Raw genomic sequence first — 44215 nt, forward strand, 5'->3', positions numbered from 1 at the left:
CATGAAATTAGCATCATGCTAACAAGTTAACACAAAGTATTATTTTAAAATTGAGATTAGACATTTATTTTTCAACTTTGCAGCAGAACCTAATTTTTTCTCTTTGTAAATAAATGCAAAGAGATACCATAAGGATCTCTTACATAACCATAACCTTCAGTATAGAATTCTGGACTAAATGTTTTCAATACCTCACTGCCTTTTTCTATTAACTGGTCATATACATGTTTAGTTTCTTCTACTTGGTCAAAAGTGAGACAAAGAGATATATTATTACCTTGTGTTATGGGCAAACCTTCAGTGTCATCTGCGATCATAATTTTTATATCTCCAAATTGAAGTACACATTGATCAATTTTATTTAAATCATTTTCGTCAATATTAAGTTTCTTATCTATAGGTCTATCTTTAATACGTTGAATATACAGTGTTTTAGCGCCAAACAGCTCTTCATACAACTTTTTTAAACCCTCTGCATTTTGAGTGATTAAAAAATATGGACTTACTTGAAATTTCATGTTTTTTCCTCCTTAGATTTGTTATAAATAGAGTATATACTTAATTAGTGTCATCTATTGACACTAAAAGGAGAATAATAATGAAAAAATCTGTTAGATTATATAATATGATTGAATATTGTAATGAAAATAGGAACTTCAAATTAAATGATTTAATGTCAGAATTTAATATTTCTCGTAGTACCGCTTTAAGGGATATAAAAGAAATTGAAGCATTAGGAGTACCTTTATATAGTAATCCAGGGAAAAATGGTGGTTATACGATCATAGGTAATCGAGACCAAACGAAAATAGCAATCTCAGATGAAGAGTTGAAAGCTTTAGTATTTACACTTTCGAGTATTTCAAATGTGAGTAATCTACCTTTTCAAACAGAATATCAAGAAATATTAAAAAAATTATATAATAACTCGAATAAAAAAGAGTTAATAAACCAATATAATGATCTATTTCAATATTTTAATGAAGATAAGTATCAGTTCAAAAGTTATAAGTTATTTAATGAAATCATTAGATTGATAATTGAGAATAAGTCTTTTGAAACCTGTTATTCACAAAACTATATTAAAGAACAATATAAAGGTATTGGCATTATGTATAAAAATCATCAATGGTATTTTGTTGTAGCTAATATAGAATCAAAGTTAGTGAATCTATTAAATATTTCGAAAATAAAAGAACTATATGAAATGGGAGAGACTCAAGAGTGTAATGATATAACTATGCAGAATTTTCAACAGTTCATGGTTAAAAATGAAACAGCTATTGATATTCTTATTAGAAGCAATGTTATGGGATTGAATATCTTGAAAGGCTACCTGTGGAGTGACTATATGATTGAAAATATTGACGAAGAGACATATTTATTTAAATCAAAAGTGAACGCGAAAGATATAGATTTTATAGCTAAGTTAATTGTCACAGGTGGTGTCAATGTAAAAGTAGAGACCCCTAATAGTTTGAAAAATGCTGTTAAAGTTGAATTAACTAAAATAATAAACATGTATTAATAGTAATTTAATCATAATTGTAATAACAAAAAGATGACAACATTAAACAATTTAAATTTATACAAAAAAGCATTACCAAATTTAAAATTGGGTAGTGGTAGTGCTACAGCATACATAAATAGTTATAATTAAATAAAGATGGGTCAATGAAGGTGAATTAAGTGAATAAAAATATTACAGCTCTAAAATCTACTGAAAATACTACATATATGCAGTATACGGTTCATATCGATGATCAAATTATAAATAATATAAAAGAGTGTACCAAAAAGTTTAAAATTTTGCCTATGGAAGATAAAATTCCATTATCACCGTTGTTACAACCAGAATATGCAGGAGAGGTACAAGATTTTATTAGTACATATGAGCAGTTTATGATTAATTTTGGTAAAGTAATATTGGATAGTCAAGGCATAAAAATACAGTTTGAAAGTGAATCATTAAGTAGTATTCAACGAGGCATTCAAGAACATTGTTACTTAAATGAGCGAACAAATGACATTGATGTGACTAAAGAATGGTATTTATGCAAATTTTCAAATCAAATATTAGAAGAGGATAAAAATCAATTGTATAATGCTTTAAAGCAACTCATGAATGATTCTAAAAATAAAAAGCAAGCTTTTCAAGAGGTGTTTAAGGTTCATATTGATATTTATCTCTACAATAAAGAAAAATCTGAATATAAGTATCAAGTATCTAGTTATTTCAATCTTGTAAAAGAAAATCCTAAAATAACTTATAAAAAAAGACATTTACAAGAGAAACAAGGTGTCAAGGGTACAACTTTCACGAACAAATTAAAATTATTGAACAAAATGTATGGTGTAGATGTTGCAAAATATCAGCCATTTTATAATTCTAATAATCCTGAATATGAAAGAGGTCAATTTGGTGAAAGATACATTTCTCAAAGATCTAACTATGAATTTAATAGACTTCAATATCAAATTATAGATATGTTATCGAAAATACTTGATAAGCATCCATTACCAAAGTCAGATAATAATTATAAACATATTCCAACTATTGAAAAAGCAATATTAAGTGGGGATTCTCATAGTTTTTATGAGTATTTTGAAGATATAATGAAAGAAATTATAAGTATGGAAAATTCTTCTTTAAAGGAAAAATTATTGACTGATTTTACATATCAATCTCAATGTAGATGGTACTCTGAAAGTGAAAAATTAAAATTGCAACTTGAAAGTTTTATGCATAAAGTTTTGGAGAGCAATTATTATGAGGGTAACAAATTATATAGAATGTTGTCTCATGCAATTGAAGAAACAATCAATGAGGCTGATGAAGATAAGGTTCATTTCAATTATTTTAAAGATTATTTTTTGACAGACGGTGGGGTGAAGAATTGGGAGCAGATTAGCGAGAAAATTACTGAATTCAATGGTAAAGTTATTAACGATATCCAAAATGAATATAATAAGATTCAATTTAATAACGCAAATCGAAATCAGAAACTAAACTTTAATTATTTATACCATTGCTTTGAGTTTAGTAATAACTTAGTAAAAGCAAGGGTAAATGGAAATAGAGGTTACATTTTATATTTTGTAGATAAATATAAAATAAAAATGCCCTTTTTGGATCAATTATTAATCAATTATTTGAATCAAGAAATAGGTCAGGAAAGTATTAATTATAATATGCAAACATTGTTTGAAAAAGAAAGATATGATAGAAGTAGTACCATTGAAAAATTAGTAGCAACAAGCAAATTTAAGTATGAAAAAGATGATTCAGATTTATTCAAACAACTTTTCAATGATGTTGAAAATTCAATAGACAGATTAGGTATTTACTTACTAAATAATGGTATAAATTCGAATGATGAAAATGCAAGATATTATAGATCGTTTTTAAAGGAACTTAGTAGAATAAAAAGTAAATTAACGCCATTTTCTCTTGAAATAAGTAAGTCTAGCGGAAGAGAGCAACATTATCCTGATGATGCTATTGATGATAAAGATGAGAGAAGAAAAAATAAAGAAGAAACATATCATGCTTTTGATGATAAAAGCGATATTGACTCCAAATTAAAGAATAAAATAAATGTTTCTATCGATAATTTATTGTCAGTTAAAATTAAGAGCAATTTGTATGATATTAGTCCAAATACAAAAAAACAATAACTATAATGAGCCAACTCAAGAATGAGTTGGCTTTTTAATTGTAATTTTACGCTTCCATTACAGGAATCAATGTTATGGAAGCCATTAAGCAATTAATTTGAGTCATTTATAGTATAGGTACAACGTTGTGATGTTCACATGATAATCAGCCCGGGAGATTATTGTGTAATAACTTATAGAAGGAGCAAATCACCATGTATCAAGCAAATATACGTGATTTAATTACAAAATTGCCTCAAAGCAATAAAACAGAACACTTTTTAATGAACAAATTTTCAAATCAAGATAAAGTTCAGCAGCTACAAAGACAAATTAGCCAACAGCTAGATCAACAATATAATGAGCTTTTGGCTAATGAAAAAGCTAAGCTAGACCAATACGTGGAAGTACACCATAATTTAGAACCATTAAAGAAAGAGATTGAATCAGAATCTATTAACCTTGATACCGATAAATTACCTGATATCAAAGCGACAATGCTTGAAAAGGCTAAGAACGATGAACATTTTGATAAAATCGAACAGCTATTTGATAGATTAGATCAGTCATTAAATGGTACGAATCGATTATATACGCAATTATCGTTGATTGGCACACGAACACATCGGATCACAACGAAAAGATTTAATGTTCAAGGCTTGCCTAAATTAGTCCAACAAATGATTTTACCTTCGCAATTTAAAAAGGTTTATACAATAGATTTTAAATCATTCGAACCATCAGTTGCTGCGTATATGACACAAGACGAACAACTGATTGACTACTTGAATCATGAAGAAGGGTTATACGATGCATTACTGAGAGACTTATCTTTGTCAAAAGAGAAGCGCGTGAGTGTGAAACGTGCATTTATAGGGTCATTTCTTTTTGGCGGTCGTTATAGTAGCTCTAAATTCAAAATCAATCAAGAGGTTAGTGAAATTAACTGGCTACAAGTAATGAGCAAATTCAAGAAGGTCATTGAATTTAAGGAGCAAGTCGAAAAATATAAAACAATGCCTACGCCTTACGGCATTGAACATGATATGAGCGCATTTCAAGGTAGTAGTATTATGGCAATTTATGTACAAACGGTAGCAAGCTATATTTTCAAGCACATTTTGTTGGAAGTGTACAAAGCACAGTGCGAAAAAAAAACGTTCAAGATTATAGTGCCGATACACGATGCGATTATGATTGAATGTAATGATAAGGGGATTGCACAAAATGTAGCACAGCTCATGAAAGATACAGCTAATCAACTGTTTAATGGTGAATTTGCACATGTGACAGTGGAAGCTTTAGGAGGTATAGACAATGAATAATGATAGAGGAAAAAGTCTTCAAATTCCCCAAAGTACATTGTTAAAAGAAGGATCTATATACGTTGCTACGTTACATTCTGTGTACGAGAAGAACTTCTCAGGTGATATTAAACATCAGTTTACGTATGAAGTAGAACTTAACCAAGAAACGCACTATGTAAATCGCAATATTACCGTAAAATCTATGAGTCACCAATTATCAATTGCTGATTGGATTAAACGTCACAGTAACTATAACGTAAACCACATTAATTATGATCCATACATTGATCGAAAACATTTGGTCCTTGTAGGGCAATATAACGGAAATTATTATATTCAAGATGTAGCACCATTAGATGAATTTGGAGGGGTATTGTAATGAATCATATTTTAGAAATGTTAATAAAATTATTAAAAGTGGGTATGGAGGCAATCGACCGTAAAGGTCTGATTGCCATCCTAACAAGTAGTATTGGAAATGATGAAATGGATGATTCTGAACAAGCTGTAATGGTGTATAACGAGCTTATCGATAAGCTACAGCTTAACATTCCTAAAGATGTCGACTATAGACCTAACATATACAGTTATTTTGGTATTCAAAAAAAGCCAAATGACACAATATTAGTGGAAATGATGATATGTATTTTTCATATCAAGCGTTTTGATTCAGAGTTGTTTGTTTTCAAAGATAAAGGTTGGCAAAAGGTAAGTGAAGATGAATTGCAAGGGTTGATATCTAAAATGATACAAGTGTTGCTAGTTGATTATAAACCTTCACTAAGTACTTTGAAAAACGTAGTAGATGGCATACAGAAATCAACGGACATAGAAAAACTTGTTGAGCATAGACAGTACATTGGTTGTGGACGAAATATGTTCAATCTAAAGACCTTTAAAGTGGTTGATAATGACCTTGAAATATTCCCTAAAACACGCTTAGATTTGGAATTAGATATAAATGACACGATTACGGACAAGATACCCCCGAATTTCAAACAATATATGTTAGAGTTGGCGAATTATGACCATGATTTACAATATTTCCTTTTCCAACATATGGCAGTGTTATTGACGGCAGATACTAAACTACGTCGTGGACTTTTTTTGTATGGAACTGCAAAAAATGGGAAATCGGTCTATATTAAATTAGTTAAGTCATTCTTTTATAGTAATGATATCGTATCTAAAACACTTAATGAACTTGGCGGGCGTTTCGATAAGGAAAGTCTAATTGGTAAACGAATTATGGCAAGTGATGAAGTGGGGAAAGCTAATATTGATGAAGCAACTGTGAATGATTTCAAAAAATTACTATCTGTTGAACCAATTCATGCTGACCGTAAAGGAAGAACGCAAGTAGAAGTTACTTTAGATTTAAAACTCATTTTTAATACGAATGCTGTACTCAATTTTCCATCATCACATGCAAAAGCATTAGAGCGTAGAATTGCTGTTATTCCATGTGAATATTATGTTGAAAAAGCTGACCCTGACTTAATTGAAAAGTTACAGGATGAAAAGAAAGAAATCTTTCTTTACTTGATGTATGTGTATAAGCAAATTGTAAAAAATGATATCGAGTACCTCCAAAATGATCGTGTTACTGAAATTTCTCATGATTGGTTAAATTTTGGATATGAATTTGTTTCTAGTAAATCAGCAAATATTGCACATCAGAAAGCGTGTATTAATTTACTCAGAAAACTTATAGAAATCAAACCAGGGTCACGTATCAAAGTGTCTAGGCTAAATGAGGTTATTAGAGATGAAATTAAAGTAAGCTCTCAAGTTATTAATGATTTGGTTCAAGCTAACTTTAATGTACAAAGTAGACTAAATAATGGTTATAAGTATTGGGTCGATTTAGGATGGAAAGAAACTGATAAAAAAGATGACATGATTTCATTCGATAAAAATGAGAATGTAACAGATGATGAATTCTTATACGAAGATGATTTGAACTTAGGTTGGGAGGACTTTGACGATGAATAATGAACAAATTGAAGCATTTGTAGAAGTGCTTGTGCCTATCATAGAAGAACGTATCAATAAAGGTAAGTAATCTAATTACGTACTACAGGCAGTTGCCTGTAGTACTCATATGATTAAGTGGTAAAAGTGATAAAAATGAAACGAAATTATAAATATATATTATCTATATGTTGTTACAAGACCGATGGTCTGTAGCAATAATCTAATAAAAGGAGCGGTATGATATGAAGGGTAAAATTGCACTTTATTCACGTGTTAGTACGTCTGAGCAGTCAGAACATGGTTATTCTGAAAAGGAGCAGGAACAACTACTCATCAAAGAAGTTATGAAAAATTTCCCAGGTTATGACTATGAGACATATACTGACTCAGGCATTTCAGGTAAAAATATTGAAGGTCGTCCGGCAATGAAACGTCTATTACAAGATGTTAAGGATAATAAAATCGAAATGGTATTAAGTTGGAAATTGAATCGTATTTCTCGCTCAATGAGAGACGTGTTTAATATTATTCATGAATTCAAAGAACATGACGTAGGGTATAAATCGATTTCTGAGAATATTGATACATCCAATGCTTCTGGAGAAGTACTCGTTACAATGTTTGGACTAATAGGATCTATAGAACGCCAGACTTTGATTTCCAATGTGAAACTTTCTATGAATGCTAAGGCAAGGAGCGGAGAGGCAATCACCGGTCGTGTTTTAGGCTACAAATTATCACTTAATCCATTGACACAGAAAAATGATTTAGTTATTGATGAAAATGAAGCTCATATTGTACGGGAAATCTTTGATTTATATTTGAATCACAATAAAGGATTTAAAGCAATCACGACAATTCTAAATCAAAAAGGATATCGTACCATTAATCAAAAACCATTTTCAGTGTTTGGCGTGAAATACATTTTGAATAATCCAGTCTATAAAGGCTATGTCAGATTCAATAATCATCAAAATTGGGCTGTTCAGCGAAGAAGTGGTAAAAGTGATAAAAATGATGTGATATTGGTCAAAGGTAAGCATGAAGCCATTATAAGTGAAGATGTATTTGATCAAGTTCATGAGAAACTAGCTTCTAAAAGTTTTAAACCGGGTCGACCTATTGGTGGAGATTTCTACTTACGTGGCCTTATTAAATGCCCAGAATGCGGAAATAATATGGTATGTCGACGGACGTATTATAAAACGAAAAAGTCCAAAGAACGCACAATCAAACGCTATTACATTTGTTCATTATTCAATCGCTCAGGAAGTTCTGCCTGTCATAGTAATGCGATTAATGCTGAAGTCGTCGAACGCGTAATCAATGTTCATTTGAATCGTATTCTTTCACAACCTAATGTTATTAAGCAGATTGCGTCAAGTGTGATAGAAGAACTGAAACAAAAGCATAGTAAACAAACAGAAATAAAATATGATATTGATAGTCTAGAAAAACAAAAAGCAAAAGTTAAAACACAACAAGAACGATTATTGGAATTGTTCTTAGATGATGAAATGGATAGCGAAATGTTAAAAGCTAAACAAAGTGAAATGAATCAACAGTTAGAAGTATTAGACCAACAAATTAAAGAAGCAAAACAAGCAAATCAATCACAGGATGATATACCCAATTTTGATAAGTTAAAAGCACGACTCATTTTGATGATAACACGATTCAGTGTGTACTTAAGAAAGGCTACACCCGAAGCTAAAAATCAACTTATGAAAATGTTAATTGATTCAATTGAAATTACGACAGATAAACAAGTAAAACTTGTAAGGTATAAAATTGATGAAAGTCTTATCCCTCAATCTTTGAAAAAAGATTGGGGGTCTTTTTTTATACCTAAATTTAACTTTGTGATAAATGTCACAAAGAAAAATAGGATTGAAAATTTATCACTTTTACCACTTTTTTAGAGTGACAAAAGTGGAGGAGTTTTGAAATATTTTATAAATATATATTTTATTTATGGAGTACACATTATTAATTAAGGAGGTCATTATAATGACGCTAAGCAAACAACTTAAAACGTATATCACTGAACGATTTAAATTAAATTATCAAGAAACTTGGGCTTGTGAAACCATAGATGCGGTGGCTGAAGATGTATTACCTGAAAAATATATTAAAAATAGTCCACTTGAACATAAAATTTTAAATACTTTTACCTATTACAATGATGAATTACATGAAATCAGCATTTACCCTTTTTTATGTTATCTAGATAAGGAATTAGTAGCAATAGGTTATTTAGATAATTTTGATTTAGACTTTATATTTTTAAATGACACTCATCAAATTATTATTGATGAACGCTACTTGTTACAAAAAGGGGGCGAGTAATTATGAACTGGATCAAGGTTGCTCAGCTATCTGTTACAGTCATTAACGAAGTGATTGAGATCATGAAAGAAAAGCAGAATGGAGGAAAATAGTATGAACATCAATCGATACATCACGAGAGGCATTAGTGAACAACTATCTCTAGACCTTCAAATCTTACTTTGGCACATGGTAGAAGAAAAAGATAACCAGCCTCATACCGATTACCTACACATTTTCAAACTACAAGAAGATGATAATATGTTGTCAATTACACATGAACAAGAACAGCCCGCATACAAGTTAGAATATCACTATATAAACTATGAAAAAAATCAAAATGCATTACCTAAGAAAGTCTACGTCATTCGTGAAGATGATGTAGACGTTTTTTATTATGTGATGCTTTTACCAGAAGAATACTAAAAGGAGTGACGTTGATGAATACAATCAAAAGTACGATACACACAGAAGCTATATTTAGCGATGATGAACAACACCGCTACTTACTCAAAAAGACTTGGGATGAAAAGAAACCTGTTTGTACAGTGATAACGATGTATCCTCATTTAGATGGCGTATTATCACTCGATCTTACTACTGTTCTTATCCTCAACCAATTAGCGAATTCTGAACAATATGGCGCTGTATATCTAGTGAATCTATTCTCTAATATTAAAACACCAGAGAATCTTAAACATATTAAAGAACCTTATGATAAACACACAGACATCCATTTGATGAAAGCAATTAGTGAGAGTGATACAGTAATTCTAGCTTATGGCGCCTATGCAAAGCGGCCTGTTGTCGTCGAACGTGTTGAGCAAGTGATGGAAATGTTAAAACCTCATAAAAAGAAAGTCAAAAAACTCATAAACCCAGCAACAAATGACATTATGCATCCACTTAACCCTAAAGCACGTCAAAAATGGATTTTGAAATAAAAGGAGGATTATCTATGAACCATGAAACTACACACTCAGACTGGCGAACGGTTGCTAATTGTTTAGCATCACAAAATTATATATCGATCGTAAAAGGATTAGTACATCATTTCACAGCGATTGAAGATGAAGAAATACTAGATAAAATCTATGAAGATTTTATGAATAATGGCTCTATTACAACGGTACTTAACAATGATTTACAAGATATTATTAATTATTACCTATCAAAATAAAAATATATTACTTTTAATAAAATTAGAGCATCCTTCACTTTGCGGTGAGAGATGCTCTTTTAGTTTATTTTTTTATTGATTACTCGCCATAAGTTCTGCTTGCTCTACAGCCATTTTTATAAATCTGGTGGATAGCTATATTTTTTAAGTAATCGTCTAACAGCTACGCGCATTTTAGCTTTTGCGCTATCACGTTTAGACCAATCACCCCCATATTTTCTTTCACTTTTTTAGTTAGCTCATGAGCAATCGCACGTAGTTCTTCATCTTCCATTCCTTTTTTTCGCTGTTTCATGTGAAACTAAAGCATCGTAAAAATGCGATTTCATCTGAATTTAAACCTAATTCATTTCCTCGTTGTTGTTCTTGTTTAATATCTTTGGCGAGTTGAATGAGTTCTTCAATCACTTTTGATGTTTCAATGGAACGGCTATTATATTTATTAATCGAATTTCTTAACATTTCAGAGAAACGTTTAGATACCGTCGCATTCGTTTTCATTAATGATTTGACTTGTCCCTTGAGTAATCGATTTAATAATTCTACCGCCACATTTTTCTGTTTCAATCCTTCTACATCTTTTAAAAAGTCATCAGATAGGATTGATAAATCGGGTTGTTCAAGACCTAAAGTTTAATAAATGTCAAGTCAATGAAATCTTCAGTTAATAGTGTATATTTGATTATTATTAGTTTAAATATATTAAAATTAAATACTTATTATATATGGTTCTTTACTATTTTAGAAGTATATTTTTTATTTTCCTGAACAGTAGTTATTAAATTTATCTCTTATTTTAAATTAGAAAGGAAGAAAAAGTTAAATTTATATTAAGTTTTATATATGATTAATTATTAACGTATTAAATGTAGTATACTCTTAATATATAGAAAATTATCATAATATTTGTCAAAAAAAGTGACATTTCATATAGTAGCATGGTGTTAGTTGTCACAGTTTTTGACAGCCAAAATAACACTTGAACCTTTGTGGTTATGCTATTTATTAAAGTATCTGATCGATAACTACCCCGAATAACAGGGGACGAGAATAATGAACAAGTTCATTAATATATTGTAAATCATGGATCGATAACTACCCCGAATAACAGGGGACGAGAATTTTAGATAGCTGTGATTTTGTTTTTACAACAAATATGATCGATAACTACCCCGAATAACAGGGGACGAGAATTCTATAAGTTCATTAATTCCGATACCTAGATTATCTGATCGATAACTACCCCGAATAACAGGGGACGAGAATTTTTTTCCACCCTTTCAGATCATCTATGATCTTGGATCGATAACTACCCCGAATAACAGGGGACGAGAATAATTTTCTAATTCTATAAGTTCATTAATTCCGATGATCGATAACTACCCCGAATAACAGGGGACGAGAATTATACTATTTACATAATTTTTTATGTGTCTGTCTACGATCGATAACTACCCCGAATAACAGGGGACGAGAATTAATAGTGTTGTTCTCTATTAAAAGATACAATCCTGTGATCGATAACTACCCCGAATAACAGGGGACGAGAATTAGAATGTTATTATCTAAGTGGTCGATGTATTCCGATCGATAACTACCCCGAATAACAGGGGACGAGAATTTTTCTTTAACTGTTTTTACTGCCCATTTAATAGTGATCGATAACTACCCCGAATAACAGGGGACGAGAATATAAACCCGTTCAATTCGTTATCTTTAAATTCTTGGATCGATAACTACCCCGAATAACAGGGGACGAGAATACAACTTCGTCATCTTTCATCATTTCTCTTACATCAGATCGATAACTACCCCGAATAACAGGGGACGAGAATATATTTCTTCCATGAATAACACCCTCCTTTTTTCTAGATCGATAACTACCCCGAATAACAGGGGACGAGAATAAGTTAACGGCATTACCTAATAAAAATATTTTAGGGATCGATAACTACCCCGAATAATAGGGGACGAGAACGGTAATAGTTGCTCAATAGGTAATAAAACGTCGGTGATCGATAACTATCCCGAATAACAGGGGACAGAGTGTAAATTTAATTACACTCTAAAATTTGTAAATTTTTAATGGAATACGCATTGATTAATTTTTAGGGGATGAAAAATGAAAGATGTTATTTATGTAGAAAATCATTACTTTGTTACCGTGAAAGAAAATAGTATTAAATTTAGAAATGTAATAGATAAAAGTGAGAAATTTTATTTGTTTGAAGAAATAGAAGCGATTATTTTTGATCATTATAAAAGCTATTTTTCTCATAAATTAGTAATTAAATGTATAGAAAATGATATCGCTATTATTTTTTGTGATAAAAAGCACTCTCCATTAACGCAACTTATTTCTTCTTATGGTATGACTCATCGTCTTCAAAGGATTCAAAGTCAGTTTCAATTATCTGGGAGAACTAGAGATAGAATTTGGAAAAAGATTGTTGTAAATAAAATTATTAATCAATCAAAATGTTTAGAAAACAATTTACATAATGAGAATGTGAAGTTATTAGTAAACTTAGCAAAAGATGTTAGTTCTGGAGATAAAAGTAATAAAGAAGCACAGGCTGCAAGAATTTATTTTAAAGATTTATACGGTAAACAATTTAAACGTGGACGGTACAATGATATTATTAACTCAGGGTTGAATTATGGGTATTCGATACTTAGATCTTTTATAAAAAAAGAACTAGCTTTACATGGATTCGAAATGAGTTTAGGCATTAATCATCGTTCGAAAGAAAATCCATTTAATTTAGCAGATGATATTATTGAAGTTTTTCGTCCTTTTGTAGATAATATCGTGTACGAGATAGTTTTTAAGAAAAATATTAATACATTTGATGTAAATGAAAAGAAATTATTGTTAAATGTTTTGTATGAAAAGTGCATTATAGATAAAAAAGTGGTGAGGTTACTTGATAGTGTGAAGATAGTTATTCAATCACTTATTAGATGCTATGAAGAAAACACCCCTACTTATTTATTACTACCTAAAATGATTGAGGTGGGGAACTAATGTATTTATTAGTTAGTTTTGACTTACCTAGAGATACTAAATTTGAACGTAGAGTCGCAAGTAAGTATCGTACTCGATTATTAGAACTCGGTTTTAGTATGAAGCAGTTTAGTTTATACGAGAGGTATGTCAGCGATGTTCAAAAAAAAGATAAGATTTTAGAAATTCTGCAACAAGAAATTCCTGATACTGGAAGTATTACACTATATGTCTTACCTGATGAGGTAAATAATAGTCAGATTACCATATTAGGAAAAGAGGTTAAGGTTGTTGTGCGAAAAGAACCTAAGCTAATTTTTCTATAAAGTGGAGGTTACAATGGATAAAAAAACGACATTAATGTATGGTTCTTTACTACATGATATAGGTAAAATTATCTATCGGAGTAATGATCATGCATTTGCAAGAGGAACGCATTCAAAGTTAGGATACAATTTTTTATCTCAATTTTCAGAATTTAAAGATAACGAAGTGCTCGATAGTATTGCTTATCATCATTATAAAGAACTTGCAAAAGCTAATTTAGCTAATGATAATACAGCTTATATTACCTATATTGCCGATAATATTGCGAGTGGTATTGATAGACGAGATGTTATAGAAGAGGGCGACGAAGAATACGAAAAACAAGCATTTAATTTTGATAAGTATACACCTCTATATAGTGTGTTTAATATTGTGAATTCTGAAAAATTGAAACAAATAAGTGGAAAGTTTAAATTTTCTAATGAAAGTAATATTGAGTATCCTAAAACTGAGAACATTCAATATTCAAGTGGAAATTATACAACACTAATGAAAGATATGAGTTATGATTTAGAGCACAAATTAAGTATTAAAGAAGATACATTTCCTTCATTATTACAATGGACAGAAAGTCTATGGCAATATGTGCCAAGTTCGACAAATAAAAATCAATTAATTGATATTTCTCTTTATGATCATAGTCGTATTACATGTGCTATTGCTAGTTGTATATTTGATTATTTAAATGAAAATAATATACATAATTACAAAGATGAATTGTTTACAAAGTATGAAAATACCAAAGAATTTTATCAAAAAGAAGCTTTTTTACTACTTAGTATGGATATGAGTGGTATTCAAGATTTTATTTACAACATAAGTGGTTCTAAAGCATTAAAAAGTTTAAGATCTCGTAGTTTTTACTTAGAAATCATGCTTGAGGTAATCGTTGATCAATTACTAGAAAAATTAGAATTAACACGAGCAAATCTTTTATACACTGGTGGAGGCCATGCATATTTATTAGTCTCTAATACAGATAAAGGGAAAGAAAAAATAAATCAATTTAATACTGAATTAAAAAATTGGTTTATGTCAGAATTCACTACAGATCTCTCATTATCAATTGCTTTTGAAAAATGTAGTGGTAATGACTTAATGAATACTAGTGGTAATTATAGAAATATTTGGCGTAATGTCAGCAGTAAGCTTTCTGATATTAAAGCACATAAGTATTCTTCAGAAGATATATTAAAATTAAATCATTTTCATTCATATGGGGATCGAGAATGTAAAGAATGTTTAAGAAGTGACATAGATATTAATGATGATGGATTATGCAGTATATGTGAAGGAATCATTAATATATCAAATGACTTAAGAGATAAATCATTCTTTGTACTGTCAGAAACTGGAAAATTAAAAATGCCATTCGATAAATTTATATCGGTTATCGATTATGAAGAAGCAGAAAGGTTAGCACAAAATAATAATCACATTCGTATTTACAGTAAAAATAAACCTTATATTGGTGTAGGAATATCAACGAATTTATGGATGTGTGACTACGACTATGCTAGTCAAAATAAAGATATGAGAGAAAAAGGTATTGGAAGTTATGTAGAAAGAGAAGAAGGCATTAAGCGTTTAGGCGTTGTACGTGCCGACATTGATAATCTTGGCGCTACATTTATATCAGGAATTCCAGAAAAATATAATTCAATTTCAAGAACAGCTACATTGTCTCGTCAATTATCATTATTTTTTAAATATGAATTAAATCATTTATTAGAAAATTATCAAATTACAGCTATATATTCAGGTGGCGACGATTTATTTTTGATTGGCGCATGGGATGACATTATAGAAGTAAGCGTTTATATAAATGAAAAGTTTAAAGATTTTACTCTTGGTAAATTAACAATGTCTGCTGGTGTTGGGATGTTCAGTGGTAAGTATCCAATTTCTAAAATGGCTTTTGAGACAGGTCTACTTGAAGAAGCAGCTAAAACTGATGAAAAAAATCAGATAGCACTTTGGGTGCAAGAAAAAGTATATAACTGGGATGAGTTTAAAAAGTATATCTTAGAAGAAAAACTTCTCGTTTTACAACATGGGTTTTCACAAACAGATGAACACGGAAAAGCCTTTATTTATAAAATGTTAGCTTTACTGCGAAATAATGAAACTATTAATATTGCTCGCTTAGCCTATTTATTAGCAAGAAGTAAAATGACAGAGGAATTTACATCTAAAATTTTTAATTGGGCTCAAAACGACAAAGATAAAAATCAATTAATTACAGCTTTAGAGTATTATGTTTATCAAATAAGGGAGGTTGATTGAGTATGATATTAGCTAAAACAAAAAGTGGGAAAAAAATAGATTTAACTTTTGCACATGAAGTAGTAAAAAGTAATGTAAAGACAGTTAAAGATAAAAGAGGTAAAGAAAATCAAGTTTTATTTAACGGTCTTACAACAAGCAAGTTAAGAAATTTGATGGAGCAAGTGAACCGACTTTATACTATTGCATTTAATTCGACTGAAGATCAATTGAATGAAGAATTTATCGATGAATTAGAGTATTTAAAAATTAAATTTTATTATGAAGCAGGTCGAGAAAAAAGTGTTGATGAATTCTTGAAAAAAACATTGATGTTCCCAATTATTGATAGAGTGATACAAAAAGAATCAAAAAAATTTTTCTTAGATTACTGTAAATACTTTGAAGCTCTAGTTGCATACGCTAAATATTATCAAAAGGAGGATTAATATGTATTCAAAAATTAAAATTTCAGGAACAATTGAAGTAGTTACTGGTTTACACATCGGCGGGGGCGGTGAATCTAGTATGATTGGCGCAATTGATTCCCCTGTAGTTAGAGATTTACAAACTAAATTACCTATCATACCTGGCAGTTCAATCAAAGGAAAAATGAGAAGTTTATTAGCAAAGCATTTTGGCTTGAAAATGAAACAAGAGAATCATAACCAAGACGATGAAAGTGTTTTAAGATTATTCGGTTCAAGTGAAAAAGGAAATATTCAAAGAGCTCGTCTACAAATTTCTGATGCATTCTTTTCTGAAAAGACGAAAGAGCATTTTGCACAAAATGATATTGCTTATACAGAAACGAAATTTGAGAATACAATTAATCGTTTAACTGCAGTTGCAAATCCAAGACAAATTGAGAGAGTAACAAGAGGATCTGAGTTTGACTTTGTATTTATTTACAATGTCGATGAAGAATCACAAGTTGAGAATGATTTTGAGAATATTGAAAAAGCAATTCACTTATTAGAGAATGACTACCTTGGTGGCGGCGGTACCAGAGGTAACGGACGTATCCAATTTAATGATATAACTATCGAGACGGTTGTTGGAGAATACGACAGTACAAATCTTAAAATTAAGTAGGTGAAAGACATTGACAACAAAAGTATTTAAACTTTCTTTTAAGACTCCTGTTCATTTTGGGAAAAAAAGGTTGTCAGATGGGGAAATGACAATAACTTCTGATACTTTGTTTAGTGCGTTATTTATTGAGGCGCTTCAATTGGGTATAGAAACTGATTGGTTATTAAACGATTTAATCATTAGTGATACATTTCCTTATGAAAATGAAATTTATTATCTTCCTAAACCTTTGATAAAAATTGAATCTAAAGAAGAAGGCAACCATAAAGCATTTAAAAAGTTAAAATATGTTCCGGTTCATCACTATAATCAATATTTAAATGGTGAGTTAAGCGCTGAAGATGCGACAGATTTAAATGATATTTTTAGTATTGGGCATTTTTCTCTACAAACAAAGGTTTCATTATCAGCACAAGAAATTGATTCAAGTGCTGACAGTGAACCTTATTCAGTGGGAACATTTACTTTTGAACCTGAAGCTGGTTTATATTTTATTGCAAAAGGATCAGAAGAAACCCTTGACCAATTAAAAGATATTATGACTTCATTACAGTACTCAGGTTTAGGTGGTAAACGTAATGCAGGATATGGACAATTTGAATATGAAATAATAAATAATCAACAATTATTTAAGTTATTGAATCAAAATGGAGAACATTCTATTCTTTTATCAACGGCAATGGCTAAAGAAGATGAGATAAAGAGTGCTTTAAAAGAGGCAAGATATATTTTGAATAAACGTTCTGGTTTCATACAATCAACAAATTATTCTGAAATGCTAGTTAAAAAAAGTGATTTCTATAGCTTTTCTTCTGGTTCAGTTTTTAAAAATATCTTTAACGGTGACGTTTTTAATGTTGGACATAATGGTAAACACCCAGTCTATCGTTATGCGAAGCCTTTATGGTTGGAGGTATAAGTATGACAATAAAAAATTACGAAGTTGTTATTAAAACTTTAGGTCCAGTTCATATTGGTAGTGGTCAAGTTATGAAGAAACAAGATTACATTTATGATTTCTACAATTCTAAAGTTTATATGATTAATGGAAATAAACTGGTTAAGTTTTTAAAAAGAAAAAATATACTCGATACATATCAAAACTTTTTGAGATACCCACCAAAAAATCCAAGAGAAAATGGACTAAAAGACTATTTAGACGCTCAAAATGTTAAGCAAAGTGAATGGAAAGCATTTGTGAGTTATTCTGAAAAAGTTAATCAAGGTAAGAAATATGGAAATATACGGCCTAAACCGCTAAATGATTTACATTTAATGGTAAGAGATGGACAAAATAAGGTGTATCTTCCGGGAAGTTCAATCAAGGGAGCTATTAAAACAGCACTTGTTTCAAAATATAATAATGAAAAAAATACAGATGTATATAGCAAAATTAAAGTCAGCGATTCAGAGCCTATTGATGAAAGACATTTAGCAATTTATCAAAAAATAGATATTAATAAAAGCGAAAAACCAATGCCTTTATATAGAGAATGTGTAGATGTAGATACTGAAATAAAATTTAAATTAACCATAGAAGATGAAATTTATTCTATTAATGAAATTGAACAAAGCATCCAAGATTTTTACAAAAACTATTATGACAAATGGTTGGTCGGTTTCAAAGAAACAAAAGGTGGAAGACGATTTGCATTAGAAGGCGGTATGCCCGATGTTCTAAACCAAAATATTTTATTCTTAGGAGCTGGCGCAGGATTTGTTAGTAAAACGACACATTATCAATTAAAAAGTCGAGAACAAGCAAAACGAGATTCTTTTGATATTTTAACTAAAAAATTTCGTAGAACTTATGGGAAAATGAAAGAAATGCCTTCTAACGTACCAGTTGCTCTAAAGGGTACAACTAATCAAAGTCTTCATGTTTCATATCAACAAGGTATGTGTAAGATTAGTTTTCAAGAGTTAAATAATGAGGTGCTATAATGAAAGTACTATTTAGTCCAATAGGTAACTCAGATCCATGGAGTAATGATAGAGATGGTGCAATGCTTCATATTGTGCGTCATTATAAACCTGATGTAGTCGTTTTATTTTTTACTGAAAGCATTTGGAATGGTAATAGAAATATACCTGGACGTAAAAACTTCGATTGGGAAAACATTGTTTCAAAAGTATCATCGAGAACAAAAGTGGATATAAAAGTGGATAGTATTAAATATGAAAATGATTTTGATAGCTATAAAGATATATTTCACTTTTATATAAATGAGATTAGAACTAAATATTCTGATGCAGAAATTTTATTAAATGTTACAAGCGGAACACCACAAATGGAGTCAACTTTGTGTTTAGAATATATTTCTAATCCTCATAATATGAAATGTATACAAGTTTCAACACCTGCTCCTATTGAAGGACCTAAACGTTCATTTGCGAAACTTGAAACTGTGACTGAAGATTTAAATAAAGTTAATGCTAATGAAAAAATGGCTTCTAATAGAAGTAAATCAATCAATATTATTAGTTTTAGAGAAGTGATGGTGCGCTCTCAAATAAAAAGTTTAGTGAATAATTATGATTATGAAGGTGCACTGAATTTAGTAAGTGATCAAAAGTCTTTTCGTAATGGTAAACTATTAAGGAAAAGATTATTGGAATTAACAAATCAGATTAAAACGCATGAAGTTTTTCCAGAAATTAATGATAAGTACAGAAGTGTTGCTTTAAAAAAATCATTATTCCATTATTTATTATTAAATATGCGATATAATCGTCTTGATGTAGCTGAAACGTTAATAAGAGTGAAATCTATTGCTGAGTTTATACTTAAAACATATATTGTGGGTCATTGGCCTACTCTAATAATTGAAAAAGATGATAAACCTTATTTAAATGCTGAAGATAATTTATCTTTTATTTATAAATATAAATTACTATTAGAAAAAAGAAGACAGAATTTGGATGTTTCAAGGATTCTAGGTCTACCTGCGTTTATAGATATACTTACAGTATTAGAACCTAACTCTAAACTATTAAAAGAAGTTAATGCTGTAAACGATATAAATGGTTTAAGAAATTCTATAGCTCACAATTTGGAAACATTAGATTTGGATAAAAATAAAAATTATAAGAAAATAATGTTATCTGTTGAAGCAATAAAGAATATGTTGCATATCTCATTTCCCGAGATAGAGGAAAAAGACTATAATTATTTCGAAAGAAAAAACAAGGAATTTAGAGAATTATTATGATAAATAAAATTACAGTAGAATTAGACTTACCAGATAGTATTCGTTTTCAATATTTAGGAAGTATTTTACATGGTGTGTTAATGGACTATCTTCCTAATGATATTGCTGATCAGCTACATCATGAATTTGCTTATAGTCCATTGAAGCAAAGAATATATCATAAAAACAAAAAAGTAATTTGGGAAATTGTTTGTATGTCAGATCGATTATTTAATGAGATAGCCGAGCTATTCACTTCTAAAAACAGGCTGTTTTTAAAATATTACCAAGTTTATATTGAGATTTATTCTTTTAATATTGAGAAAGTAAACGTTCAAAATATTATGAATCAACTCTTAGAAACAGAGGAATTGAATCGATATGTAAGAATTAATATACAGACACCTATGTCTTTTAAATATCAGAGTAATTACATGATTTTTCCTGAGGTTAAACGTTTCTTTAGAAGTATTATGATACAATTTGATGCTTTTTTCGAAGAATATAAAATGTACGATAAAGAAACATTAGATTTTTTAGAAAAAAATATTAATATTGTTGACTATAAATTGAAAAGTACACGATTTAACTTAGAAAAAGTTAAAATCCCTTCATTTACGGGAGAAATAGTGTTTAAAATTAAAGGACCCTTACCTTTTCTACAACTAACTCATTTTTTATTGAAGTTTGGCGAATTTTCTGGATCAGGTATGAAAACAAGCTTAGGCATGGGGAAATATAGTATAATATAACTAGAGTATAGCTGAAATTTAGTTGTCAAAAAATGTGACATTCTGCACTTATAGTACAAGTGATTTGTCACTATTTTTGACAGTAAATTTTGCCTTTGAACTATTGATTTGATAGGCTTTAAAGAGCTATCTAAATTCGATAACTACCCCGTAGAAGAGGGGACGAGAACTCTTCTAAGACGCGATATGATTCTAATTGGTCTTCATTCGATAACTACCCCCGTAGAAGAGGGGACGAGAACTGATATACTCCTTTACCATGTATTAATTCTGGACCACTATTCGATAACTACCCCGTAGAAGAGGGGACGAGAACTCATATTCGATCGTGTATATCAAAACTTTATGCATTCGATAACTACCCCGTAGAAGAGGGGACGAGGATCTCATCTTGATGATCCCAATTGGCTTGGTTAAAAAGAAATCGATAATCCTCGTAGAATAGAGAAAAAGTATTAAAAATATATTTGATTTGATAAAATATTCTGCAAAAAAGAGGAACAAAAAATCAAGATTTAAACTGTAATTCATTATTATTGAAATTAATCGACATTCAATTTCTAAATAAACAGAAACAAAAATAACTTTCATATAAATAATTTCTTTGCGATTAAGTTGGAATTAGAAATACTAAATACAAATAACAGCGAATGAAATGCATATTATTGAGGAATTGGATGTGTAGTGCAATTTCGAGAGTTACTACTTAAGAAAATAAAAAGAAGAAAACAAACAATAAGAATTAAATCTGAAGCAAGATATAAAAGCAAATATTTTTGATACAACCACATTAGTAAATACTTTATTAATTAGTATACGACTGAAAGCGAAGTAACAGCTAACAATGCTCCAGATATAGACATTAGTGTTACGAAAGAATAATATTACCATCTAGAAAATGTAATTTTTTAAAAATCTGAAGATAAAGTAGATTACTTTGTGAGTTTTCATGTTAAGAATTCTGAACTTGGAGACGTAGTATAAATATAGCTTAGTAGAAAATGCCACCGGAGCTGTAGCTGAGATTGACTATCAAGAATTAACTAAATTAGGTTATTACCCATCAACAAAAATCCAAGATTTAACACTGTCTAATAATAGTGCGAATAATGAAGTTTAAAAGTAAACAACTGGTAATAGCGAATCAAACTAAAGTAATCAATTACAGAATTCAAGTACTACTCAAGCCTCAAGCAAATATTGAAACTCAAACACAAGTTAAGAATAATACACTGCCTGAAACAGATGAACAGTCTAATGCCGATTGAGTCCAATAATAGCCTCTGTATTATTAGCCACACGATTATTATCAATATTTAAATAAAGTTAATATTAAATAATAAAAATCCTTCAAATTATTTGTTGAAAAATTAATAACTTTGAAGGTTTTTAGCAAAATCACTGATAGGGAGAAGCATATCATAAATGATGCGGTTTTTTTCTTGAAAAATTTAATCAAATATTAGAATCCTTTAATTTATTTGAAAATCAGAAGTGAGTAACAATGACAAGTGAAATAGTTAGTGGAATAATTGGAGTTATAGGGATTTATTGAGATGTATGAAGATGCGGGCACTTATTGAGTAGATTATAATTAGAACATGGAGGTGATTTGCTTCTCCATGCAATGCAAGTAAAGATGACCTTTTAAAAATTCTATAAGAATTTAGAAACTTTAGAATAACTAAATATTAAAAATATATCGTATAAAAGTGAACTTAGGATGAGAGACTATAGCTAAATTAAAAATTTAGCAAAAACTAACTTAAAGACTGCGAACAATCTTTAAGTTAGTTCAAAAATAACTAATTTAAGCAAAATTATCTGCTTTTTGTGATCGTAGCCATCTGTAATAATCTTTTGCTAGTAGTTGATATACAGTGTCATAAAAGTCGCTATTATCGCTAAACATTTTAGAGTATGCAGCTTCTTCTTGATTATATTGATCAATTAAGAAGTGTTGGAATTGTTTTTGGAATAAACTATTCGCAAACATTTCTTCGCTATTGTTTTGAGCCATATTTACAAGTTTTGCATCTGTATTGTTCATCAATGTTTCTCGCATATTTTTAACGAGTACTCTATCGCCTTGAGTAAAATCATCTGGGAATCGTTCATTGATTTTTTGTATAATTTCATTTAAAGAATCGTATTCTTCTTCAGGTCCGACAGTTGTATTCACTTCTGAAGGATGAGCCAATTGACCACTTTCTATATCTTCATTGACGAGTTTTATATCTCCTCTAAAATCTTCTTGCAATTTATAGTATTCTAACTTTATTTTGTCTTCTATATCGATATAGTTGCGTTGTTTTTTAGGAATGAATTTTAATAAAAAACCAGTAAAAATACTTTCTTCTAGCAACTCTTTATCAAAAGTACGATCAATTTGAGCGATATAATTATACCATTTGTTGAAATTTCTTAGTGTAACTCTGAAATCGTATTGAACATCTTCTGGAAGCTCATTGTATCTACTAATAACGGGACGTAACACGCTACTCAATCGACCAAGTAATTGATCATTTTGTTTTTGTTTTGCTTGACGATTTAATTTCATGACTGTTTGAATATCATCATCATTGTATATATGGAATTTACGGAGTTTACTCTGTGTATCATAAATTAAATTAATATTAATTTCTTCTTTTAGAGAAGTTGCTTCGTAAAAAGGTTGGAATGCTTCATATATTTCTTCTTCTGTATTTACAAAATCAAGAACAAAAGTATCTGTTTTTCCAGGCATAGTACGATTGAGGCGAGACAATGTTTGGACTGCCTTTACTCCGTGTAGTCTCTTATCGACAAACATTGTATGAAGTAAAGGTTCGTCAAATCCCGTTTGATATTTTTCTGCGACAATTAATAAATTAAAGTCTTCACTATGAAATGCTTCTTTCAGTTGATTCTCTTGGATATGTTCTCCAGAATGCGTTAAGTTCATCTTTGGCTCTGTATATTCAATCCCATCATCTTCTACTGTACCTGAAAAAGCGATTAACACATCCATATCTGTATATCCTTTTTCTTTGATATATTTTTTAAATTCTTGCATATACCGTACGGCATGGAGTCGAGAAGCCGTCACAATCATTGCCTTTCCTCTACCTTGAATTGCTTTTTGTGTCACTGATCTAAATTGTTCAATCATAATTTCGGCTTTTTGTCTAAGTACCCAAGGATGAAGAGATTGATATTTAGCGATAGCTCGAACAGCTTCTGTCTTTGGCAATTCTGGGTCTTCTTCAATCGACTTCGCAATTTTATAGGAAGTGCTATAAGTCATGTAATTTTGTAAAACGTTTAGAATAAAGCCTTCTTCTATAGCTTGTCTCATGCTATAAATGTGGAATGGATGATAGGAACCATCTCCTTGTTTTGTTCCAAACATTTCAATGGTTTTTTCTTTTGGTGTAGCTGTGAAAGCAAAAAAACTTAAATTATCATGTTGACCTTGAGATAGTAGCGTTTGAACAATTTGATCTTGATCATCTAGCGATTGATTTTCAACGCTTTCTTCAAATTCTTGGTATTCCTTTAAAGAAGCTTCTTTGTCTGCTAACGCATGTTTTAGTTTTTGTGCACTGCTACCTGTTTGAGAAGAATGTGCTTCATCGACCAAAATCGCAAAACTTCTACCTGCTGTATTATCTATTTCATCATAAATTACTGGGAACTTCTGTAATGTAGTAATAATAATTTTCTTTTGGTCATTTATAGCTGTTTTTAAATCTTGAGAAGTTTTATTATCTCCAATAGTTTCGACTTGCCCAGTGGTATGCTCGAAACTCAATAATGTATTTTGAAGTTGGCGATCTAAAACAGTACGGTCTGTAACAATAATGACCGATGAATAGATCGGTTGATTCTCATCATTATGCAAGGAAGCTAGATGGTATGCCAACCAAGCAATACTATTAGACTTACCTGAACCAGCAGAATGTTGAATGAGATAATTCTTTCCAGGACCATGATGCTGAGTATCTGATATTAATTTTTTCACAATATCAAGTTGGTGATAACGCGGGAAAATAAGTAGTTTCTTCTTCTCTTCTAAATTCATAAACCGCTCAATAATGTCCAATAACTGATGACTTGTGAGTACACTTTCCCATAAGTAAGAAGTCGGATATCCATCAGGATTTGGTGGGTTTCCTGCACCTCCAACATGACCAGGTCCGTTAGATCCCTGATCAAAGGGTAGAAAGTAAGTTTTATTTTTTGCTAGTTTTGTTGTCATCAACACATTAAAATGATCTACTGCGAAATATACTAGAAAACGAGTATTAAATTGAAAAATCAATTCTCGTGGATCTCTATCTTGTTCAAACTGTAATCTCGCATGTTCTACATTTTGACCTGTATATTGGTTCTTAAGTTCTAACGCAACAAGAGGAATCCCATTAATCATTAACACCATATCAATAGTATTTCTATGCTGGTTACTATACTGAAATTGACGCACGCATTGGAAGCGATTGGCTTCATATTTTTTTATGTTTCCTGTGTTCAAAGATGATGCAGGTTGAAAGTAAACAACTTTAAAAGAAACTCCTCGATCCTTGATTCCTTTACGAAGAACATGTAAGATTCCATGTGTCGTGATTTCTTCATTTAGACGTTTTAAAAATTTCTGTTCTGCATCAGTACGATAGATGGCTACATATCGCTTCCAATTTTGGGGTTGAGTTTGTTTTACAAATTCTAATAATACTGTTGAGTCAAGTGCGCTATTTGCATCGTAATAAGTGTCTTGAAATCGTATAGATTCCCAACCACCATTTTGAACAAGGCTATTTTCTATGTCGTGTTCAAAATTAATTTCTCTATTTTTTATCACTGATATCACTCCTTACACTTCTTTTTTACCTGTAACATATTCATAAATTAATGAATTCTTATAAGTCTCTAGTTCTTTAATAACTTTTGTTTTATTTTCAATTAGTTTATTGATTTGAGATAATTTATCATCTAAATAACTAACAATTTCATTTTCCTCATGTTTGGGAGGTCTTGGGATACTAGTTTCTTTTATATAATCCCAACTAGAGCGAGGCATCTTTGCACCATAAGATGTGGCATTAATAAAATCAGTAAATAGTTGTGATATTAACCAGTAAAGTAAATACCTTTTATTTCCCTTAAAGCTTTCAAATACTATAAATTCACCACTACAACTACCATTTATGTCTGCTATAAATGCCTTAGCTAAATAAGGTCTTAATTTACTGTATAAAATATTCCCTTTTTCAAAGTATTTTTCTTTGGAGTCTTTCACTAACTTTCCATAATCATTTATTCTTCCTTCATAGCTAAGAACATTCTCTAATCCGATATAAATATCTTCTTTCACAAAGTCTTTTTTTGTATCAATTGTGCTAGTATTATATTTTATCTTATTAATATTCCAATGTTTAGGTATATCTCCTATCCATTCAACACCACTATCTTTCATTTCCACATTCGGGTCTATGCCTTTTGTCACCGATTCTGTGATGAGTGATTGTTTGTAATTTTTTAGTTCTTTGATGGATTGTTCGGTCTGATTTATTAATTTATTTACAACTTTTATGTCTTTTGCTAAACTCTTGACAATTAAGTCTTGAACTCTCCTAGGAGGTAGGGGAAGAAATAAACCAGCTAATTTATCCATAGGTATTCTCATTCTAATTGTATTCAATTTACCTGTAGATGACTCTCTCATCATTATTCCATTGCCTAAACCTAAAAGACTTCGTTGGAACTCTCTTGTTCGAAATAAATAATAATAATAAGTTATATTAATTTCTTCCGAAGTTGTGTATAACGTATAATACACGGGACTAACAACACCCGTGTATCGAGATAGTCCTACTGCACCCGCTAATATATTCATACTGTTTATTACAATATCATTTGGATGAGCTACTTTATAGGCTGTTAGATCCGACTTGGATTTATTTCCGCCACCAGTCTTTTCTGCATAAGGAAAGATTCCTCTTTCGACTGATAATGATAAAATATTATCAGTAACTATTGGATTATTCTTTTCGTTTCTTTCTTCAAGTGTATACTTTAGCTTTCTAATTTCCCAATCCTCTGGTATTTCCCCAATCCACTTAATTCCGCTATCTTTCTTTTTCCTAGTCAACATTTTCCACATCCTTCCCTGATAGTGCTTGGAAGTTTGCGACAATTGATTCCTCTAATTTTTTGATGCGTTCAGCAATGACTTCTGATGGCTCTGGTGCTGCGTACTTATAGAAAAGTCGCGTGAAGGGAATTTCATAGCCAATCTTATCTTTTTTACGATCTACCCATGCGTCTGAACTAAACGGCAATACCTCACGTTCAACATATTCATTTATATCTTCTGTTAGGGGAATATCTTCTGTATCTCTAAGGTTCGTGTCTACATTTTTGCTTCCATTCTTCTTATAAACGATATCTCCGTTTTCGTCTCGTTGTGGCTGTTCAATAGTGACTTGAGTAAAACCAAATGATTCATTATCAAATATTTTTGACTCTACTGTTCTGTCTTCTAGATAATATTCTTTATTATCAAATTCTCCATAAGCTTGCACAATCAATTCTCGACATGCTTCAGAAATATCTACGCGTTTTTCACCAATATTCTTATGGCGTTTTTCATATATATTGGATGCATCAACGAGCTGTACTTTCCCTTGACGTTCTGGAGATTTATCTTTAGTAATAATCCAAATATATGTTGAAATTCCTGTATTGTAGAATAAGTCGTTAGGAAGTTGGATTATGCCCTCTAACCAATCATTCTCAATTACGTACTGACGAATTAAACTCTCGCCTCCACCAGGATTTCCAGAAAACAAGGCAGAACCATTGTGAATAATTGCCATGCGTCCTGTTTCCTTTAACTTTGAAATACCATTGAGTTGAAACAGCAACTGTCCGTCGCTAACTCGAGGCAATCCAACTCCAAAACGACCAAGTTCACCAAGTTCGTGTTCTACTTTTACTGCTTTTTGGTCCTTTTTCCAATTGACACCAAATGGTGGGTTGGAGATACAGTAATCAAACGTAAATCCTTCAAACTGATCGTTCGTTAATGTACTTCCAAGCGCCATATTTTCAGGCTCTCCACCACGAATCATTGTATCTGCTTTCGCAATTGCATAAGTTTCAGGATTTAGCTCTTGACCAAATGTGGCTACCTCTGCAGTATCATTCATATCGTGAATACGTTCTGTCATAGCTGAGAGCATTTGAGAAGTTCCCATTGTTTGGTCGTAAACAGTTTTGAAAACATGTTCTTTAAACAAAGTATCTTTATCTTCGATAAGCAATAAATCAGTCATGAGATAAATGATATCTCGACTCGTGAAGTGTGCACCTGCTTCCTCGTTATAGCTTTCCGAAAATTTTCGTACAAGTTCCTCGAACACGTATCCCATATCTGTGCTTGTCATCTTGTCTGGACCTAGATATGCATCTGCTTTGTTAAATTCTTGAATCACATAAAATAGCACGTCATTATCTGCCATTGTTGTAATTTCAACATCGAACTTAAAGTTATCGAGAATATCTTGCATGTTTTCAGAGAAACCATTGAGATAAGCTCTAAAGTTTGATTCAATATTTGCTGGGTCTGCGAGTAATGTTTCAAAAGTATATAAGCTTGTATTATAAAATGAATACCCTGATGCGTTCTTCAAAAGGCGTTCTCGCATCACGTTATTCATTGATTGAGTATTTTCTGCGGTCTTAATAACTTCGTCTCGCGTTTTTAGTAACGTATCATGAAGACGCTTAATGACTGTCATTGGTAAGATGACCTTCCCATACTCATGGGGTTTATATAATCCTCTTAAAATGTCTGCAACGTTCCAAATAAGGTTTGCTTGTTTTTGAACATTAATTGATGTTTGTTGATGTCTTTTAAATTCGTTCATTATGTATATCTCCTTTAGTAGATAAAAAAAGTTAAAATTCTCTACTTCTATATTATCAGAGATAGAAAATAGAAAAAAATAGTAATAAGAGCATCCCTCACCGAAAAGTGAAGGATGCTCTAATTTTTATAAGTTTGATTAAATATTTCACCAGAAGATTAATTCATTATGTTTTCTAATACAATCACATCAAACTCTTATGAGTTGTTTTATTATATATCCAACGAACGAGTAAAGCGATTCCGATAAATAAACCAATATAACCTACAATTGGAAAGACAATATTAATCAAATCAGCAAATCCTACAAAACTTAGGATAAATGCTAAAACTAAAGAAGATACTAATAATATAAAGTAACGTGGTGTACGGAAATCAGAAAAGCGAATTAAGAACGGATAAATCATTCCTACACAACTATTAAAAATCACTCCAACCATGACAGCTGACATCAAAACACCAAGCCAAGGGTGAATATCTTTAGCTAATAATAATGTAGGAATATCAACACTGTTCGCTTTTTCAACATTCGCAAGTAGACCTGCAATCATAATGAGTAATAGTACACTAAACACAATGCCACCATATGCAGCACCTCGTCTTGCAATTTTATGACTTTTGGCGTCTCCACCTATAATAGTTAAAAAGCTGAAACTATTTCCTATAATTATGCCACCATATAAAATAGCATCCCACCACCAAGCATGAGGAGTGTTTGTTTTTGAAGGCTGGATATGTTGAGACACCTCATTAAAAGGAATAGTAGGTTGAATAATATTAAATCCAGCAATAATAAACACAGCGATAACTAAAAAAGGTGTCACAATACCTAACACGCTAATAATTTTATTGAAATTCAAGAGTGAAATAAAGAATAATAATAAAACAATTATGAGTGAACCTATCCATGTAGGAACATTAAACCCTTGTTGTAACGCTGAACCTCCACCAGCAATCATAACGACAGTTAGTCCAAATAAGAAGAAAACAATTAAATAATCAATAATTGTTCCTAACACCTTACCAAATAAACTATGTAATGAAATATCATATTGATTAGCATCTAAGCGATAACCTACTTTAGAGGTTTGACGTGTGCCGAAAGTTACTATAATACCTGTAATAATTGCGGCTATGTATGCATAATTTCCATGGTTTACAAAAAATTGTAATAATTCTTGGCCTGTAGTAAAACCAGCGCCTACAATAAAACTTAAATAGGCAAGAGTAATTTTAATTGCAGTTTTGTTTTCTTTACTCACCGACATTCCTCCTTAAACAGTACATGCCTATAGAATAACACAATTTTAAATTCTTATTTTTTAAATATAATTATATATCTAATTTAAACGCAATATGTTGTGAAAAATTATAATTTAAATGGATATTGAGGTTATAGGAAAAAATAAAAATATACCATCCCTCACCGCTAAGTGAAGGATGGTATATTTTTCATTTTGATAGATAATGGTTAATAATTATCTGTAAATCATTATTAAGTACCGTTGTTATAGAGTCATCATCCATAAAATTATCATAGATTTTATCCAATATTTCTTCATCTTCAATCGCTGTAAAATGATGTACTAGTCCTTTTACGATAGATATATAATTTTGAGATGCTAAGCAACTAGCAACTGTTCGCCAGTCTGAGTGTGTGGTTTCATGGTTCATAGATAATCCTCCTTTTATTTCAATGTCCATTTTTGACGTGCTTTAGGATTGAGTGGATGCATGATTTCATTTGTTACTGGATTGATGAGTTTCTTTACTTTCTTCTTATGAGGTTTTAGCATTTCCATCACCTGTGATACACGTTCTATAACAACTGGTCGCTTAGCATAGGCGCCATAAGCTAGAATCACTGTGTCACTTTCACTAATCGTCTTCATCAAGTGAATGTCTGTGTGTTTGTCATAAGGCTCTTTGATATGTTTAAGGTTCTCTGGGGTTTTAATATTTGAAAATAGATTCACAAGATATACAGCACCATATTGTTCAGAATTCGCTAATTGGTTAAGAATAAGAACAGTAGTAAGATCGAGTGATAACACACCATCTAAATGGGGGTACATCGTTATCACTGTACAAGCTGGTTTCTTTTCATCCCAAGTTTTCTTGAGTAAATAGCGGTGCTGTTTGTCATCGCTAAATATGGCTTCTGTGTGTATTGTACTTTTAATTGTATTCATATATCATCATTTCCTTTAGTATTCTTCTGGTAAAAGCATCACATAATAAAAAACGTCTACATCATCTTCTCGGATGACGTAGACTTTCTTAGGTAATGCATTTTGATTTTTTATATAGTTTGTATAGTGATATTCCAATTTGTATGCGGGTTGTTCTTGTTCATGTGTGATTGAGAGTATATTTTCATCTTCTTGTAGTTTAAAAATGTGTAGGTAATCTGTATTAAGTTGATTGTCTCGATCTTTTACCATATTCCAAAGTAGGATTTGAAGGTCTAGAGATAGTTGTTTACTAATGCCTTTTGTGATGTATCGATTGATTTTCATACTATTTTCCTCCATTTTGCTTTTCTTTCATGATGTCAATTACTTCGTTAATAACTGTAACAGATAGTTGAGCGATCTTGATCCAGTTCATATTATTCTCCTCCTTTTTGTAATAGATGACGTTCATCGATAATTGTATTTTTAGTATCTGTGAGGTATAGAAAGTCCATATCAAAATGATCCAGATAACCAATACTGATGAGTTGGTTATTGGCGTACATAAGAAATGGATAGATACTTAGCTCATGTAGTTCATCGTTATAGTAGGTATAAGTTTCAAGTGTAAGATGCGCAAGTGGGGTATGGTCTACAAAGCGAGTAGGAAGTATATTTTCTGCTGCTTCTTCTAACGCTTCACATTCCCATGTTTCATTGTTAGATAGTTGGAATAGACGAGTTATATATTGTTTGAGTTCTTGAGTGGTTGTTTTCATATCATTGCCTCCTAGATAGTGTTAGCGATGTATTTCATATACATCACTGAGATAATATATATTTGATTTATCATTTATTACGAATCCCGGTGGGAATAAGAGAAAATCCCATATGAAAAACTGCTACAAACATTGATATGACAAGAAAATCCCGTTATCCCGCTCATTTGTTGGGAAATATAGGTATATATTTATATATCATTTGGATTTGGTGGTGTTATTACGACTTACTTTTTCTTTTTATATTATTTATTTATAAATAATAACGGGATTTTGGGATTACGCTTGCGTAATCCTTCTCCTACATGAAGTTAGCCAATCCCGTTACTATCCCACTTATATTTTGTTTTGGGATGTTCTTTCGTCATATCAATATAAGCTTCACATTGAGCCATGATTTGTTAGCGTGTTGAATATATTTGTTAGATGAGTGTTATTGAATGACGAAAGGACAGTACATAGATATTATATTTGAAAGTAGAGTGTTTGAGGCAAAAACAAAGACGAAGTGCTGAGGAGCACTTCGTCTAGATTGTTATTATTAAAAAGTTGTTTAATAATTTCATTATTGAGCTTGAGAGTGACATAGAATTGTTTTTTATGATTCTCGTCTTTACGAATATCAATACGGTCAATAACCGTTAGGTATAATGCTTTGAGCTGTGATTTATCCATGGATTCTATATTTTGAAATATTCGTTGTAATAGGGCAGCGATTTGTTTCGTATCATAAGATGGTTTCTCTTGATTTTGTTGCTGCTTGAGTTGATTCATTTGGTTTGTAATATCATTCAGTTTTGTTTCATATTGATGAATGGTTGGTTTGAGTGCAGATGTTAAGTCTGGATTGTCTTCGATGGTTTGAACGAGATTTTTAAGTTTGATGTTTACTTCATCAAATTGTTGTTGTTTATAAGCAATATCATGATTGAGTGCAGCTACATCGACTTGATTATCTTGATTAACACGTTCGACAACTTGTTTGAGAACTTTATCGCTTTTGACAATTTCAAGTATTTGATCCATGACGTATTTCTCAATCACATCAGCTCTAACACTATTGGCTGAACATACCTTTGATCCTTTGTTGCGAAAGTTACTACAAGAATAATAGCGAATACGTTTCTTAGTTCCATCTTTGAGTGTATTAGTAGTATTACTCGCGGCCATAGGTGCTCCGCATTGGGGACAATGAACGATACCGGTTAATAGATTAGTTCCTTTACCGTGAACTTGGGGGTTTTGACTGACTTGCTTTTTACGTGCTTGCACTTTATCCCATAATGCTTGGCTAATAATAGGGGCGTGCTTACCCTCAGCTATGATCGGTTTATCATTCAGTCCTTTACGACGTTTTTCATTCCAATCTTTGTACTTCGCAAATTGAATTTTACCCATATAGAAGGGATTGGATAGAATATAAGTAATAGAACTTATACTGAAAGGCTTCCCTTTTTTAGTGACATAGCCTTTATGATTGAGTGTATTGGCAATTTTACGATAGCCATGCCCTTTGGCATAAGATTCGAAAATATATTTTACAATATTAGCTTCATGTTGATTAATCATCAATTCGTGTTTACTGTCGGGTATTTTGTCATAGCCTAGCGGTAAATTTCCTTGATAATAGCCTTCTTGGGCACGTCTGGTTTGGCCCATGAATACGTTCTCGACAATGTTATTACGTTCAAATTCTGAGAAACTCGCAAGTATTTGTAACATGAGTTTTCCAGAAGAAGTATTGACTTCCATACGTTCAGACAAACTGAAAAATTCGACATTTTGCTTATGCAAATCTTCGACAATTTTGAGTAAGTCTGATGTATTACGTGCCAGTCGGTTTGTTTTGTACACCATGACACAATCGATATGACCTTCATTCGCATCCTTCAACATACGTTGGAGCTCAGGACGGTTCATAGATTTTCCTGAGATACCACGATCAGCGTAAATATCTGTGACTTCAAAATGGTGAAATTGACAGTAGTCTCTAATCTGATTGATTTGGCCATTAATACTATAACCTTCTGTATTTTGGATTTCAGTCGATACACGGACATAGATACCGACACGTTTTTGTTTGAGTTGTTGCATGACTTTTTCATCCTTTCTGATTAAGCAATCGATGATTGCGCCGTTTGATTGACGATGTTTAAGGGCTCATTTTTGAAATAGATACCCGTAAGTGTTTTATTTTTGGTAATATGAATTTCATCAATGTAAGGGTACAACATGTTTAACGTGAAACGTTGTTGTATGATATTTTGAAAAACCTTTCGAATTTGATGTGCATTGATTGATGTTATAGGGTTTGACTGTTGTCGAAATGTTTGCGATTGTTCTCTGAACGTATCTGCATCAATTTTGCCTTGGGCTAATTTTTCTATCAGCTGCTCGTGATTGAGTGTAGTTTTAGTTTCTATATCTCTTTGTCTTTTGAGTCGTTGTTGAATAGTATGATTTATTTTTGAATAGAGCTGTTGATTTTGAAAGAAGTCCTGACAAGTCGCTAAAACACTTGTTTCTAATTCTTGTGCGTTGATTCCTTTAAATTCACAAACAAAGCGAGCGTTATTCATATTTTTCGGACAGACATAGTAACGCAATGAATGATTTGGTTTTCGGACGGTCATGTTTGTGAGTGTCGAATGGCAATAGGGACATTTGATTTTTTGTTTGAGTTGATTTTCTGACGGCTTACGTTTGACTTGTTTCTGAGTTCGGGTAACTTGAGCTTCTTCGTATATCGTTGTACTGACAATAGCTGGGAACATGTTTTCATATTGTCCGTATTGATTGATAACACGGCCACAGTAATTAGGGTTAAGGATAATATTACGCACTTGATAGGGCTTGCGATTAATGAATTTATCATCAGCTTCTAAGTATTGCGCAATTTTTTTATAACCATAACCTTGAAGGTAATAATTGAACACAGCTTTTACTGTTGGTGATTTTACTGTGTCTATTGTGAAAGTACCATTATGATAGTGATACCCAAAGGGTGCATGTGTTGTAATTAGTTTACCTTGTCTCGCTTTTTCTTTGATTCCATTTTTGACTTGTTCGCCTATATTATCAGATTCTAGTTCGGCCAAGCTGATGAAAATATTGAGTTTGAGCCGATCGAATGCTTTATCCATGTCGAAGTAGCCATCATGAACGCTTAAGATATGAATATGATACGTTTGACATAATTTCATGAGCTTTAATGCATTTTTCAAATTACGATGAAGTCGATTTAGACGATAGCAACATAATACGTCACATTGTCCCTGTTGAATCGGTTCAGTAATTTGTTGATAACCATTCCGCTTATTAGTACGTCCTGATTGTTTATCGCTATAAAAGGTAATGTGTTGAATATTATGTTTTTCGGCTAATACCTTGATGGTTTGTTTTTGAGCTGCTAAGGATTGTTGCTTTGTAGTGCTCTGTCGTAAGTAACCAATTGCTTGTTTCATCTTGTTTCCTCCTTTCGAAGTGATAATATATATTTATGAACGAATTTATAGATGAGCCCAACACCTGCCTGGTGTTGGGCGTTATTATTAGTCATCAGCATGATTAATTTCTTCAATCACTAAATCAGCGAGTAATGTGATTAATTCGTCCATATGGTTCAACCTCCAAATATCAAATTATATTGAATTGATAACATGTTGCATTGTTATTCGTTCACTCCGTGTACTTGGAACAATATGTTCAGTTATCTCTTTTTCATTTATGAATTCAGGGTACAAGTGATAAAATTTTAGTAGCTTCTGTTCCGTTTCAGTTAATACATATTGTTGCATATGGTAGTATCTGTCGATATAATTAACGACAATAGGTTTTTGATGATCATCGACTTCTACCGAATCAATTGTGTAATTTAATAAGTTGACTTTTGTTTTCATTTTTATGCCTCCGATTAATTTAATGAGCTACAACGCACATAGCGCGTTGTAGCGATATTCATATTTAGAGTTCTAAATCGCCCTTTTCTTCCCATTCTCTACCGTCTTTAACAAATTTGTTGAGTAATTCCTTATTTGTTGTATTATTATCAAATTGCGGTGGTGTGAATGGTTCAGAATTTGAGCTTAAACCGAGAACAGGTGCAAACTCACTAAGCAATACAAGATGGTAGAACAAGATCGTTTTTGTTTTGCCTTGAGTATCTTTGACATTACGTTTGATAGCTATCCGATCGGAATCCATCTGGATATATCCTTCTGCTCTTAAACTATCTATTACATTTTTTACATCTTGGTATTGGTTTTCTTCTAACATATGTTTAAAAACATCTTTAAGCATCTTGACTTGAATGTGATCGTCTTTCAGCTTAATAAGGCCATAATTTTCAGTCATTATGGAGAGTTTTTCATTTTCCGCAAACTTACTACGATTGCGTGCCACGAACTGAACTACACTATCAATCGCCTTGGCTCCCAAACTGCGCTCACTTACGGAATCTACATGATAACTAACTAGATATTCTCTAACTGCATCCAAATCGATAGGAGTTGCGATTACACGTTCTAATATTCGTGCTGAAGTCGTAATGGTGGCATAGCGCTTGAACATACGTATACCTACATTGTTTGTTTCATTGTTAAGCTGTACTTTGAACCAATCGTGTTCTTTATAAAACCACTTGATTACTTCAGATTCACGATTTAGAAGGTATTCAGCTACTAACGGCATTACGTGTCCATAGTTTTTTGATGTTCCTTTTTTAATGGCGTCTGCATTGTCAGCACTTGTTGTAAAGACATCAGAAATTTCGATGCATCTTGCTCTCAAACCATCATTTGCACTAGCATCTTTAAAAATCGTGTGTTCTGCTGTACTAATCACACTAGATCCAAAATGGTGAGGTTTTTTTACATTTCCCTCTCGATTAGCACGTAGGCGACCTTGACCTTCTGCAAGCGAATAAAGCAAACCATTGGTATCTTTAAAGGTCGCTGCTGATAATTCGTCTAATACAATAGGAACACCAAAGTTGTTACTTAAGTATCCTTCAATTGCATTACGGGTGCCGTTCCAACCTCTGAATAATGTTTGGTCACCTTTAGATGGATTACCTGCTATTGAAACTGCTAATGCCGCTGCAGTCGATTTACCCGTACTAGAGTTCCCCATAAATGAAAATATCGTGCCAAAATATTCGACTTCATGCTTTGTTTTTAAGAACGCAGTCACTAATGAAGAAACACCAAATATCACAGCAAGCTCCAGTAACAAGTTTCCTTTTACTTCATCAAGATACATTTGCCACCAGCCTTCAAATGTACCTTTAGGTTGTAAGTCATACTTTGTTTCACAAATGATTTCATCAGCCTGAGACTGCTCGATGTCTTTTGAAAGATATGGTTCATCTAATGAAATGACAGTACCTTCATCAGTACGTAAGACACCTACACCTGTATACAATGTAGAAATGCGTAGTGATTGACGCATTAATTGTAGTGCATTACCTAGCGATTTAATGTACTTTTCATTGATGCTGAACCCAAACATAACCAGTCTAGGTAACTTTTGTGTCGTTAGAATATCTGACGTTTCAATACGTTCAATATTTTTGCCATCCGTGATAGTCAATTTCTCAACCCCTGTAGTAGGGTCGAGAAATTTGTTTTTTATGATGATTGGACTAGATAAACGAATTATCTTATCTTCGTCATTTTTGTTTTTTGCTCGAATAAGTTCATACCATGCAGTTGAATCTAACCAGTATGGATATTGCTTGAATATGTTGTTCGTCATTAGTTGTTACCGCCTTTCCAATTACGCTTTTGACGCTTTGGATTCGGGCCTGTTTTCAGATAAACTGAGTTCCATTTACTATTCTTACTAATAATGATAAATGGAACACTTGGTGTGTGCTTTACAAAATATTCACCTTCGTACTTCATAATTATTTACCTCCGAATGTATTAATTTGTGTATCGGCCGAATACATATATAACTATATAGGTAATAGTGTGAGGAGTAAGTCTGTAAAATAACCTTTAAAATTCCAGACAAAAATTATGAAGAAATATATTGACAAAAAAGAAGTGCCGATGAAAAATCGGCACTTCTATAATGATGGTTACTATTTTGACGTGATATAAAAATATTCAGAATCATCAAGGTTATTTTTATCGTTGTTGTTCTTTAAATGATAATTTAAAGCTTTTTTTAATTCAGAAATAAGTTTGTTGCGATTTTCTTTGGTGTACTCTGGTGGATCTACTAGCTCGCTTTGACTTAATAATCTAGTTACTAAGGATTTAGGGGCAGATGCTTGAGTTTCTTTTTTAGTTAAATACTTTGCAAGGTTTACGTCAATTTGAACACGGCATTCTTGTTCTAAATAGTCACTATAGCTATAAGATTGGGTTGCAGCTAATCTTGCATTAACTTCGTCCTTGAGTTCATCTAATTCATCCATATAGTAATTAATTATATCTATTTTTTGAGCACTGCTAACATTTGGTGCTGTTATAATATCGATAACCTTAGATTTTATACCAACTTCGATATTTGAATCGATTAAGAAATATAAATAATAATTTGTCATAGCAGTTTTATAATCAATAGGATTAGTAATTTCATTTTTTATAAAATAATATATGTTATCATTAATTTTATTTGTAGATTCTAAGTCTTTTTTATTAACGCCATTTTTTAAAAAATGGATATAATCAGAGTTATTCGACAATATATCATGTATAACAAGTTTACTATCATATTTAAATGCATAGAATTTTCCAATTTTAAAATTTTCAGAATCAATACCAAGTGCAAGACAAAACTTTTTGAAATTTGCTGAAAAGTTAGTTTTAGTTGGCACAAATAAATCATGATCTTCCCACTTTTTTGGTTTGTTTTCCTCATCTACATTATTGCATCCATCAAGAAGATATAATTCATATTTAACTATGTCATTTAAAATCATTGGATATTTTTCCTTGTTACGAGTGTAGCGTTTACTATTTAATTCCTCATAAGACTTACTTGCTTGACTCATCACTTCTTTTACGTCTTTCGTATCTATATTTTCAATTATTGATTGTAACTCACGTCCCCAATTGCTATACATTAAATCACTCATTTCTATTTTTTAAATAATTATATCTTAAGAATTGTGAATATATAGAGAGAACATAGGTTCTTGATTTGTTATAATTATTTGTATTAAGTAATTTCGTTATAAAGTGGATTGAACAATATATTGCAAGTCTTTTTATTACAGATAATTACCGTAATAAAGGTATAGGAAGGTTTTTTATTGGAAAGATTAAAAAGCGATTATAATGTACTTAATTTACATGTAAATGAGAAGAATGAAGGAGCCATTCGTTTTTATACAAAACATCAATTTGAAATACGATCTAAGGAATTTGAAGTAGAAACTCAAGAATATGAATATTTTATGAAATGGGATAGTAATTGAAATTACAAAAGTACCAATAAGTAATTTTATGTAAAAAGATAACAAATAATATACTCTATTAAGTCTTACAACTTGAGAGAGCTTTTTGTATATATTAAGCATTTATGCTACTAGTTGATATTAGATGTAAAGTATTTATAGTAGTAATATATCGTTTTATCTAGCTGTACGAAAAATCAATTACAAAAAACCCCATCAACAACCGATAAGCAGAACTCGTCAAGAGATGTCAGATAAGATAGTTTTAGTACTCTGTAATTTTAGGTATAAGGTATATTATAACCGTTTTAGCCTATCCATCCATCGCCCACTCATTCTATTCTAGCTTATCCACCCGACGCAATTTTCTGACTCATTCCAGCTTTGCGTATCCACCTATCGCCTTTACATACACACTTCATCTTTAAAATCTAAAATTTCCTTATGCTTATTCATTAACTATTCCTCCATACTCTTCTCATCGTTCTTTTAATTCACACACTCCCTTTTCCCTCGTCACTCAGTCATGGCAGTTTGTAATTTTTGTTCAATTAAGTCGATATGTGTACTGATCAAATTCCGTTGTTCATTCAAGAATTCTAGGTGTGCGCGTAACACGCTTGGGACATCTATTTGGTTTTGATAAAGCATGTCTGTGTTTTTTCGGATTTCTTTTAATGGCATATTCAAATTGCTTAAGCACTGGATAAATTTAATCATTTCGATATCGTCGTCTGTGTATAAACGCTTGTTATTGCTATCTCTGTCGATGTGTTTTAAGATACTCTTTTTCTCGTAATAACGCAGTTTGCTTTTAGGTATATTGCAATAATCTGAGACATATTCAATGTAATATTGTTTCATGTAAGCATATCCTTTCTCTTAAACCAAGGTTTAACTGATATTGTATTCTATATAAACATGAATGAGGAGGAAAGACAATGAAAAAGGCTTTAATTGTTGTAACAAACATTGCGAAATACGATAATTTAGAAAGACCTACAGGTGCGTGGTTCTCAGAGGTTACGCACTTTGCGAAAGATTTCTATGACGCAGGTTATGATGTTGATTTTGTAAGTCCGAATGGTGGGTATGTGCCTCTTGATCCTATCAGTCTTAGCCCTGAAATGATGGGAGCCGAGGACTGGGAATACTACACGGATCATGATTATATGAATAAATTTGGACAAACATTATCTCCAAAAGAGGTTAATCCTAGCGACTATCAAGCCATTTACTTTGCAGGTGGACATGGTGCGATTTGGGATTTAAGAAATAACAAAGAACTAAACGACATTGCGCTAAGTATTTACAATAACCAAGGCGTTCTCTCTTCTGTATGTCATGGTGCGGCTGGTCTACTCGATATTAAAGAAAATGGCGATTATCTCGTTCGTCATAAAGATGTGACTGGTTTTACAAATAGTGAAGAACAAGCAAATGGTACAACTGAATACATGCCATATTTATTAGAAGACGAATTTATTAGTAACGGTGCACATTTTAAAAAAGAGGCTGACTGGAGTAATTTTGCAGTCGTAGATGGTCGCATTGTCACAGGTCAAAATCCCCAATCAGGACATGCAGTTGCTGAAAATGCTTTAAAAATCTTAGCTAATCAATAATTTTATAAAGGAGCGATACACATGAAATCATTAATTATCGGTGCTAATGGTGGCGTCGGTCAACATCTCGTACGTAAACTGAAAGCAAGAGATGTTGATTTTACTGCCGGTGTTAGGAAAGAAGAACAAGTTGAAGCTTTAAAAGCAGATGGTATCGATGCAACTTACATTGATGTCGCAAAACAATCTATTGATGAATTAATAGAATTATTTAAATCGTATGATCAAATCCTTTTTTCCGTCGGTTCTGGTGGGAGCACAGGTGACGATCAAACAATCATTGTAGATTTAGACGGTGCAGTGAAAGCAATTAAAGCAAGTGAACAGATCGATCATCAACACTTTATTATGGTATCAACGTACGACTCACGCCGAGAAGCGTTTGATGCGTCAGGCGACTTGAAACCATACACCATTGCTAAACATTATGCGGATGACTACTTAAGACATGCAAATTTAAAATATACCATCGTGCATCCAGGCGCTTTAACAAACGAACATGAAACGCAACAATTCAATATGAGTGCGCAATTTGAAAATGTACAAAATCCGTCTATTACAAGAGAAGATGTAGCAGAAGTGCTTGTTTCTGTATTAACTGATGAAGTATTACAAGGTCACGAATTCCAAATCATCAATGGTGATTTGTCATTATTAGACGCAACGACTAAATATCTGGAGGAATAATAAATGAATAATCAACAAGTTGTACTTGCAAAACGACCACAAAGTATCCCTCAAGACGATGTATTTAGATTTGAAACAATAGAAACTCGAGAACCACATGCAGGTGAGGTTCAAGTAGAATCCATTTATGTATCTGTAGATCCTTACATGAGAGGCAGAATGAATGATACAAAAAGTTATGTTCAACCTTTCCAAGTGAATGAGCCATTACAAGGTCATATTGTTGGAAAAGTCACACAATCGAACGATGAACGTCTATCTGTCGGAGATTATGTCACAGGCATATTACCATGGAAAAAGATAAATACAGTGAATGGAGACGATGTGACCCCTGTGCCATCAAAAGATGTACCATTACATTTATATTTGAGTGTTTTAGGCATGCCGGGAATGACAGCCTATACAGGGTTGCTTCAAATTGGTCAGCCACAATCTGGCGAGACGGTTGTTGTGTCAGCTGCATCAGGTGCAGTAGGCTCTGTCGTAGGACAAATTGCTAAGATTAAAGGCGCAAAAGTTGTCGGTATTGCTGGTGGTAAGCAGAAAACAACATATTTAACAGATGAATTAGGATTTGATGCGGCCATTGACTATAAACAAGATGATTTCGCACAGCAACTCGAAGCGGCTGTACCAGATGGTATTGATGTGTATTTTGAAAATGTTGGCGGCGCAATTTCTGATGAAGTGTTTAAATACTTAAATCGATTTGCACGCGTTCCGGTATGTGGTGCAATTTCAGCATATAATAATGAAAAAGACGATATTGGACCACGTATCCAAGGAACGTTGATTAAAAATCAAGCATTGATGCAAGGTTTTGTAGTAGCACAATTCGCTGATCATTTTAAAGAAGCAAGCGAACAACTCGCACAATGGGTGTCTGAAGGTAAAATTAAATTTGAAGTGACGATAGATGAAGGTTTTGACAATTTACCTTCTGCATTTAGAAAGTTATTCACAGGAGAGAATTTTGGTAAACAAGTTGTCAAAGTCGCTGAAGAATAGAGAAGACTATGAAAAATATCATCGTAAGATTCATATTTAGTTTACTGTTTTATAAAAGTGGTGTTTCACACTTTAAAAATAAAGATATGTTTTTAAAAATCGTGCCGTCCTATTTACCTTTCAAACACGCAATAGTTAAGTGTTCGGGCATATTAGAATTTATAATTGTTTTTTATGTACTCGGTGCTAAAAATAGATCACGCGTAAGAAAAGTAGTACAAGGATTCCTTTGGCTCGTATTTCCTGCAAATATTTACGCTGCACGTAAGAACATCTCTTATAAAGATGAAAGAGATAGAACAGATAGTGTTAAGCAGCATGTCATTCGTTTACCATTACAATTTGTCATGGTCGCACTTGCGAAACTATTATAAGACTTATCATAGCCACGCCTGGAACATTACTTTTGTTCCAGGCGATTTTTTAATATTTACACTTAAAATCGACGTATATCAAATGATTCTCTTGACAACGCTTATGTGCTCTTTGTTTAAATAAGCTCATATCAGACATTTACTTTTCAATTTTTCTATAGTGATAAGCTTCTAAATTAAGAAAAGCATAAGTTAATTTGCGTGTATGAGTATAAGAATAAATAAAAGTCTGGGACATAATTCCTAGAGAAAAAGCCAGTAAATGAGTTTTTTATAAATTCATTTACTGGCTTCTTTATTTACAATACTTCGTATTGTTGGCTCGCTTTCTTAGGGGACAGCTTCAGCCTGTAGTCTTCAGCTTGTCCTGTTCCCTCAAGAGTCTCGTCAAAATACTTTGTATTTATATGTAATTTTACATTGAAACACTTTAAAAAAATAAGGCACTTTCGTATAATTTAATAAATACCACTAAACTAAATTAACGAGGTGCCTTATGTATAAAGATTATAACATGACTCAACTTACTCTACCAATGGAAACTTCAGTTCTTATCCCCACAAATGATATATCACGACATGTAAATGATATTGTTGAAACAATTCCTGAGAATGAATTCGACGAATTCAGACATCACCGTGGTGCAACTTCGTACCATCCTAAAATGATGTTAAAAGTGATTCTATATGCCTACACACAATCTGTATTCTCAGGTCGTAAAATAGAAAAAATGCTTAATGATAGCATCCGAATGATGTGGCTATCACAAAATCAAAAACCTTCTTATAAAACAATTAATCGATTTAGAGTAAATTCAAAAGTAGATGCTTTATTAGAATCTTTATTTATTCAATTTTACAGTCAGTGTGTAAAACAAAATCTTATAGATGATAAAGCTGTTTTTATTGATGGCACAAAAATTGAAGCAAATGCCAATCGATATACATTTGTATGGAAAAAGAGTATTCAAAACCATGAATCAAAGATGAATGAGGACTCTAAAGCCCTCTACCATGAATTGGTAACCAAAAAAATCATACCGGAAATTAAAGAAGATCATGATAATGAATTAACAAAAGAAGAAATAGATTTGATTGGTAGTCAGATAAATAAATAAATCGAAGATTTAAACAAACATATCGATAATGAGAAGTGTACTAAAATA

At 31.8% G+C, this 44215-nt stretch carries 41 protein-coding genes, 3 pseudogenes and 1 CRISPR repeat array; of the genes and pseudogenes, 27 read left to right on the plus strand and 17 right to left on the minus strand.

Annotation, left to right across the window (positions count from 1 at the left end):
• Nucleotides 1–89: 89 nt before the first annotated feature.
• Entirely contained in the window at nt 90–518 is a 429-nt protein-coding gene (locus tag KA828_RS08595; RefSeq protein WP_000671996.1) for a VOC family protein, read from the minus strand.
• An 80-nt stretch (nt 519–598) separates the two neighbouring features.
• On the opposite strand from KA828_RS08595, the gene KA828_RS08600 reads away from it, so the two are divergent.
• From KA828_RS08600 to KA828_RS08645, 11 genes and pseudogenes are all read left to right on the plus strand, one after another.
• Complete coding sequence (locus KA828_RS08600; protein WP_000750311.1) at nt 599–1528, plus strand: helix-turn-helix transcriptional regulator; 930 nt, start codon at nt 599–601, stop codon at nt 1526–1528.
• A 39-nt stretch (nt 1529–1567) separates the two neighbouring features.
• A pseudogene (locus KA828_RS13420) lies at nt 1568–1660 on the plus strand (LEM-3-like GIY-YIG domain-containing protein); the annotation flags it as partial.
• 29 nt (nt 1661–1689) lie between these two features.
• On the plus strand, nt 1690–3678 hold the full coding sequence (locus KA828_RS08605) for a hypothetical protein (protein ID WP_001038847.1): 1989 nt from the start codon (nt 1690–1692) through the stop codon (nt 3676–3678).
• Between the two features lie 194 nt (nt 3679–3872).
• The gene (locus tag KA828_RS08610; RefSeq protein WP_000283873.1) at nt 3873–4982 is read left to right on the plus strand and encodes a DNA polymerase; all 1110 of its coding nucleotides are present in this window, start codon (nt 3873–3875) and stop codon (nt 4980–4982) included.
• Nucleotides 4975–5343 (plus strand): hypothetical protein, encoded by a 369-nt coding sequence (locus tag KA828_RS08615; RefSeq protein WP_001058155.1) that lies wholly within the window; start codon nt 4975–4977, stop codon nt 5341–5343. The genes KA828_RS08610 and KA828_RS08615 overlap by 8 nt, the downstream gene beginning before the upstream one ends.
• Nucleotides 5343–6959: a DUF5906 domain-containing protein gene (locus tag KA828_RS08620; RefSeq protein ID WP_001015575.1), complete on the plus strand. Its 1617-nt coding sequence runs from the start codon at nt 5343–5345 to the stop codon at nt 6957–6959. Before KA828_RS08615 ends, KA828_RS08620 begins: the two co-directional genes overlap by 1 nt.
• Before the next feature lie 224 nt (nt 6960–7183).
• Nucleotides 7184–8863, plus strand: a complete 1680-nt coding sequence (gene ccrC, locus KA828_RS08625; protein WP_000676592.1) for a cassette chromosome recombinase CcrC — start codon at nt 7184–7186, stop codon at nt 8861–8863.
• Nucleotides 8864–8951: 88 nt separating this feature from the next.
• Entirely contained in the window at nt 8952–9290 is a 339-nt protein-coding gene (locus KA828_RS08630; RefSeq protein WP_000175888.1) for an SAUGI family uracil-DNA glycosylase inhibitor, read from the plus strand.
• 93 nt (nt 9291–9383) lie between these two features.
• Complete coding sequence (locus tag KA828_RS08635) at nt 9384–9695, plus strand: DUF960 family protein (RefSeq protein WP_001024805.1); 312 nt, start codon at nt 9384–9386, stop codon at nt 9693–9695.
• A gap of 14 nt (nt 9696–9709) precedes the next feature.
• Entirely contained in the window at nt 9710–10213 is a 504-nt protein-coding gene (locus KA828_RS08640; RefSeq protein ID WP_001092190.1) for a DUF1643 domain-containing protein, read from the plus strand.
• A 14-nt stretch (nt 10214–10227) separates the two neighbouring features.
• Nucleotides 10228–10449: a hypothetical protein gene (locus KA828_RS08645; protein ID WP_001015193.1), complete on the plus strand. Its 222-nt coding sequence runs from the start codon at nt 10228–10230 to the stop codon at nt 10447–10449.
• A 72-nt stretch (nt 10450–10521) separates the two neighbouring features.
• Here KA828_RS08645 and KA828_RS13170 read toward each other — a convergent pair.
• Nucleotides 10522–11082 (minus strand): annotated as a pseudogene (locus tag KA828_RS13170) (DUF3387 domain-containing protein); the annotation flags it as partial.
• 383 nt (nt 11083–11465) lie between these two features.
• A CRISPR array of direct repeats spans nt 11466–12498; the repeat unit is 36 nt; unit sequence GATCGATAACTACCCCGAATAACAGGGGACGAGAAT.
• Between the two features lie 73 nt (nt 12499–12571).
• Between KA828_RS13170 and cas1 the strand changes: the two are divergent.
• From cas1 to KA828_RS08705, 10 genes are all read left to right on the plus strand, one after another.
• Complete coding sequence (gene cas1, locus KA828_RS08660; protein ID WP_000655859.1) at nt 12572–13477, plus strand: type II CRISPR-associated endonuclease Cas1; 906 nt, start codon at nt 12572–12574, stop codon at nt 13475–13477.
• On the plus strand, nt 13477–13782 hold the full coding sequence (gene cas2, locus KA828_RS08665) for a CRISPR-associated endonuclease Cas2 (protein WP_000281076.1): 306 nt from the start codon (nt 13477–13479) through the stop codon (nt 13780–13782). Before cas1 ends, cas2 begins: the two co-directional genes overlap by 1 nt.
• A gap of 13 nt (nt 13783–13795) precedes the next feature.
• Nucleotides 13796–16069 (plus strand): type III-A CRISPR-associated protein Cas10/Csm1, encoded by a 2274-nt coding sequence (gene cas10 / locus KA828_RS08670; RefSeq protein WP_000359017.1) that lies wholly within the window; start codon nt 13796–13798, stop codon nt 16067–16069.
• A 2-nt stretch (nt 16070–16071) separates the two neighbouring features.
• Nucleotides 16072–16497, plus strand: coding sequence for a type III-A CRISPR-associated protein Csm2 (gene csm2 / locus KA828_RS08675; RefSeq protein ID WP_000599362.1), 426 nt, complete (start codon nt 16072–16074; stop codon nt 16495–16497).
• 1 nt (nt 16498) lies between these two features.
• A complete protein-coding gene (gene csm3, locus KA828_RS08680) occupies nt 16499–17143 on the plus strand; it encodes a type III-A CRISPR-associated RAMP protein Csm3 (protein ID WP_000286998.1) in 645 nt (214 codons plus the stop codon).
• 10 nt (nt 17144–17153) lie between these two features.
• On the plus strand, nt 17154–18062 hold the full coding sequence (gene csm4, locus KA828_RS08685) for a type III-A CRISPR-associated RAMP protein Csm4 (protein ID WP_000208937.1): 909 nt from the start codon (nt 17154–17156) through the stop codon (nt 18060–18062).
• A gap of 2 nt (nt 18063–18064) precedes the next feature.
• On the plus strand, nt 18065–19087 hold the full coding sequence (csm5, locus tag KA828_RS08690) for a type III-A CRISPR-associated RAMP protein Csm5 (protein WP_000153149.1): 1023 nt from the start codon (nt 18065–18067) through the stop codon (nt 19085–19087).
• Entirely contained in the window at nt 19087–20355 is a 1269-nt protein-coding gene (gene csm6, locus KA828_RS08695; protein WP_000865879.1) for a type III-A CRISPR-associated CARF protein Csm6, read from the plus strand. The genes csm5 and csm6 overlap by 1 nt, the downstream gene beginning before the upstream one ends.
• Nucleotides 20352–21086, plus strand: coding sequence for a CRISPR-associated endoribonuclease Cas6 (gene cas6 / locus KA828_RS08700; protein WP_000608705.1), 735 nt, complete (start codon nt 20352–20354; stop codon nt 21084–21086). Before csm6 ends, cas6 begins: the two co-directional genes overlap by 4 nt.
• 1109 nt (nt 21087–22195) lie before the next feature.
• A complete protein-coding gene (locus KA828_RS08705; protein ID WP_000669699.1) occupies nt 22196–22354 on the plus strand; it encodes a hypothetical protein in 159 nt (52 codons plus the stop codon).
• A gap of 542 nt (nt 22355–22896) precedes the next feature.
• Here KA828_RS08705 and KA828_RS08710 read toward each other — a convergent pair.
• The 14 genes from KA828_RS08710 to KA828_RS08775 form a co-directional block, all read right to left on the minus strand.
• Nucleotides 22897–25926 (minus strand): type I restriction endonuclease subunit R, encoded by a 3030-nt coding sequence (locus KA828_RS08710; protein WP_210126055.1) that lies wholly within the window; start codon nt 25924–25926, stop codon nt 22897–22899.
• 12 nt (nt 25927–25938) lie between these two features.
• A complete protein-coding gene (locus KA828_RS08715; protein WP_210126056.1) occupies nt 25939–27219 on the minus strand; it encodes a restriction endonuclease subunit S in 1281 nt (426 codons plus the stop codon).
• Nucleotides 27209–28996: a type I restriction-modification system subunit M gene (locus tag KA828_RS08720; protein ID WP_180554436.1), complete on the minus strand. Its 1788-nt coding sequence runs from the start codon at nt 28994–28996 to the stop codon at nt 27209–27211. The genes KA828_RS08715 and KA828_RS08720 overlap by 11 nt, the downstream gene beginning before the upstream one ends.
• 184 nt (nt 28997–29180) lie before the next feature.
• On the minus strand, nt 29181–30263 hold the full coding sequence (locus KA828_RS08725) for a YkvI family membrane protein (protein ID WP_210126057.1): 1083 nt from the start codon (nt 30261–30263) through the stop codon (nt 29181–29183).
• Nucleotides 30264–30447: 184 nt separating this feature from the next.
• On the minus strand, nt 30448–30669 hold the full coding sequence (locus tag KA828_RS08730) for a hypothetical protein (RefSeq protein ID WP_210126058.1): 222 nt from the start codon (nt 30667–30669) through the stop codon (nt 30448–30450).
• Nucleotides 30670–30683: 14 nt separating this feature from the next.
• Complete coding sequence (locus KA828_RS08735; RefSeq protein WP_193839865.1) at nt 30684–31187, minus strand: DUF1643 domain-containing protein; 504 nt, start codon at nt 31185–31187, stop codon at nt 30684–30686.
• Between the two features lie 15 nt (nt 31188–31202).
• Nucleotides 31203–31514, minus strand: a complete 312-nt coding sequence (locus KA828_RS08740; protein ID WP_000700850.1) for a DUF960 family protein — start codon at nt 31512–31514, stop codon at nt 31203–31205.
• 92 nt (nt 31515–31606) lie between these two features.
• The gene (locus KA828_RS08745; RefSeq protein WP_000859158.1) at nt 31607–31948 is read right to left on the minus strand and encodes an SAUGI family uracil-DNA glycosylase inhibitor; all 342 of its coding nucleotides are present in this window, start codon (nt 31946–31948) and stop codon (nt 31607–31609) included.
• Nucleotides 31949–32413: 465 nt separating this feature from the next.
• A complete protein-coding gene (gene ccrB, locus KA828_RS08750) occupies nt 32414–34042 on the minus strand; it encodes a cassette chromosome recombinase CcrB (protein WP_210126059.1) in 1629 nt (542 codons plus the stop codon).
• A gap of 20 nt (nt 34043–34062) precedes the next feature.
• Nucleotides 34063–35412: a cassette chromosome recombinase CcrA gene (gene ccrA / locus KA828_RS08755; RefSeq protein ID WP_210126060.1), complete on the minus strand. Its 1350-nt coding sequence runs from the start codon at nt 35410–35412 to the stop codon at nt 34063–34065.
• Nucleotides 35413–35589: 177 nt separating this feature from the next.
• A complete protein-coding gene (locus tag KA828_RS08760) occupies nt 35590–35847 on the minus strand; it encodes a hypothetical protein (RefSeq protein WP_023350830.1) in 258 nt (85 codons plus the stop codon).
• A gap of 64 nt (nt 35848–35911) precedes the next feature.
• The gene (gene cch1 / locus KA828_RS08765) at nt 35912–37702 is read right to left on the minus strand and encodes a cassette chromosome replicative helicase (protein ID WP_210126061.1); all 1791 of its coding nucleotides are present in this window, start codon (nt 37700–37702) and stop codon (nt 35912–35914) included.
• On the minus strand, nt 37702–37851 hold the full coding sequence (locus KA828_RS08770) for a hypothetical protein (RefSeq protein ID WP_002434105.1): 150 nt from the start codon (nt 37849–37851) through the stop codon (nt 37702–37704). Before KA828_RS08770 ends, cch1 begins: the two co-directional genes overlap by 1 nt.
• Before the next feature lie 182 nt (nt 37852–38033).
• Nucleotides 38034–39023, minus strand: a complete 990-nt coding sequence (locus tag KA828_RS08775; protein WP_023350832.1) for a hypothetical protein — start codon at nt 39021–39023, stop codon at nt 38034–38036.
• A gap of 189 nt (nt 39024–39212) precedes the next feature.
• On the opposite strand from KA828_RS08775, the gene KA828_RS08780 reads away from it, so the two are divergent.
• Nucleotides 39213–39377: a GNAT family protein gene (locus KA828_RS08780; protein ID WP_002434151.1), complete on the plus strand. Its 165-nt coding sequence runs from the start codon at nt 39213–39215 to the stop codon at nt 39375–39377.
• A gap of 495 nt (nt 39378–39872) precedes the next feature.
• Here KA828_RS08780 and KA828_RS08785 read toward each other — a convergent pair whose 3' ends face one another.
• Nucleotides 39873–40220, minus strand: a complete 348-nt coding sequence (locus KA828_RS08785) for a MerR family transcriptional regulator (protein WP_002434548.1) — start codon at nt 40218–40220, stop codon at nt 39873–39875.
• 77 nt (nt 40221–40297) lie between these two features.
• Between KA828_RS08785 and KA828_RS08790 the strand changes: the two genes are divergently transcribed.
• The 5 genes and pseudogenes from KA828_RS08790 to KA828_RS08810 all read left to right on the plus strand — a co-directional run.
• Complete coding sequence (locus KA828_RS08790) at nt 40298–40981, plus strand: type 1 glutamine amidotransferase domain-containing protein (RefSeq protein WP_002434046.1); 684 nt, start codon at nt 40298–40300, stop codon at nt 40979–40981.
• Between the two features lie 21 nt (nt 40982–41002).
• Entirely contained in the window at nt 41003–41668 is a 666-nt protein-coding gene (locus tag KA828_RS08795; RefSeq protein ID WP_002434095.1) for an SDR family oxidoreductase, read from the plus strand.
• A gap of 3 nt (nt 41669–41671) precedes the next feature.
• Complete coding sequence (locus KA828_RS08800; protein ID WP_002434486.1) at nt 41672–42676, plus strand: NADP-dependent oxidoreductase; 1005 nt, start codon at nt 41672–41674, stop codon at nt 42674–42676.
• 8 nt (nt 42677–42684) lie between these two features.
• Nucleotides 42685–43050 (plus strand): DoxX family protein, encoded by a 366-nt coding sequence (locus KA828_RS08805; RefSeq protein ID WP_002434567.1) that lies wholly within the window; start codon nt 42685–42687, stop codon nt 43048–43050.
• Between the two features lie 496 nt (nt 43051–43546).
• Nucleotides 43547–44164, plus strand: a pseudogene (locus KA828_RS08810) (transposase); the annotation flags it as partial.
• Nucleotides 44165–44215 lie beyond the last annotated feature (51 nt).

This window comes from Staphylococcus sp. GDY8P85P (genome assembly GCF_017892405.1).
GTDB classification, from domain to species: domain Bacteria; phylum Bacillota; class Bacilli; order Staphylococcales; family Staphylococcaceae; genus Staphylococcus; species Staphylococcus borealis.

Excerpts from the sequence above, each read along its gene's own strand:
- KA828_RS08740 (WP_000700850.1), bottom strand. The coding sequence starts at position 31,514 with ATGAAAATCAATCGATACATCACAAAAGGCATTAGTAAACAACTATCT.
- csm6 (WP_000865879.1), top strand. The coding sequence starts at position 19,087 with ATGAAAGTACTATTTAGTCCAATAGGTAACTCAGATCCATGGAGTAAT.
- KA828_RS08785 (WP_002434548.1), bottom strand. The coding sequence starts at position 40,220 with ATGAAACAATATTACATTGAATATGTCTCAGATTATTGCAATATACCT.
- KA828_RS08795 (WP_002434095.1), top strand. The coding sequence starts at position 41,003 with ATGAAATCATTAATTATCGGTGCTAATGGTGGCGTCGGTCAACATCTC.
- KA828_RS08620 (WP_001015575.1), top strand. The coding sequence starts at position 5,343 with ATGAATCATATTTTAGAAATGTTAATAAAATTATTAAAAGTGGGTATG.
- KA828_RS08805 (WP_002434567.1), top strand. The coding sequence starts at position 42,685 with ATGAAAAATATCATCGTAAGATTCATATTTAGTTTACTGTTTTATAAA.
- csm2 (WP_000599362.1), top strand. The coding sequence starts at position 16,072 with ATGATATTAGCTAAAACAAAAAGTGGGAAAAAAATAGATTTAACTTTT.
- KA828_RS08725 (WP_210126057.1), bottom strand. The coding sequence starts at position 30,263 with ATGTCGGTGAGTAAAGAAAACAAAACTGCAATTAAAATTACTCTTGCC.
- KA828_RS08610 (WP_000283873.1), top strand. The coding sequence starts at position 3,873 with ATGTATCAAGCAAATATACGTGATTTAATTACAAAATTGCCTCAAAGC.
- cas1 (WP_000655859.1), top strand. The coding sequence starts at position 12,572 with ATGAAAGATGTTATTTATGTAGAAAATCATTACTTTGTTACCGTGAAA.
- cch1 (WP_210126061.1), bottom strand. The coding sequence starts at position 37,702 with ATGACGAACAACATATTCAAGCAATATCCATACTGGTTAGATTCAACT.
- KA828_RS08790 (WP_002434046.1), top strand. The coding sequence starts at position 40,298 with ATGAAAAAGGCTTTAATTGTTGTAACAAACATTGCGAAATACGATAAT.
- KA828_RS08630 (WP_000175888.1), top strand. The coding sequence starts at position 8,952 with ATGACGCTAAGCAAACAACTTAAAACGTATATCACTGAACGATTTAAA.
- csm3 (WP_000286998.1), top strand. The coding sequence starts at position 16,499 with ATGTATTCAAAAATTAAAATTTCAGGAACAATTGAAGTAGTTACTGGT.
- ccrC (WP_000676592.1), top strand. The coding sequence starts at position 7,184 with ATGAAGGGTAAAATTGCACTTTATTCACGTGTTAGTACGTCTGAGCAG.
- KA828_RS08600 (WP_000750311.1), top strand. The coding sequence starts at position 599 with ATGAAAAAATCTGTTAGATTATATAATATGATTGAATATTGTAATGAA.
- cas10 (WP_000359017.1), top strand. The coding sequence starts at position 13,796 with ATGGATAAAAAAACGACATTAATGTATGGTTCTTTACTACATGATATA.
- ccrB (WP_210126059.1), bottom strand. The coding sequence starts at position 34,042 with ATGCAACAACTCAAACAAAAACGTGTCGGTATCTATGTCCGTGTATCG.
- ccrA (WP_210126060.1), bottom strand. The coding sequence starts at position 35,412 with ATGAAACAAGCAATTGGTTACTTACGACAGAGCACTACAAAGCAACAA.
- KA828_RS08615 (WP_001058155.1), top strand. The coding sequence starts at position 4,975 with ATGAATAATGATAGAGGAAAAAGTCTTCAAATTCCCCAAAGTACATTG.
- KA828_RS08715 (WP_210126056.1), bottom strand. The coding sequence starts at position 27,219 with ATGTTGACTAGGAAAAAGAAAGATAGCGGAATTAAGTGGATTGGGGAA.
- KA828_RS08745 (WP_000859158.1), bottom strand. The coding sequence starts at position 31,948 with ATGAAAACAACCACTCAAGAACTCAAACAATATATAACTCGTCTATTC.
- KA828_RS08705 (WP_000669699.1), top strand. The coding sequence starts at position 22,196 with ATGAAGTTTAAAAGTAAACAACTGGTAATAGCGAATCAAACTAAAGTA.
- KA828_RS08730 (WP_210126058.1), bottom strand. The coding sequence starts at position 30,669 with ATGAACCATGAAACCACACACTCAGACTGGCGAACAGTTGCTAGTTGC.
- KA828_RS08770 (WP_002434105.1), bottom strand. The coding sequence starts at position 37,851 with ATGAAGTACGAAGGTGAATATTTTGTAAAGCACACACCAAGTGTTCCA.
- KA828_RS08735 (WP_193839865.1), bottom strand. The coding sequence starts at position 31,187 with ATGAATACAATTAAAAGTACAATACACACAGAAGCCATATTTAGCGAT.
- KA828_RS08645 (WP_001015193.1), top strand. The coding sequence starts at position 10,228 with ATGAACCATGAAACTACACACTCAGACTGGCGAACGGTTGCTAATTGT.
- csm5 (WP_000153149.1), top strand. The coding sequence starts at position 18,065 with ATGACAATAAAAAATTACGAAGTTGTTATTAAAACTTTAGGTCCAGTT.
- KA828_RS08595 (WP_000671996.1), bottom strand. The coding sequence starts at position 518 with ATGAAATTTCAAGTAAGTCCATATTTTTTAATCACTCAAAATGCAGAG.
- cas2 (WP_000281076.1), top strand. The coding sequence starts at position 13,477 with ATGTATTTATTAGTTAGTTTTGACTTACCTAGAGATACTAAATTTGAA.
- KA828_RS08640 (WP_001092190.1), top strand. The coding sequence starts at position 9,710 with ATGAATACAATCAAAAGTACGATACACACAGAAGCTATATTTAGCGAT.
- KA828_RS08635 (WP_001024805.1), top strand. The coding sequence starts at position 9,384 with ATGAACATCAATCGATACATCACGAGAGGCATTAGTGAACAACTATCT.
- cas6 (WP_000608705.1), top strand. The coding sequence starts at position 20,352 with ATGATAAATAAAATTACAGTAGAATTAGACTTACCAGATAGTATTCGT.
- KA828_RS08760 (WP_023350830.1), bottom strand. The coding sequence starts at position 35,847 with ATGAAAACAAAAGTCAACTTATTAAATTACACAATTGATTCGGTAGAA.
- KA828_RS08800 (WP_002434486.1), top strand. The coding sequence starts at position 41,672 with ATGAATAATCAACAAGTTGTACTTGCAAAACGACCACAAAGTATCCCT.
- KA828_RS08720 (WP_180554436.1), bottom strand. The coding sequence starts at position 28,996 with ATGAACGAATTTAAAAGACATCAACAAACATCAATTAATGTTCAAAAA.
- KA828_RS08775 (WP_023350832.1), bottom strand. The coding sequence starts at position 39,023 with ATGTATAGCAATTGGGGACGTGAGTTACAATCAATAATTGAAAATATA.